This is a genomic window from Rhodococcus sp. 14-2470-1b, from assembly GCF_002259415.1.
In the GTDB taxonomy this organism is placed as follows: domain Bacteria; phylum Actinomycetota; class Actinomycetes; order Mycobacteriales; family Mycobacteriaceae; genus Rhodococcoides.
The window spans coordinates 230,687-286,493 of record NZ_NPFY01000035.1; the positions used below are offsets into that span (position 1 = coordinate 230,687).

Here is a 55,807-nt window from a genome sequence, read left to right on the forward strand (position 1 = left end):
CGCGGGCCTGTTCGATCGAGTCGTAGACGCGACGCGAGAATCGCTGACCGGCCTTCACGATCTGCTTCATCTTCTTCTCGAGAGCGGTCAGGTCCTCAGGAGTGAACGGCTGCTCGACATCGAAGTCGTAGTAGAAGCCGTCCTTGATGAACGGGCCGATGCCCAGCTTCGCACTGGGAAACAGGTCCTGGACCGCCTGCGCCAGCACGTGCGCGGCGGAATGCCTGATGACACTGCGGCCGTCCTCGGTGTTCGCGGCTACCGGCTCGACCTCGGCATCACCGTCGGGAGCCCAGGACAGATCGCGAAGTTTGCCGTCGGCGTCACGCACGACGACGATCGCGTCAGGTCCCTTGTTGGGCAAGCCCGTGTCCCGAAGTGCCGTTCCGGCAGTCGTTCCGGCCGGCACCATGATGCGGGCGGGCGAGACGGCGGTTACGGGCGTGGTCACGGCGATGTACTCCTTGGTCGATCCTCGCAGGGAAGATCCCGGCAAAAGTGGATACTGGCGGTCGGTGAGACCGAGGACAGCCTATCGGCTGTCGGGTGCACGTTCGCCGTCACATCGCGGACGCGTCGTCACAGTCGAATCGTGGACGGATCGTCACAGTGGACTGGACAACCAGCTCCAGTCGAGACCGAACCATCCGCCGACGAGCGAAAACGTGCCGAGCAACCACAGCGTCACCAGCACGAAGGCCGTCGTGAGCAGAACCCCGAGCCCTTTGACGAACACGGACTGGTGCGAGAACCACTCCATGAAACGGTCGTAGTGCTTGCGCGCGAACTTCAGGAGTCGGTGCGCCCAGGTGAATTCCGACGCGAGAATGCCGAGGCCCGCGAAGACGATCAGCCACCCGGGGCCCGGATACGGAATCGCCAGGATTCCCAACCCCAAGACGATCAGGCCGACCACGCCGACAGTGATCCGGTACGCGAGATCGAGAGTGGGATTGGCTCTGATCTTGGCGCGGAACTGGCGTCGCCGTTCCGACACCCGGTCGAATACGCCGTCGTCGTGGGTTGTTTCGGCGCGATCGTCTGCAGTCACCGCATCAGGTTACCGGCGTGAAACGGCGAAAGCCCCACGCTGGACGCGTGGGGCTTTCGCCGTGACCGAATTCTGTGGTCCCGGCTGGGATCGAACCAGCGACCTTCCGCGTGTGAAGCGGACGCTCTTCCACTGAGCCACGGGACCGTCTTCGTTCGATCGCGATGCACGCCTCTCGAACGAGGCAGAACATTAACATGTGTCTCGCAGGTTCCCCGAATCGCCCTGTTCGTCGAGCGTTCCGCGCACACCCTTCCCCTGTTTCGACGCTCGCACCCGACCCGCTCGTGACGCCACTCGGGCAGCCGACAGTGGCACTGACGAGGCGATTTGTGAGTTCGCCAGAAGTTGGTCTAGTGTTTTCACCGCACCACGGAGACGGTAACGGTTCCGCGGGGCATGCGGATGTGGCGCAGTGGTAGCGCATCACCTTGCCAAGGTGAGGGTCGCGGGTTCGAATCCCGTCATCCGCTCGAGGCTGGAACAATCTCAGGGCCGAACCGGCATGATTCGATGTCGATTCGGATCAAGGGCAATCGAGAGAACGCCTGGCCCATGGTGGAGTGGCCGAGTGGTGAGGCAACGGCCTGCAAAGCCGTGCACACGGGTTCGATTCCCGTCTCCACCTCGCATCGTGTTGGAGGCAACTGCCTTCGATGCAAGTACCTGCGCGATTAGCTCAGCGGGAGAGCGCTTCCCTGACACGGAAGAGGTCACTGGTTCAATCCCAGTATCGCGCACCACGCGAAGAACCCCGGTCTTGTGCCGGGGTTCTTTTCGTCCGACGAAATGTCGGGTGTTTCACCGCATCACCCGCAGAATTGTGCGAAATTCGGCGCGTGATGCACATGCGGATGTGGCGCAGTGGTAGCGCATCACCTTGCCAAGGTGAGGGTCGCGGGTTCGAATCCCGTCATCCGCTCGTTTGTTTCGATGTTCGCTTGCGCGATTAGCTCAGCGGGAGAGCGCTTCCCTGACACGGAAGAGGTCACTGGTTCAATCCCAGTATCGCGCACCATCCGAGAATGCCCTTCAGCCTCGAGCTGAGGGGCATTTTTCGTAGTCGGTGGCGCCGGGGGTGGTGATTCACGTCATACACGTGCACTCTGGAGGGACATCCCCGACCGGAAGGAAGCCACCGATGGCCGACCGTACGAACGAGGCAGACACCGGCGCCGAAGGTGTCGCAACGACCGCGGACCCGAGCACGGAGGAGAAGGCGAAGTCCGACGCGGCGGAGATCGACGCCCAGTACGAACCCGGAGCACGGCCGACAGTCACGCTGCCCGGAACGGACGGCATGGTATCCGGGACGGCATTCGCCGACATGGTCGACGACGACGGCGGCCTGAAGGAGGACTCGACACCGGATGCCTGAGGCGCCCACCGACACGTACGAAGTACTCGGTGTCGACGGAGTGCGTGGGTATCTTCATCGCGCCGACGGGCCCGAGGTGGCTGCACTCGCACTGACACACGGGGCCGGTAGTGACTGCACGGCCAAGTTTCTCGTCGACGTCGCCACCGCGTGGTCCGCGCACGGGGTGACCGTTCTACGGTTCGATCTCGCGTTCCGTCAGGCGAAGCCGTCCGGCCCCCCGCATCCGTCGAAGTCCGCGGCCGATCGGGAAAGTGTGGCGCGCGCAGTCGATCACCTCGGCAGCGTCACCGCGGCGCCTCTCGTGGTGGGAGGGCACTCCTATGGAGGCCGCCAGGCATCGATGACGGTGTCTGAGGGACTCTCGGCCGTCGGTGCGCTGCTGTTGTCCTATCCCCTGCATCCGCCGGGAAAACCCGAGAAGGCACGTACTGCGCACCTGCCTGGGATACACATTCCCACCGTGTTCGTCTCAGGCACGAAGGATCCATTCGGCACACCCGACGAGCTGAGGCAGGCTATCGCGACGATTCCCGCCCCGACGGAATTTCTCGAGATCGACGGTGCAGGCCACGATCTGTCCGCGGCCAAGCACCGCGTCGCAGAGCGATCGTTCGAGCACGCGTCACGTTTGCTCGGGATCGTCTGACATTCGCCCACCGGCGAGTCCCCGTGCGGCACGAAACTGCTCGAATGTTCTACTTGTCTCATGCCCACCTGGGGATGGTTCGTCGTTGCCCTCGTCCTGATCGACGCGGCAGTTCTGGCTGCGTGGCTGCTGGCTCGAAAGCGACCGGGCACGCGCACGGAATCGACGGCATCCTCGGCGCCACTCGCGTCGACGGCGGTCCTGTGGGCCGACATCGAACCGACCCTTCGAACGCTCAAACACGAGGGGAACTCGCTCGCAGCGATCAAACTTCTGCGGTCCCGCACCGGGCTGCCGCTGCGTGAAGCCAAAGAGGCGGTGGATCGACTGTGACCGTGACCGTGGGCCGAGCCGGAATCTGGGAGGCCGAACAACTTGCCGACGTCGCGGCTGTGACGTTTCCTCTGGCGTGTCCACCCGGGTCGACCAAGGAGTCGATCGAGGCCTTCGTCGGCGAGGTGCTCTCGCACGAACGGTTCGCCGACTACCTGGACGACCCGGATCGAACGATTCTCGCTGCGCGCGAGAACGACTCGATCGTCGGGTACGCCATGCTGATCCGCGGCGAGCCGGCCGACCCGTCGATCTCCGCGGTCCTGTCGACTTCGCCGACGATGGAACTGTCCAAGATGTACGTCCTACCGGGTCATCACGGGAGTGAGGTCTCGGCGGCACTGATGGCGGCGACAGTGCAACTGGCGATCGAGTTCGGCTGCGCCGGAATCTGGTTGGGCGTGAACCAGCAGAACGCCCGAGCTCAGCGGTACTACGCCAAGCACGGGTTCCACCGTGTCGGTACCAAGACGTTCACCGTCGGCGCCGAGGTGCACGACGATTTCGTGTTCGAACGAGTTCTCTGACGTCAGCCGACGGCTGCGAAACGAGACAGCGCGAGCAAGCGCGAGGTGGCACGCAGGTACTTCTTGCGATACCCGCCTGCCAACATCTCTTCGGTGAATATCTCGTCGAGCTTTCCGCCGGACGCTGTCACCGGGATGCTCGCGTCGTACAGGCGGTCGGCCAACACGACAAGCCGGAGTGCCACCGCCTGATCGGCAGCGGGGTGCACGTTCTTCCAGAACACCGCCTCGACGCCGTCGAGCAACTTGCCGTACCGCGACGGGTGCAACGTGCTCAGATGAGCGAGCAGCTCGTCGAAATCGTCGAGGGTTGCGCCCTCGACCTGGTTCGCGCGCTCGACCAGTTCGGACTCCGAGGTGGGATCGGGAGCAGGCGGAAGATCGCGGTGCCGGTAGTCGGGACCGTCGACACGAATCGACTCGAAGATCGACCCGAGCTTCTTGATCTCGCGCATGAAGTCCTCGGCAGCGAATCGGCCCTCGCCGAGCTGACCGGGCAGAGTGTTCGACGTCGCGACGATGGACACTCCACGCGCGGAGAGCTCCGACAGCAGACGGGACACCAGCATGGTGTCACCCGGGTCGTCGAGTTCGAACTCGTCGATGCACAGGACACTGTGGTTCGACAGCTGATCGAGTGCCTGGTTGAAGCCGAGCGCCCCGACCACATGCGTCAGCTCCACGAACGTTCCGAACGCCTTGGGCTCGGGCACGCTGTGGAAGATCGACGCCAACAGGTGGGTCTTGCCGACGCCGAACCCGCCGTCCAGGTACAGACCCGCACCGGTTGCCGGGGTCTTCTTGCCGAACAGGCCGCGCTTGCCACCCTTCCCGCGGATCTTGGTGACCTTCTGCGCGAACGCCTCGGCCTTCGCGACCGCCTCGGCCTGGCTGGGCTCGTTCGGATCGGGAATGTACGACGAGAAGCTGACGTCGTCGAACATGGCCGGCGGAACCATTTGAGCGATCAACTGATCGGATGGAACGACGGGGTTTCGATCGACAAGACGTGCAGGCATTGAACGAGCGTAGCGACGTGGTGTTATCTACCTTATGCAGCTACTGGATATTGCGACCTACTTCACATCCGAGAGCGATGTGTCACGCGTTGCGAAGGGTCGGCTGGACGAGGCCGACCTGTCGCGCCTGTACGCCTATCCCCCTCGACCCAGGCGCCCGTGGATTCGGGCGAACTTCGTGGCCAGCATCGACGGAGCAGTGACGGCCGACGGAGTGTCCGCCGGTCTCGGGACCCCCGCCGACCAGGCAGTCTTCGCCGTCCTACGGTCCCTGACCGACGCGGTCCTCGTCGGCGCCGGAACCGTTCGCGCCGAGAACTACGGCGGTGTCTCTCTGCCCGACGAGACCCGCCAGGCGCGCGTCGACCGCGGGTTGGACGAACTCCCCCCGGTCGTGGTCGTGACGGCCTCCGCCGAACTCGACCCCGACGCGCGAGTGTTCACCGACACCACCGTCGCGCCGATCGTCGTGACCACGGCAACCGCGTCCGCCGACAACAAGAAGGTGTTGTCCGACGCCGGAGCCAGGATCGTCGAGGCGGGTGAGACTACCGTGACGACCGTCGACCTGATCGGCGCGCTGGACGGCCTCGGTCTTCACCGCGTGCTGTGCGAGGGCGGCCCGGGACTGTTCGGCCAGCTGATCGCCGACGACGCCGTGGACGACGTCTGCCTCACGGTGTCGCCGCTTCTCGTGGCGGGGTCTGCCGGCAGGATCTCGCATTCCGCATCCGGCGCGGTCCGGCGCATGACGAGGGCGCATGTCGTCGCCGACGACGACGGCACGCTGCTGACCAGGTGGGTCAAGCACCGAACCGAACACTGACCGCCCGGTCGGATGGGTCGCCGACCGCCTGGTGCGGGAACTAGATAGCCTCGCAGCGTGACGCAGAATCGATCGTTGCTGGTGTTCGTCGTGTGCCTGTCGCTGTTCGCGGCCGCGTGCGGGGCCGGGCCGTCCGGTCGGCCCGACGTGGCGGTCGAGCAGAACTCACCGGGACAGCCCGCCGACACCGAATCGGCGGACCCCGCGCCGGAGCCTCCTGCACTGCAGGTTCCGGTGACGGATCTGTCCTGGCGTGACTGCACGTCGGACACCCTCGGCCGGTACGGCTACGCACCCCGTACTCCCGGCCTGATCCTCGAGTGCGCGGATTTCGAAGCGCCCGTCGACGCGTCGGGTGAGATGTTCGGGTCCTTCTCCGTCGGTGCACTGCGCGCCCGTCTGGATCGGACGCCTGCCGACGCTCCCCCGATGGTGCTGACGTCAGGGGCGGACCGCGCGTCGATCGAGACGCTTGCCGACATGGCAGCAGGTCAAGGCGCGACCCTTCTGGCGACCAATCCCGTGGTCGCGGTAGACCGACGCGGTATCGGCCGATCCACGGCGGTGGACTGCACCAAGTTCGACGCCCGCGCAGCTCTTGCGGACCTCGGGCAGTTCGCCGGAGGGGGCAGTGACGCGGTCGATCGAGCCGTCGACGCAGGCCGGGACGCGACCATCGAATGCACCGACCTCCTGCAACCACAGGAACTGGCCTTCGCGACGTCGTATGCAGCGGACGACCTGGAGCGACTGCGGCTCACCTGGGGCGTCGACAGCATCGGACTCATCGGCACCGGAAACGGTGCACCGACGGCACTGGCGTTCGCTGCGCAGTACCCCGACCGCCTCTCCCGACTCGTACTCGACTCGCCCACCGGACTCGGCGCGGATCAGATGACCGTGGCCGAGCAGAAGACGCAGGGTCGCGAATCTGCCTTCACCGCCTTCGCCGAGCGATGCATCGCGCTCGACTGTTCACTCGGCCCCGATCCACGAGCGGCCGTTGCCGACCTGGTGCAGCGTGCACGATCGGGAGGGCTGAGGCCGCTGTCCACCCACGCGCTGCTCGACGGAATCGCCTACGCCCTGGCATCGTCGGCAGGCGACCCGACGCAGCGCGCGCTCACACTGTCGAACACGCTGTCCTCGGCACGTGCCGGTGACACCGCAGCCCTGACCGAGTTGGCCGATCGAGCCGCCGACGCCTACGGCACGGACGGACAGTTCGTCGCCCGCTGCACCGACGGACAGCAGTGGCCGTCGCCCCAGGCGGTGCGTGACGCCACCGGATCGTGGTCCGAGCTGTATCCCGTCTTCGGCACCGATGCTGCTCTGGCCTCACTGACGTGTGCATCCTGGCCGACGGCACCCGCAGCGCCGCTGCCCTCGGAACTACCGATTCCGGTGTTGTTTCTCAGCGGCGCCGCGGATCCCGTCGTCGGCAACGGCGGTTTCGCCGCAGTCTCCGGAATGATCGCGACGACGGGTACGCAGGCGGCGTCGATGACATGGCAGGGCGCGGGTCACCCCACGGTAGGTGGTTCGGCGTGTGCTCAGTCCGCGGTTGCCGGCTACGTCGCCGACGCAGCACTGCCGCCGGACGGCAGCGTGTGCCCTGCATGACACGCGTGGGCGGTCGAGGGCGGAAACAAGGTCCGGAGGGGTTGTCACGGCCGGGGTGTCTGACGTCGGTCCGACGGGGCGGTCAATGTACCGTTCCGTAGGTGTCACTTAGCTTCCTCGAGCCACGAACCGGCCGGTCCACCGCAGAAGTAGTCAAGTTCGCGCTGTGGCCGTTGGCCGTCATGACGGTGCTCAACCGGGTCCTGGTTCGAGCGATCAACGGCGACATCACCGACGACTTCACCCCGGTGTACCGCGCGGCTCTGGCGTTTCTCAACCGGCAGCCGGTCTACACGGCGAACTTCGATTCGGTGGATCCGCACTACCTGTACCCGCCCGGGGCCACGATGCTGCTCTCCCCCGTCGCCGTGATCGACCCGGAACGCTCTCGGTGGCTGTTCATCTTCGCCAGCACTCTCGCGATCCTGATTGCTCTGTACATTCTGCTGCGCATCTTCGGCTACGGTCTGAACTCCGTCGTTGCACCTGTGTTGCTCCTTGCCGCGTTCGCGAGCGAAACAGTGACGAACACACTGGTGTTCACCAATTTCAACGGCTTCGTGTTACTCGGCGAGGTCGCGTTCATCGGCTTCCTGTTGAAGCGAAAAGACCTGTGGGCAGGCGTCGCGATCGGCCTCACCATCGTGGTCAAGCCCATTCTCGTTCCGCTGCTGATCATTCCGCTCATGACCAGACAGTGGAAGGTGTTCGTCACCGCCGTCGCCATTCCCCTGATCTTCACCGCGATCGCATGGCCGCTGTCCGTCGACCCCATGGACTTCGTGAACCGCACCGTGCCGTACCTACTCGAATCCAGGGACTACTTCAACAGCGCCGTTGTCGGAAACGGGCGCTACTACGGACTGCCCGAGTTCTTGATTCTCGGAATCCGCGGTGTCCTCGGACTCATGGTTCTCGCCTCGTTGTGGATCCTCTACAAGTATTGCCGCGAGGACCGATTGTTCTTCGTCGCCACCACATCCGGCCTCGTCCTCACTGCACATTGGCTGCTGGGTTCGTTGGGCCAGATGTACTACTCGATGATGCTGTTCCCACTTCTCATGACGGTCGTCCTGAAGAACTCGGTGCTCCGGAACTGGCCGGCCTGGCTCGCCATCTACGGTTTCACCTGCTACGACCGCTGGCTGTCCGGCCGGTTCTACACCACGGGACGAGCCTTCGACTACATGCGCACCACCTTCGGATGGAGTCTGCTGATCATCGTCGTCTTCGGCGTGCTCGTCGGGCGCTACTACGCAGCTCGGCAGGACGGCCGACTCGACCGGGGAATCGAACCCGACTATCTACTGGACGACCCGCGACCAGCGGAGACGACGAAGTCCGGCGGATAGTATTAGCGTGAAGGCATGAGTTCAGCGACGGACAAGAATCCTGCCCCAGCAGTACAGCTCACCGACGCGCAGTGGCGAGAGAAACTCTCACCCGAGGAGTACGCGGTTCTACGGCAAGCCGGAACCGAGCGACCCTTCGTCGGCGAATACACCGACACGACCACCGAAGGCATTTACCAGTGCCGTGCCTGTGGCGCGGAACTGTTCCGCAGTACCGAGAAGTTCGAGTCCCACTGTGGCTGGCCTTCCTTCTTCGACCCGGCCGACAGCGACGCCGTTATCCTCAACGAGGACAATTCGCTCGGAATGCGCCGCATCGAAGTGATCTGCAAGAACTGCCACAGTCACCTCGGACACGTCTTCGAGGGCGAGGGCTACCCGACGCCCACCGATCAGCGTTACTGCATCAACTCCATATCGCTGATCTTCAACCCGGCGGTCGACGCACAGTAGTCGCACCGAAGTCGCGCCCCGGGTTCAGCTCGCGCCGCGTACCCACTGCAGCTTGCTTCATGTACCGCACGGTATTCAAAACTCTGCGGTATCTTTCTGCAATGACTGCGGCGATCAAGACTTTCTGGTGGCGTCAGCTCAAACTCACAGGCCTTCGCCCGAACTTCGGGGACGAGCTGACTCCGGGGCTGGTGAAGTCTCTCTTCGGTCGGAAGTGTGCGTGGAGGCGCCCGAAGTGCAGCGAGTTCACCGGCGCCGGTTCGACGCTCGAGATGGTTCAGCTCATGAACGCGCCGAAGACCCTGAAGGTATGGGGTTCCGGTTTCGGAGTGCGCGAGGGAACCACCGAGAGAAACTTCAGCAACCCTGGGTACGACATCTACGCCGTACGTGGGCAACTCACTCTGGGCCGTATCGACTCCGACCGCGACATCGCAGTCGGGGATCCAGGGCTTCTGACAAACAAGGTCTACCCGCCTTCGCAACGGGTGCACGGTCGAGTCGGCCTCGTCTATCACTGGATGCACAAGAGCGACACAGTGGTACAGACCCTCGCACGTGAGGGAAACATTCTGCTGATCGATCCGTCGAGGAAGCCGTCCAAGGTCGTCGCGGACATCACGTCGTGCGAGTTCGTGATGTCCACGAGTCTTCACGGACTCATCGTCGCGGACTCGTACGGTATCCCGAATGCGTGGATCGAGCTGACGCAGGAGATCGGCGGCAAGGGATACAAGTTCGAGGACTACTACTCCGCTTTCGGCGGACAGGCGGTTCAGCATTCATCGGACCTCGCGTGGGATGCAGATCGGATCGCGGCTCTCCGAGACGAGTATCGCCCGATTCCGAATCTCACGGAGATACAGGACAAACTCATCGCCGCGTTTCCGTACCCCGCGATCGACGCACGATGAAACGAACAACCGCGAAGTGCGGCAACGATTAGCCGTCGGTCGGCGCGTTCGTACAAGAAGTGCAGAGCACGTCCCCTCACATGCATACTGTGATGATGCGCACCTTCACTTCACCCGAGCAGTTGAAAGCGGCGGTCGGCGAGAATCTGGGAGTCAGCGACTGGCTCCAGATCACGCAGGAACGCGTGAACACCTTCGCCGACGCCACCGGTGACCACCAGTGGATCCATGTGGATGTCGAACGCGCGACCAAGGAAAGCCCGTTCGGTGCGCCGGTCGCCCACGGGTATCTGAGTTTGTCTCTCGTTCCGATGCTCAACTGGCAGATCTACACGATCGAGAACACCAAGCTCGGAGTCAATTACGGCTCCAACAAGGTTCGTTTCATCAACCCGGTGAAGGTGGGCTCGCACGTTCGCCTTCAGACGACGCTGACCTCGGTGGACGAAGTATCCGGCGGGGCTCTTCAGGTCGTCGCCACCAGCACGCTGGAGATCGAGGGAGAGACAAAGCCTGCGCTCGTGGCGGAGACGATCGGTCGGATCATGTTCTGACAGCTGCTCTGTCGAGCAACTCGGGCGGATCGAACGCGGTGATCGGAGGCAGTTCTCCGTCGTAGCGTTCGATCTGCACCAGAACGTGCTGGCCCGTCGATCCTCGCGCGAGCGACGATGTGCCGACGTCGGGGGTCAGCACATTCGGGTTACCGTGTTTGCACAGCGTGGCGGGATCGGCAGGGTCGAGCGGGTCGTACCACGCACCGGTGGACAGTTGTACGACGCTGTCCATCATGGCGTCGTCGATGATCACACCGGCCAGGCACGCTCCGCGATCGTTGAACACCCTGACCACATCGCCGGCGGCGATCCCTCGCGCGGCAGCCGCAGTGGAATGGATCCGAATCGGCTCTCGCCCTGCAATTTTCGACGCCTGGCTGGTGGCGCCGTGATCCAGTTGGCTGTGCAACCGAGTGCGGGGCTGATTGGCGATCAAATGCAGTGGATATGTCGCAGCTCGTGCGCCGCCCAACCATTCGTCCGGTTCGAACCAGGCCGGGTGTCCGATGCAGTCGACATAATCGAAGCCCGCGATCGTCTCGGAGAAGATCTCGATCTTCCCACTCGGTGTACGCAGGGCGTTCCGTCGAGGATCCGCCCGATAGTCGGCAAGCAGGGTGAGGTCGTCCTCGGTGGTCATCCGGAACGAACCGGTGTGCCAGAAGTCGTCGAACTCCGGGGTGTCGACGCCGGCTGCGCGCAGGTAACCGCGCCACTGGTCGTAGAGATGCTCGACCCACTGCCGGGACGACCGACCTTCCGTGAATGCCTCTGCCACGCCGAGCTTCTCGGACAGCGCCGCGAAGGTGTCGTAATCGTCACGCGATTCGGCGTATCGAGGCACAGCGCGGTGCATGGCCACGAGGAGCGGATCGTTGCGGGTGCAACTGAGATCCTCGCGTTCCAGCGACGTGGTGGACGGAACCACGATGTCCGCATGTTTGGCCATCGGCGTCCAGTAGGGATCGTGCACGACGACGGTGTCCGGGCGCGCCAGTGCGCGCCGCAGTCGGCCCAGGTCCTGGTGGTGATGGAACGGGTTGCCCCCCGCCCAGTGCACGAGCTTGATATCGGGGTATGTCAGTCGTTTGCCGTCGTAGTCGAACTCGGAGCCGGGTCGGAGCAGCATGTCCGAGACAGCGGCCACCGGAATGAAGGACGTGACCGGGTTCAGCCCCTGCGGAAGGGTCGGCAACGGGTACGGCACCGGCGCGAGACCCGGCTCGTTCATCGAGCCGTAGCCGTGGCCGAATCCCCCACCCGGAATGCCGATCTGGCCGAGCATCGATGCCAGCGTCAATCCCATCCACGGGGCTTGTTCACCGCTCTGGACTCGCTGCAACGACCAGGTGACCGTCAGCAAGGTGCGTTGCGACGCCATCGACCTGGCGAGTTCGGTGATCACCTCGGGGGCCAACCCGGATTTCTCGGACGCCCACTGGGGCGACTTCGGTGTGCCGTCGGTCGCACCGAGGAGGTAACGCTCGAACACGTCGTAGCCGGTGGTGTAATCGTCCAGAAATGCTCGGTCGAGCAGGTTTTCGGTCGCCAGAACGTGAGCGAGCCCGAGCATCACCGCAACATCGGAGCCGGGACGGGGCGCGAGCCACGTCGCGGCACCCGTCATGTCGTCTTGCAGCGGACTGACGGTGACGATCTTCCCACCGCGAGCCCGGAGCGCATCGAGTGCAGATTCGGTGGGGTGATTCGATGTGCCGCCGTGATTGACGGACGTGTTCTTCACCGGCACTCCGCCGAACGCCACCAGAAGATCGGTCTCGCGCGCGATGACATTCCAGGATGTCGAACGTGAGAACAATTTCCAATGCGCGCCGACGACGTGTGGCATGACCACGGACGTGGCGCCGGTCGAGTAACTGTTCACCGACCGGGTGTATCCGCCAAGGCAGTTGAGGAAGCGATGGACCTGGGACTGAGCGTGGTGGAAACGGCCAGCACTGGCCCACCCGTAGGACCCACCATAGATCGCACTGTTTCCGTACCGGTCGATGACCCGCCGGAGTTCGTCGGCGAGGAGGTCGGTGAGCTCCCCCCAGGTGACGGACACGAACTGATCGCTTCCGCGACGCTCGCTCGGACCCGGCCCGTGTTCGAGCCACCCTCGTCGCACTGCTGGTCCGGTCACGCGTGAGCGGTGACGCACCGAACCGGGAAGATTACCCAGGACGGGGGACGGACTGGAATCGCCGGCGTCGGGAGTGATCTCGGTTACCTCGCCGTCCACGCCCGCGGCCTGGAACATGCCCCAGTGGGCCATGTGCTGTGCACTCACAGGTCGATGCCGCGGCTTTTCACTGCATCCAGCAACGCGGTGGGTCGCTCGCCCGTCGGAACGGGATCGACGAGCGCGAACGAACATCCGATCGTGCGTGCGGCACCGTCCGCTTCTTCGCTGTCCCCGACCATCAGGGTTCGCGACGGATCGACCCCGAGACCGTCGACGGCGATGCGGAAGATCTCCGGTTGCGGTTTGACGACGCCGACCTCGAAGGACAGCGTGAACTGGTCGATGTGTTCCTCGATGCCGAGCTGCGCGAACGCCGGCCTGATGTCGAAGGGGATGTTACTCAACACTCCGACCGAGATCGACTTCGCAGCAAGAGCTTTCACCACCGCAACCGTATCGGGATACGGCGTCCAGCTGGCCGCGTCGATGACGCGGCCGTACACGGATTCCGCCTGCTCCGGTCGATCTATTCCTGATTCCTTCAGAACGTGAAGGTATGCCTGCCGGTGCAGCGCCGGGTCCAGGTCTCGGTTCCGCCACGCGTGGCGGGTGATGTCGTCGAACTGCACGACCTCCCCGACCGGCGCGGTCATACGGCGCATCAACTCCGCTGCGTGATGCCCGTCCACCGGGGCCCCGTCGGAGTGGGTGACGCCGTCGAACCAGGAATCGTCCTCGTCCAGCCGGAAGAGCGTGCCGGAGAAATCGAAGATGACCGCCTCGATCATGGCAGGGATGCCACGAGCGCCTCGACGTCGACGCGTGGTCCGGTGAAGAAGGGTGTCTCCTCGCGTACGTGGCGTCGCGCTTCGGTGGCGCGAAGGTCGCGCATGAGGTCGACGATGCGGTCGAGTTCCGGTGCCTCGAAGGCGAGGATCCATTCGTAGTCCCCGAGCGCGAACGACGGCACGGTGTTGGCGCGGACGTCTTTGTATCCGCGGGCGGCCATGCCGTGATCGGCGAGCATCGTACGGCGCTCCTCGTCGGGCAGCAGGTACCAGTCGATGGATCGGACGAACGGGTAGACGCAGATGTAGGCGCCCGGGTCCTCGCCTGCGATGAACGCCGGCACATGACTCTTGTTGAACTCGGCCGGGCGATGCAGCGCGGAGTTGCTCCACACCGGAGTGCTCGCCCTACCCAGAGCCGTGGTTCGGCGGAAGTCGGAGTACGTGGCCTGCAGGTCCTCGATACGCTCGGCGTGTGTCCAGACCATGAAGTCGGCATCGGCGCGCATTCCGGCGATGTCGTAGACGCCGCGCACCGCGACGCCTTTCTCTTCCTGGCTCTCGAAGAACACGCGGGCTTCCTTCGATGCTGCGGCGCGGTCGTCGCCCAGAACTCCTGGGGTGACCTTGTACACCGAGAACATCAGGTAGCGAAGTGTGGAGTTGAGCGCTGAGTAGTCGAGGCGTGCCATGCGCCCTATCGTGCCACCTCGGATACGGCGGCGGCCGCTCTGGTGGCGGATGCGACACAAGCGGGGACTCCGACGCCGTGGCTCCATGCACCGGCGACGGCGAGCCCGGGTACGCCACGAACTGCGGCTTCGATCTCGGAGACTCGCTCGACGTGGCCCGGCGCGTACTGCGGTAGCCCGCCTCGCCAGCGCTGCACCACGGTCTCGACGGGTGCGACGTCCAGGCCGGTGACCGTACACAGATCTTGCGTGGCGACCTCGACGAGTTCCTTGTCGGTCATCTCCAGCGCTGCGGTGTCGCCGAAACGGCCGAGTGACGCACGCAGCAGCGGTGTTTCCCGGTCGCCCAGGTGTGTCCACTTACGACTCGAGAGTGTGAACGCTTTCACCGAGAGTCCCGCGTCCGTGGCGACGAGGACACCCGAGTTGTCCGGAAGTTCGGTGGCCGGCGGTAAGGACATGGCCACCACGACGGACGACGCGAGTTCGATGTCCGCGGCGGCGTCCGCGGCGTCAGGAACTGTGTCCGCGAGGATGCGTGCGAGAGCCGGGGCAGGTACGGCGAGGACCACGACATCCACGTGACCGATGGGGTCGACGCGCCAGCCACGCCGCTCACCTCGGATGGACACGACTTGGGTACCCAGGACAGTTCTGGCGTTCGTCGCCGATACCAGCGCGTCGACCAGTACTCCGTACCCGTCGCGGAGCGCACCGAACACCGGTCCGGAGCTGGGCGGGGGCAGTGCCCGCGTCACTGCGGCCGTCAAGCTGCTCGCTCCTGCGTCGAGTGCTGCGGCCAATGTCGGCAGCGCGGCACGTACGCCGATCGAGTCCGACAGACCGGAATAGACCCCGCCGAGCAACGGGTCGACGGATCGACGAAGCACCTGCTCGCCGAACCGACCGCCCACCAACTCCGCGACGCTGACGTCACCGCCCACGCGCCAGGTCATCGGCGAGTCGGACTCGGCCGAGATCCTCTGCACAGTCTCGTCGTCGACCATCCCGCGTAGCGCGGCGGCGTCCGACGGGATTCCCATCAACGTGCCGGGTGGCATCGGATGCACCGCACCGCCCGCGTAGAAGAGTGGTCGCCGCCCCGCCGGATGCACCAACTGCTCGGACAGGCCCAGCTCGTTCAGCAGGGCGGGAACCTCGGGCCGTCGCCCGATGAAGGCCTCCGCACCCACGTCGAGTGGACCGTCTGCGATGCGCGCCGTTCGCAACGTTCCGCCGAGCCGCTCGGATGCCTCGACGACAGTGATCTCCGCGTCCGGGCCCAGGCTACGGCGCAGCCTGTAGGCAGCGACCAGTCCGGTGATTCCGCCGCCGACCACCGCGGCGCGAGGCGCCGACACCGTCACAGCGAATGCACCAGCTCCACCACACGAGTGAGGACATCGGGGTCGGTATCCGGCAGTACCCCGTGACCGAGGTTGAACACGTGCCCGGTGGCCCCCGCCGCGAGCGCCCGATCCGCCTCGCCGACGATTCGCCGTACTTCGGTCTCGACGGCGTCCCAGCCCGCGAACAGCACGGCCGGGTCGAGGTTGCCCTGCAGGGCTTTTCCTGCCCCGACGCGGGTGACTGCGTCGTCGAGTGGGATCCGCCAGTCGACGCCGACCACGTCGGCACCCGCGTCGCCCATCGCGCCGAGAAGTTCCCCCGTACCGACTCCGAAGTGAATCTTCGGTACACCGGCCGAGCTCACCGCGTCGAACACCTTGGTCGAGTGCGGAAGGACGAATTCGCGGTAGTCGGCAAGCGAAAGTGCCCCTGCCCAGGAGTCGAACAGCTGGAGCGCATCGATTCCGGCCGCGAGCTGCGCCTTCAGGAACGTGATGGTGGTGTCCGCAAGTGTGTCCAGCAACGTGTGCCAGGTCTGCGGGTCGGACCGCATCAACGCCTTCGTCTTCTCGTGGTTTCGGCTGGGCCCACCCTCGACCAGATACGAGGCGAGTGTGAACGGAGCACCGGCGAAGCCGATCAGCGCTGTCTCACCTAGTTCCCTCGTCAGCAGAGCAACCGCGTCCGCAACGGGCTGTACCTGCTCGGTGCTCAAATGCGGTAGCGCATCGACGTCGGCACGCGATCGAATCGGGTTCGCCACGACCGGGCCCGTGCCGGCGACGATGTCGAGGTCGATGCCCGCGGCCTTGAGCGGCACGACGATGTCCGAGAACAGAATTGCGGCGTCGACACCGTGCCGCCTGACCGGTTGCATCGTGATCTCGGTGACCAGCTCCGCATCGAAGCAGGATTCCAGCATGCCGATCCCGGCGCGGATCTTGCGGTACTCGGGCAGCGACCGCCCGGCCTGCCGCATGAACCAGACAGGTCGACGAGTCGGAACGCGGCCCGCGGCAGCGGCCAGCAAGGGCGCATCGGGAAGGTGGCGGCGCGAGGACGGCGTGTCGGTGCTGGGCGTGACGGTGTTCATTGCCGTCCATGCTGCCACGCCTCACGGTCGACGCCTCTACGCAGGTCCGTGCTGGTACTTCGGCGCGCCTCCGACGAACGGGAACGTGAGAAGTCTAACGTCCGATGACGTGACCACACCCGGATCCGCTGCCGAGCCTGCGCCGTTTCGATCGGCTGTCGAGGCGATGCACCGGGCAGTCGTGCACCCCTCGATCGAAGTCGGCCCGATCAGACCGCCGCAGCGTCTCGCGCCGTACAGCTATGCGGTGGGCGCCGAGGTCAAGCATACCGTCGGGGAGGACGTCGGCGAGCAGTCCGACGGTGACGCATTCGGCCGACTCATCTTGTTGTACGACCCCGACGGTGACGAGGCGTGGAACGGCACCATGCGCCTCGTCGCCTACATTCAGGCCGACGTCGACGAGACCCTAGCGTCGGACCCACTGCTTCCCGAGGTCGGGTGGAGCTGGTTGGTCGATGCTCTCGGTAATCGTGCCGAGCCGGTGACCGCGCTGGGTGGGACTGTCACATCGACCAGTTCGGTCAGGTACGGGGACATCGCCGGGCCCCCGAAGGCGCATCAACTCGAGCTCCGCGCGTCGTGGACGGCGGGCTCGGTGGAGCTCGCGTCACATGTGGAGGCGTTCTGTGAGGTCCTGGCCTACGCCGCCGGACTGCCTCCGGCCGGGATCACCGAGTTACGGAGTACAGCCGAGAAACGGTGACGCGACCCGAACTGGATCGTGAGTTCGCACGCGGTCCGCTCGTTTGGGCTTAGAGTCACCTCTCATGTCAGCGACAAGTTCCAGTGAACCGTCGGATGTAACGGACGGTCCTCCGCCTGCCGTTCCTCTGCTCGCGCCCGCCGACGGTGTCCCCCCTGTCGTCGACACCGTCGCCGGCGTCGCCGAGGCCGCGGCTGCACTCGCGGGCGGTCACGGTCCGCTCGCCGTGGACGCCGAACGTGCGTCGGGCTTTCGCTACTCACAGCGTGCGTACCTGCTGCAGTTCCGACGCCGCGGTGCGGGAACAGTACTGCTGGATCCCATACCGGTCACCGGGCAGCTCACCGCCTTGGCCGAAGTGATCAACCCGTTGGAGTGGGTGTTGCACTCGGCCGACCAGGATCTTCCCGGCCTCGAAGAACTGGGCCTCGTCCCGACGACGCTGTACGACACCGAACTTGCCGGCCGTCTGGCGGGCTTCGAGCGCGTCGGACTCGGCGCGATCGTCGAGAGAACGCTCGGCCTGTCGTTGCAGAAAGGGCACGGCGCTGCCGATTGGTCGACGCGGCCACTCCCGGACACGTGGTTGAACTACGCCGCACTCGACGTGGAAGTACTGCTGGAGCTGCGTGACGCTATGGCCGCCGAACTCGAGAGCCAAGGCAAGACGGAGTGGGCGGCGCAGGAGTTCGCACACATTCTGACCCTGGGTCCGCCGAAGCCGAAGACCGACCGTTGGCGCCGGACATCGGGTATTCATGCGGTGAAATCTCAGCGTGTCCTCGCTGCGGTGCGTGAATTGTGGCAGGCACGCGACGAGCTCGCTCGCCGCCGCGACATCGCCGCCGGACGGATTCTGCCGGACTCGGCCATCGTCGCCGCCGCCACGGCGGACCCGAAGAACGAGAACGAGTTGAAGGCGTTGCCAGTCTTCGGCGGCCCCCGCCAGCGCCGGTCCGCGAAAGTGTGGCTGGGCGCGCTCGGCCGGGCACGCGCACTGCCTGCCTCGGACCTGCCGCCCAAGGCAGCACCGTTCGACGGTCCGCCCCCGGTGAACCGGTGGGCTCGCCGCGACCAGGATGCCGCCGATCGTCTCGCCGCGACACGGGCCGCGATGACCGAGCTCAGCGAACGCGTCTCGGTCCCCGTCGAGAACCTGCTGTTACCCGATCTGCTGCGCCGACTCGTGTGGGACTGGAAACCGGCCACCCCGGAGGACGCTGTCACGGTGATCGAGAACGAGCTGGCCGATGGCGGCGCCCGTCCCTGGCAGCGTGAGCTCGTCGTCCCCGTGCTCACGGCCGCTTTGACCCCTCCTCAAGTTACCGACGGGTAATACCGGCTACAGTGGGCGTCAGCCCGGCGTCGGCCGGGCCCATGTCCGCATCTGTCGGGAGGATCGAAGCGTGTCTGTACCCGCGTCCACCAGCTCACAGCGGAATGTCGTGTTCGTCGACGGCATCCGCACACCGTTCGGCAAGGCAGGCCCCAAGGGCATCTACGCCGACACTCGCGCCGACGACCTCGTCGTCAAAGCCATCCGCGAACTGCTCCGCAAGAACCCCAACCTCCCTCCCGAACGAATCGACGAGGTCGCGATCGCTGCGACCACGCAGACCGGCGATCAAGGCCTGACCATCGGCCGCACCTCCGCCCTGCTCGCTGGACTCCCTCGCAGCGTCCCCGGTTTTGCCATCGATCGCATGTGCGCAGGTGCGATGACGTCGGTGACCACCACCGGCTCGGGCATCGGCTTCGGCCAGTACGACGTCGTCATCGCAGGCGGGGTCGAGCACATGGGTCGTCACCCGATGGGCGAGGGTGTCGATCCGAACCCGCGTTTCCTCGCGGACAAGCTCGTCGACCCGAGCGCCCTCGTCATGGGCAACACCGCCGAGAACTTGCACGACCGATTCCCGTCGATCACCAAGGACCGCACCGACGCGTACGCCGTCGCGTCCCAGGAGAAGTACGACGCAGCCAAGAAGGCCGGCTACATCGCCGACACGCTCGTCCCGGTCGCCACGAAGTCCGCCGCCGGATGGGGCCTGGCCACCGAGGACGAACCACCTCGTCCGGGCACCACCGTCGAAGATCTGGCGAAGCTCAAGACTCCGTTCCGCCCTGCCGGCCGCGTGACCGCCGGAAACGCAGCAGGACTGAACGACGGTGCCACCGCCGCGATTCTGGCGGGCGAAGACACTGCGCACGAGCTCGGGCTGAACATCGGCATGCGGATGGTCGGCTTCTCGTTCGCAGGCGTCGACCCCGCCGTCATGGGCATCGGACCGGTCCCGGCGACCGAAAAGCTGCTCGGACGAACCGGATTGAGCATCTCCGACATCGGCCTGTTCGAGATCAACGAAGCCTTCGCCGTTCAGGTCCTCGCGTTCCTCGAGCACTACGGCATCGCCGACGACGACCCCCGCGTCAACCAATGGGGCGGCGCCATCGCGTGTGGCCACCCGCTCGCATCCTCCGGTGTGCGCCTCATGACGCAGCTGTCGCGTCAGTTCGCGCAGCGTCCCGACGTGCGCTACGGCCTGACGACCATGTGCATCGGCCTCGGCATGGGCGGAACTGTCATCTGGGAGAACCCGAACCACTCCGACTACGCGGGAGTGAAGCCTGCAGGAACGACCGAGACGGCAGGAGCAGCCAAATGAGCGACATCACCACTGCGTTCACCGACGAGGTAGTCACGAACGCATTCACCAAGATCATCTCCGTCCCCGGCCTCGAAGGCTCGATCGCCCTCGTGACGCTGGACAACGGCTACGACCACACCAAGCCGTCGACGTTCGGCCCCGGCGGCCTCACGCAGTTCGACGCCGCACTCGACGAGGCGTTCGCCGCGAACCCGGTCGCGATCGCAGTGACCGGCAAGCCGTTCATCTTCGCGGTCGGTGCCGACCTCAATGGTGTACCGAACATCAAGACCAAGGACGAGGCACTTCAGATCGGCCAGCTCGGCCACAAGGTGTTCCGGCGCCTGCGCGAGTCCGAGATCCCGACGTTCGCGTTCATCAACGGCGCTGCACTCGGCGGCGGCCTCGAAGTCGGGCTGCACTCGCACTACCGCACCGTTGCCGACAACGCGGCGGCACTCGGCCTTCCCGAGGCGTTCCTCGGACTCGTTCCAGGGTGGGGCGGAACTCAGTTGCTGCCCAACATCATCGGCGCATCGAACGCCGTGACGGTGATCATCGAGAACTCGCTCAACCAGAACCGAACGCTCAAGCCGCAGCAGGCTCTCGATCTCGGTATCGCCGACGCCGTGTTCGGCGGCGCCGACTTCATCGAGCAGTCGCTGGCGTGGGCAGCTCAGGTGATCAAGGGCGACATCACCCCCGCTCGTCCCGAGATCGACCGTGGCCAGGCCTGGGACGACGCCGTCGCCCGCGCGAAGGGCATCGTCGCAGGCAAGACCGGCAACTTCGCCCCCGGTCCGGTCGCCGCTGTCGAGCTGATCGAGCTCGCCAAGAACACAGACATCACCGACTCGGCTTCTCTGGACACCGCGTTCGCTGCCGAGGACGAGGCACTGTCCACCCTGCTCGTGAAAGACGAACTGCGTGCAGGCCTCTACGCGTTCGATCTCGTACAGAAGCGGGCCAAGCGACCCGCCGGCGCACCGGACAAGTCGTTGGCGCGCAAGATTTCCGGCGTCGGCATCGTCGGGGCAGGTCTCATGGCCAGCCAGCTCGCTCTGCTCTTCGTCCGGCAGCTGAAGGTGCCGGTGATCCTCACCGACATCGACCAGGAGCGCATCGACAAGGGCGTCGGCTACGTTCACGGTGAGATCGACAAGCTGCTCGGCAAGAAGCGTCTGTCCCCGGATGCCGCCAACCGTCTCAAGGCACTGGTGTCGGGCTCCATCGACAAGGCGGCGTTCGCACAGGCAGACTTCGTCATCGAGGCCGTGTTCGAGAACCTCGACGTGAAGAAGAAGGTGTTCGCCGAGGTCGAGGAATTCGTTTCTCCGGAAACGATTCTCGCCACCAACACCTCGTCGCTGTCGATCACGAAGATGGCAGCCGATCTGAAGCACCCCGAACGCGTGGTGGGCTTCCACTTCTTCAACCCCGTCGCCGTCCTCCCGCTACTGGAGGTCGTCAAGGGCGAGAAGACCGACGATGCCACGCTGGCAACGGCATTCGCCACGGCCAAGACGCTCAAGAAGTCGGCCGTACTCTCTGCCGACCTGCCCGGATTCGTCTTCAACCGGCTCGTCACCCGCGCATCCGGAGAGATCATCGCCGCGATCGACGAGGGCACACCCTTCGACGTCGCGGACGGGGCCGTCGCCGAGCTCGGCATGCCGATGAGCCCGCTCACCCTGCTGGCATTGGTCGGACCGGCCGTCGCCCTGCACACCGCGGAGACCCTCGCCGAGGCGTACCCCGATCGGTTCAAGGACTCCGCCGGATTCCGAGCGCTCGTCGACGCCAAGAAGCCCGGCGTCTGGACCTACGGACCCGAAGGCCAGATCGTCGACCCCGAGGTGGCAGCACTGTGGCCACAGGGTGATTCACCGTCGACGGCAGAGCAGGTTCTGGATCGAACCCGGCGAGCGTTCGCCGACGAGATCAACATCATGTTGGAGGAGGGCGTCGTAGCCGCGGCGGAGGACATCGACCTCTGCCTGCTTCTCGGCGGCGGCTTCGGATTCTGGAACGGCGGAATCACTCCGTACCTCGACCGAACCGGCACCTCGGAAGCAGTGACAGGCAAGCGGTTCCTCACGCAGGGCGTCGCGAACGTCTGATGTACGTCCGAGATCGAAGTTGTGTACGTCTTCACCGTGAATCCGGTACACAACTTCGATCTCGCCTCCCTTACAGCCTGTCCAGAAAAAAATGAGCTCCGATTCGCGTGCCGGGTCGTAGGACTCCGCGGAAGACGACACAACGCGATTGCGGTCGGCGTAGTCGCCGCTGCGAGCGAACGTTCGGCCGGACACCAGGTCAGCGAGTTCCGCACCTGCCTGCGTGGACGTGGTGGCCAGTGGCGTCAGAGTAAGCACAGGACCCAGCACTCGCATCATCAGCTGCGCTCCCCTGCCTGCATGTCTGGCCAGGCCGGTCCCCGGGACCAGACCGGGGTTGAACGAGATGATGTCGACGCCCGGTTCGAGGGCGTCGACCCACGCATGAACGAGGTGGACCGCCGCAAGTTTGCTGGTCGAGTACGCGGTTCTCCCGGCTGCGGCCGACTCCGGTTCGGTGAAGGCACCGGGACGCGCGAGCACGTCCGGAGCCGACCACGCGGGCGCCGGAACCAGCGCGAGATTGTGCCGGAGATCCCCGAAGTGCGTGTCGCTGACGGTGATCACGATGCGCGAGGAATCCGTCAGGTGGGACCGGAGCTGGGTCAGAAGTACGTGGTTGGCAACTACGTTGACCGCGAAAGTCGCTTCGAGACCGTCGACCGTCGTCGTGATTGCATCGGTGTACTGGATGCCCGCGTTTCCGACGAACCTGTCGAGTCTCGGGATCGAACCGTTCTGCGCCAGCGTGCCGATGTGACGGCCCGCCGTCCTCGTCGCCTCGATGTCAGCGAGGTCGGCGTCCACGAACGTCACCCGAGGAGAGGTCGGGCCAGGTCTTCGACCGACCACGACGAGGTGTGCGTGAGGGTCATCGGCAAGCAACCTCGAGGCTGCTACGGCGCCGATCCCCTGGCTGACTCCGGTCATGACGATGGTGTGTGCGGAACTGTGGGTCATGGCACCCACGCTGGCACCGGCACAGGAGTACAACCAGCACCCGGTGAGACAGTGGGATCAGCAGTACCAGTATGCATCCGCCGAAGCGGGAGATGATGGACCGATGAGCGACACGGCATCCGACCTCGGTGAAGTCCTGCGCGGGTGGAGGGACAGACTTTCACCTGTCGATGCAGGCCTCCCGACGGGCCCGAGGCGGCGGACCGAGGGTCTGCGCCGTGAAGAGTTGGCACAGCTGGCCGGAGTGTCCGTCGACTACCTCATCCGACTCGAACAAGGCCGCGCCACGACGCCGTCCGCGCAGGTCACCGCGTCCTTGGCACGAGCCTTGCAGTTGAACGGCGCCGAGCGAGATCACCTGTACCGCTGCGCGGGCCTGTTGCCACCGGGCCCGGGAAGCATCGATCGACACGTCGGTCCCGGCATTGCGCGCCTCGTCGGCCGCTTGGCGGACACGCCTGTGGCCGTGTTCGCGGCGGATTGGGACCTTCTGACGTGGAACCCTATGTGGAGCGCACTGCAAGGCAATCCGACGGCGATCGACGTAACGCACCGAAACCTGGTCCGGGTGATGTTCGGCAGCGACGATCGCGGCCGAGCCGCCTATCCACCCGCCTCGTCGACGGCAGACCTGGAGCATCTCGCGACGGCACTCGTCGCCGACCTCAGAATCGCAGCCGTCCGGTTCCCACGCGACGCACCGCTGTCTGCGTTGATCACCGAATTACGGACGCAGAACTCGTATTTCGATGCACTGTGGCGCTCGGGGACCGCCGCCGAGCATGCCACCGATCGCAAGACGATCCACCATGCAACCGTCGGGGACATCACCCTCGACTGCGACGTTCTCACCGCCCCCGGCACCGACCTCCGGCTCGTCGTCTACACCGCTGCGACGGGCACGGCAGATGCAGACAAGCTCGACTTTCTTCGGGTCACGGCAGGCGCCGTCGTACCCGAACACTGAGATTGCCGTCACGTCGCGATACATTTCGGCGGGCTGTGCCGTCGGGAGGAACATGAACCCAAAGAAGATCGCAGTGGCAGGTGGAACCGGTGTCGTCGGCAGGCATGTGGTCGACCTCGCCCGAAAACGCGGTCACGACGTCCTCGTGCTCACCCGCTCCAACGGTGTGGACCTCGTCGGCGGAACCGGCCTCGACGACACCCTCGTCGGAGTCGACGTCGTCGTCGACGTTGCCTCGACGCAAACCATGTCCGCCAAGGAATCCGTCCGGTTCTTCACGAGTGTCACCGCACATCTCCTGCGTGCGGAGAAAGCTGCAGGCGTGCGGCACCACGTGGCGCTCTCCATCGTCGGCGTCGACGAGGCTCCGTACTCGTACTACGCGGGAAAAGTCGCCCAGGAAAATGCGATCGCGGACGGCGACATCCCTTGGACCATCCTGCGCGCGACACAGTTTCACGAATTCGCCGAGCAACTCGTCGAGCGAACCACGCTCGGCCCTCTCGTCGTCGTACCACGTATGCGATGCATGCCCGTCGCCGCGCGCGACGTTGCGCAGCGTCTCCTCGAACTGGCCGAAGGTACACCCGCAGGGCAGGTCCCGGACCTCGGCGGACCACGAGAAGAACGCATGGTGGACATGGTCCGCGCCCATGTGGCCACACTCCACGGCAGACACTGGGTCGTCGAGATCCCCCTGCCCGGCGCCTACGGCAAAGCCATGCGCGACGGCACCCTCGTGCCGGGAGCCGGTGCGGACCACTCGTCGACCACCTTCGCGGATCGGCTCGGGTGAGCGGACCCGAGCTCGCGCGCCGGGGGTAACCCTTCGGATGAAATCCCCTGATTTCAGCCACCGGTTGCCCCGAACAGGTCCATGATGTCGTTGACCACCACCGACGCTGGCCCTTCAGAAAGCTGGGTTCGTCATGACGCAACCTGCAGAACGCCATACCGCGAAAGTCATCGGAGTCACAGTCGCGGCAGCGGTCGGTGGCTTCCTCTTCGGTTTCGATTCGTCGGTCGTCAACGGCGCGGTCGACTCGATCCAGGAGAACTTCGGGCTCAGTTCGTTCGTCACTGGATTTGCAGTCGCGATCGCGCTGCTCGGATGCGCAGTCGGTGCATGGTTCGCCGGGCGGCTCGCCGACAGCTGGGGACGCAAACGCGTCATGCTGTTGGGCTCGGCGTTGTTCACCATCTCGTCGGTGGGTTCCGGTTTCGCTTTCTCGATCCCCGACCTGATGTTGTGGCGAGTGCTCGGCGGACTCGGAATCGGAATCGCATCGGTCATCGCGCCTGCCTACATATCCGAGATCGCGCCCGCACGCTATCGCGGTGGTCTCGCATCGCTGCAGCAGTTGGCAATCACCGTCGGTATCTTCGCCGCGTTGCTGTCCGATGCGGTATTGCAGAACGCCGCAGGCGGGCCGTCGAACGATCTGTGGTTCGGGATGGAGGCCTGGCGTTGGATGTTCCTCGTCGGCGTCGTACCCGCACTCGTCTACGGTTTTCTGGCCACGCTGATCCCCGAGTCTCCGCGATATCTGGTCGGCAAGCACCTCGACGACGAGGCAGCCCGAATTCTCGGGGAGATCTCCGGCGAAGTGAACCCGAATGAGCGAGTCAAGGAAATCCGGCTCACGCTGCGGCGCGAAGCGAAGTCGTCCTTTGGCGACATCCGCGGCCCGAAGTTCGGTCTGCAGCCGATCGTCTGGGTCGGCATCACGATGGCGGTCCTGCAGCAGTTCGTGGGCATCAACGCGATCTTCTACTATTCGACGACGCTGTGGAAGTCCGTGGGCTTCAGCGAGAATCAGTCGTTCGTCACCTCGGTGATCACGTCCGTCATCAACGTCACCATGACGTTCGTGGCGATCCTGTTCGTCGACCGATTCGGCCGCAAGAACTTGCTTCAGATCGGTTCCGTCGGAATGTTCGTGGGATTGGTACTCGCTGCGGTGTCGTTCACTCAGGCCGTCGGCACCGGAGACGACCTGACACTTCCGACGCCGTGGGGAACGATCGCGCTGATCGGAGCCAACCTGTTCGTCATCTTCTTCGCCGCCACCTGGGGTCCGATCATGTGGGTGATGTTGGGAGAGATGTTCCCCAACAACATGCGCGCAGTTGCTCTCGGTATCAGTACCGCAGCCAACTGGGTGGCGAACTTCGCGATCACGTTGGCGTTCCCGCCGCTCACTCAGTCGATCGGCCTCGGTTTCATCTACTCGTTCTTCGCGTTCTTCGCGCTGGTGTCCTTCTTCTTCGTCAAGTTCAAGATCCGCGAAACGAAGGGCATGGAGCTCGAGGACATGGTTCTGTAACTCCGGTCAGGAGGCACGTCATGCCGATGTTCGTCGTCGAATACTCGTACACGCCGGAAACGTCGGGCGGTAGAGACGACCACCGAACCGACCACCGGGCGTGGATCCACGAGATGGTTCGCAGGAAGACCATCAGGTCATCCGGGCCGCTCGCCGACCACAGCGGCGCAATGTTCATCGTCGAATGCCCCGACCGCGACGCAGTCGCCCGGTTGTTCGCGCACGACCCGTTCAACCGTGCCGGCTTGGTGGCCGACGTCCGGATCAGTCAGTGGGCGCCCACCGTCGGTGAACTCTCCGACTGACGCCGTCAGTTGGACCCGAGCCACCCGGCGATCCGGCGAGTCAGGTCCTCCGATGTGAGCCCGAGTTCGCGGTGGATCTGCTCCCGAGACGCGTGATCCAGGAAGCGCTGTGGAACTCCGATGTCGCGGCACGCGGTGTCCACGCCGACCGCACGGATAGCCGCGGACACAGTGGATCCGACGCCTCCGTGCACCCCCGAATCCTCGAGCGTCACGACGAGCTTGTACTCCTCGGCCAGTTTCAGCAGGGCCTCCGGGACCGGAAGCACCCACCGTGGATCGACGACCGTCACCGACACACCGTGCTCGGCCAGGGCGGTCGCGGTCTCGAGTGCCAGTCCTGCGAAGGCGCCGACGGCAACGATCAGGACGTCTCGGCCCGCAGAATCCGGCTCGGACAACACGTCGATGACGCCGTCGAGACGCCGGAGCGCCGGGATGTCCTCCGTCACGGCGCCTTTCGGGAACCTCAGCGCAGTAGGCCCGTCGTTCACCGCGAGCGCCTCCCCGAGTTCCTCACGGAGAGAGGCGCAGTCGCGCGGCGCGGCGACCCTCATACCGGGGACGATCCCGAGCAACGACATGTCCCACATGCCGTTGTGACTCGCGCCGTCGGCCCCGGTGACACCGGCACGGTCCAGAACGAGCGTGACCGGAAGATTCAGCAGCGCAACGTCCATCAGTAGTTGGTCGAAGGCGCGATTGAGGAATGTCGAGTACACGGCGACGACGGGGTGCAGGCCACCGAGCGCAAGGCCTGCAGCCGACGTCATTGCATGCTGTTCGGCGATCCCGACGTCGAACATACGGGTGGGGTACTTCTCCCCGAACGCCGCGAGGCCGGTGGGGCCTGCCATGGCCGCGGTGATCGCGACGATGTCCTCACGCTCGGCCGCACGGTCGATCAATTCGGCCGAGAACACGGACGTCCAGTCGGGAGCCGATTGCTTGCGGGCGAGCCCGGTCAACGGATCGATGACGCCGGTCGCGTGCATCTGGTCGGCGACGTTGTTCTCGGCGTGGGCGTATCCCATGCCCTTGCGAGTGACGGCGTGCACGATCACCGGACCGCCGTACGCCTTGGCTCTGCGCAGCGCGGACTCCATGGCCTGCTCGTCGTGACCGTCGACCGGTCCGAGGTACTTGATGCCGAGGTCGGTGAACAAGACCTGAGGGCTGATCGCGTCCTTGACGCCCGCTTTCATGCCGTGCAGCATCGCGTACGCCGTCTTCCCGAACAACGGAATCCTGCGGACGATACGGCGGCCGTTGTCGAGAATGCGCTCGTAACCCGGTTGCAGGCGTAGGGCTGCCAGATGTTCGGCCAGTCCACCGATGGTGGGCGCGTAGGAGCGACCGTTGTCGTTGACGACGATCACGAGAGAACGATCCTTGCCGGCCGCGATGTTGTTGAGTGCTTCCCAACACATCCCGCCCGTCAACGCACCGTCACCGACGACGGCGACGACGTGGCGGTCGCTCTGACCGGTCAGCTCGAAAGCCTTGGCGAGCCCGTCCGCATAGGACAACGATGCGGACGCATGCGAGGACTCGACCCAGTCGTGTTCGCTCTCGGCGCGCGAGGGATACCCGGACAGTCCACCCTGCTTGCGAAGCGACGCGAACTCGGCGGTGCGGCCGGTGACCATCTTGTGCACGTACGCCTGATGGCCGGTGTCCCAGATGATCGGGTCACGCGGAGAATCGAACGTACGGTGGACGGCCAACGTCAGCTCGACGACACCCAGGTTGGGACCCAGATGACCTCCTGTGGCCGACACCGTCTCGACGAGGAACTCACGGATCTCCTCGGCCAGATCCACCACCTCCGCCGGTGAAAGACGGCGCAGGTCCTCAGGCGACTGAACGCGCGCTAGAACACCCAACGAGATCGCTCCCTCCGGCCGGAAACTTCGGCAACACGTGCGGTACTTCGATGTCGATGGCTCGACACTTCTTCGATCAGAACAGTCTACGTAGCGAAACGTAGACGCCGTACCGACACCGTCGATGCCGTACCGCGACCACCGCCGAATCGTGTACCGACTCCGACAATACTGTGACCTTCGGGCAACACGACCATCACGTCCACGCGTCGATGATCACACCGAACACCGAGGTCGGAGCATAGGGTTGCCTCATGTCGAGCGTCGTGGATCAGATACTCCAGCACGTCTTCGACGCTTGCCGAGACGACACCTCGGGCAGCGTCGCCGATTACATCCCGGAACTCGCCGCGGTCGCGCCCGACGGATTCGGAATCGCCCTGGCGACGAGCGACGGATACGTGTACGAGGTGGGCGACACGTCGACGCCCTTCACGATCCAATCGATCTCCAAGCCCTTCACCTACGGACTGGCCCTTGCCGACCGGGGCGAGGACGCCGTCGCGCAGAAGATCGACATCGAGCCGTCGGGTGAACCGTTCAACGAGATCAGTCTCGATCCGATCACCGAACGCCCACGCAACCCGATGATCAACGCCGGAGCCATCACCTCGGCGTCGCTGATCGCCGGGAAGTCGGCGGCGGATCGTTTCGAACGAATCCGTCAGGCTTACTCCCGGTACGCCGGTCGCTCGCTGACGTTCAACGAATCGGTGTATCTCTCCGAGGCCCGCACCGGCAACAGGAATCGTGCGATCGGGTACATGTTGCGCTCGTTCGACATCATCACCGACGATCCCGATGCCGCAGTGGATCTGTACTTCCGTCAGTGCTCGATAGACGTCACCGCGGTCGACCTCGCCATGATGGCGGCGACGATGGCGAACAACGGACTCAACCCACGCACGAAGGAACGTGCCCTCGCTCCGGCGCTCGTCGAACGTGTGTTGAGTGTGATGACGACGTGCGGAATGTACGACGGTGCGGGCGACTGGGTTGCGCGAGTGGGGATGCCCGCGAAGAGCGGGGTGGGTGGCGGCATTCTTGCCGTCCTGCCCGGTCAGATGGGAATTGCGGTCTACTCCCCCAGACTCGATCCGCACGGAAACAGCGTGCGCGGCGTCGCGGCGTGCCGCGAACTCTCGCGCAAGCTCGAACTGCATTTTCTCCATGTCACTCGTGCGGCCCGGTCCGCGATCCGCGGCAAGTACACCGTCGGTGAGGCCCCCTCACGGCGCCGACGAAGCGAGATCGAGCAAGCTGCACTCGCTCGGTTCGGCAGCCGCGCTCGGGTGTACGAGCTGCACGGAGATCTGTTGTTCTCCGGCGCGGAAACGGCAGTGCGCGAGATCGGCAATCTCAACGAACAGCTCGATGCGTTGGTCATCGACGTCCGCGGCGTCGACGAGGTCAGCGACGTGGCACGCGGAATGTTCGACAGCGTGCTTGCCCACTTGTCCAGCCGTGGTTGCCGAGCATCGCTCGTCGACCCTTCGGGAGTTCTCGGTCGCACGAGTTCGAGCATCGACCCCGGTGGCGCATCGGGACGCGTCTTCGCCGACCTGGGTTCCGCGATTCAGTGGGCCGAGGAAATTCTGCTCGACAAGTACTGCGTCGGACCTCGACAACCCGACCGCATAGCCCTGCGAGACCACCCGGTGCTCGAAGGCTTGTCCCCGGCTGAATACGCCGCTGTCGAACCCGCCTTCACCGTGCACACCTACGCCAGGGGAGACACCGTCGTAACGAGCGGACAACCGGCCGCCGGGTTGTTTCTCGTACTGGCCGGGCAAGTGTCGTCGTCGTTCACCTCACCGGGAGGTCGACATCACCGAATCTCGACGCTGTCTCCTGGGATGAGTTTCGGCGAGATGCCCCTTCTGGCCCGAACGAAGTTCCTACTCGATTTCCGGGCGGACACCCCGTTGTCGGTCGCCGTGATGTCGGTTCGAGATTTCGACGCGTTGTCCGTGTCTGCACCGTCGGTGAAACTGGAGCTCCTGACCACCCTCGCGACCGGTGCCTACATGCAGATGAACACCGCGATAAAATCTCTCGGGCAGTTCGATGTGGGGCGCTGAGGCCCCACATCGAGCTCGATCGGCGTCGAGTGTCACGCGTCGAGTGTCACGCGTCCAGTGTCACCATCGTCAGAACCTCCGTCGGCTGCGGAGATCCGCCTGCGGGCTCGAGCGAGAACGCGAAGTTCGTTGCCGCGCCCATGCCGTCGATGACGGTGCCGTCGCTGTCGGCCAACTGTTCGGCCGTCACCAGACCGACCGACCGAGGCGTGCCGTCGACGAACCACATCTGGTAGTCCTGGCCTGCCGCCGGTGCGGAAACGCCGTCGAGCGTGACGACGAGCGAACCCGACTCACGGGAGTAGGAGATGTTCGCCGTGCCGCCACCGGGGAACTCGGCAGTGGTCTCACGTGCATCCGGCGCTGCCACGATCTGTTCCGCCTGGGTCGGTGCCGGATCGTTGCCCAAAACCTGGGTGGCGACCACTCCGCCGCCGACTGCCACGACGACTGCTGCCGCGGCGGCGAGCATCGTGGTACGCCACCGACCCACCCCTGGGCCGTTCCGCCGGCTCCACTCCTGCTTGGCGCGGCGATCTCGGTGTCCGCGCAGAGTGGTCACCGTTGCGGGTGCGGGATCGGCGACATCCTGCGTGATGCGCGGAATTTCCTGCAGCACGCGGTCTCTCAGCTGCGCCGGGGGGTCCGCGGCATCCAGCACGGACACCAGCGCAAGAGTTTCCTGTATTTCGCCGACAAGGATGTTGAACTGCACACGGGCGGTGTCGTCCACCGCCGCACGGTCACGTTCGATGTCGGCTTCCTCGGCGGCGCTCACCGCGTGGAGGGCGTACACCTCGGCGGAGTCGAGCAGCCGCTGTCGCGTTGCTTCGCTCATGAGGGTGTCACCCCCAGACATGTCTTCAACTTGATCAGTCCGTCCCGTATTCGCGATTTGATCGTCGGAACCGCGACCCCGAGCCGCTCCGCCACTTCGCGGTATGTCCAACCGCTGTAATAAGCCATTCGTACCGACTCGCGTTGCGTATCGGTCAGTGTGTCGAGGCACGCAACCACGGCGTCGGATTCCAGTCGCTGGGTGACGGCCTCGAGGACCTCGTCGTGTTCCGGGGTGTGGCTGATCGCCCCGTACGCAGCTTCACGGTCGGTCCCGGACTGCTCGGACCGCACGCGGTCCACCGCCCGCCGGTGCGCCAACGTCATGATCCACGCCAGGGGGCTTCCCTGGTTCGGGTCGTAGTTGGGTGCCGACTTCCAGATCTGGAGGAACACCTCCTGCGTCGTCTCCTCGCTGTACCCCGGGTCGCGAAGGACACGCAGCACCATGCCGTAGACGCGTGCGCTGGTGGCGTCGTACAACTCGCCGAAGGCGCGCTGATCACCGCCGGCGACCGCGGCCATCAGCCGGCGGAGCCGCTCCATCTCGTCTGCTCGCAAGTTGCGCAACTGCGCACTGGGCACGGCACAGGCCGCACCTTGTTCTGCCGACGGGTCCTCTTCTGAATTCGGTGGCCCCTGGTACTGCGAGCCCGGCGTGGGGTCCGTGCTCACCGTGACGATGTCCCAACGAATTCGACTCTGATCGCGTTCATTGATCAAGAGAGTAGTGCTCATGTTGCTCTCACACCGAAACCTCCGCGTTTTCCCGCCGCACAACATATTCGGTACACCCTGCGCCGCGGATGGCTGCGCGGGATAATCGATTGCACTTCGAGGTCGATTCGGACAATCTTGGAGGAATGGGACACATGCCGGCGATCGAGACATCGGGCCTGATCAAACGCTTCGGCGACAACACTGCGGTGGACGGAATAGACCTGTCGGTTCCGAGTGGAGGTGTATACGGTGTCCTCGGCCCCAACGGAGCAGGCAAGACGACCACGATCCGAATGCTCGCGACACTTCTTCCGATCGACGGCGGGTCGGCTCGCGTACTGGGCCACGACGTCGCCTCCGAGGCGGACGCCATTCGCGGCAAGGTGTCACTGACCGGCCAGTTCGCATCGCTGGACGAGGATCTGACCGGTACCGAGAATCTGATCCTACTGGCTCGGCTCTACGGATACTCGCGTCCGGCGGCGCGGTCCCGAGCGGACGAACTGCTCACCGCGTTCGGCATCGCCGACGCCGGGTCTCGCCAGGTGAAGACGTACTCGGGCGGTATGCGGCGTCGGATCGACATCGCTGCGAGCATCATCGTCACTCCCGAACTGATCTTCCTCGACGAGCCGACGACCGGCCTGGACCCTCGTAGCCGCAATCAGGTGTGGGACATCGTCCGCGCTCTCGTCGGTGGCGGTACGACGGTTCTGCTCACCACTCAGTACCTCGACGAAGCCGATCAACTGGCCGGACGGATCGCGGTCATCGACCGCGGCAAGGTCATCGCGGAAGGCACCACCGGCGAACTGAAGGCGTCGGTCGGCGCGGGCTCGCTGCACGTGCGAGTACTGGATCCCGCTCGACGGTCCGAAGCCGCAGCAATCCTTCGCACGATCCTGTCCGAGTCGGTGACCGAGGAAGCAGATCCGGTTGCACTGTCGGCTCGCCTGGACCGGACGTCCTCGGTGGCTGCTGCTCTGCCCGCGTTCGAGGACGCGGGAATCGCGGTGGCCTCGTTCGCCATCGGCCAACCCAGCCTCGACGAAGTGTTTCTCGCGCTGACCGGCCACCCCGCAGACGACGAGTCCGCCCGCACGAACGCCACCGAGAGAACAGAGACATCATCATGACAACGCTGTCGAAGGACGCGTCCGAGCAGGCCGCGGTCGCGGACGTACTACGAAGCGGCGCAACACGACCCCCGCGGCCGAACGCCGTCGCCAGCTCGCTGTCGTTCGGGTGGCGAGCGCTCCTCAAGATCAAGCACGTCCCCGAGCAACTGTTCGACGTGACGATGTTTCCGATCATGTTCACGTTGCTGTTCACGTACTTGTTCGGAGGCGCTCTCGCCGGATCCACCACCGCTTACATCCAGTTCCTGTTGCCGGGAATTCTGGTGCAGACCGTCGTGATGATCACGATGTACACGGGTGTGACGTTGAACAAGGACATCGAGAAGGGCGTGTTCGACCGGTTCCGATCACTACCCATCTGGCGCCCGTCACCGTTGGTGGGCGCGCTCCTCGGCGACGTCGTCCGCTACTCACTGGCGTCGGTCATCGTGCTGATCCTCGGTCTCGTCATCGGGTTCAGGCCCGACGGCGGTCTCCTCGGCGTCGTCGCCTCGATCGCACTGCTGTTGATCTTCTCGTTCTGTCTCTCGTGGGTGTGGACGATGATCGCGATGATCGTGCGCACCGAGGCCGCGGTCATGGGCGTGTCGATGTTCATCCTGTTTCCGTTGACATTCGCCAGCAACATCTTCGTCGACCCCCAGACCATGCCGGGGTGGCTCCGCGCGTTCGTCGAGGTCAATCCGGTCAGCTTCCTGGTCACGTCCATCCGGTCGTTAATGTCAGGGGAACCGGACGCCACCAAGCTCGCCGTCACTGCCGCGATGTGTGGCGGCTTCCTACTCGTGTTCGGGCCGATCACGATGCGTCTGTACAACCGCAAGACCTGATCTTCTCGTCACTCGGTGGCAGCCCTGGCTCGGTGCCGCCGTACGGCGTCGCGGTTGGAACACACAGTGCCGCAGTAGCGTTGCCTTCCGGTCCTCGACACGTCGGCGAACACACGTACGCAGTCCTCCGCCGCGCACCTGCCCAACCTGTTCATTCCACGCCCGGTCAGATGCAACGCCGTTCCGACGCTGACCAACGCCCGCACCACGGACCCGAGAGCGATGTTCGGGTCGCGGTAGTGCATGTGCCAGCCGTCGCCCGCATGGTTGGTCAGCCGCGGGTAGGCCGACGCCTGCGCGAGCAGGCCGTTGAGGACGTCCGCCCGAGCCTGTTCGGTATCGGCGTCGACGACCGTCTCCCACTCGCGGAGAAATGCAACGGTGGCGGTGACGTCCGCGTCGGTCGCCGGTGCGTCGAGAACGAGTCCTGCCTCGACGCACCGGCGACCGAGCTCGTCCGCCGACATCGGCGGCGAATTGAGCAATTCGACTCCGAGTTGAACCGCATACGTTCCGTAAGGGTTGATATGCACAAGACCATTACAGCACAGTCGTGGGTATGAGCGCACACATCCACACCTGGACCACCGAAAGCAGCCACAACACCAGCGAAGGCACCGTCACCTACCAGCGGTGCACCTGCGGCTCCCAGCGCATCCGCGCCCCGAAACACGCCGCAACCACATCCGTCGCCGTCGTGGAAACTCGGTGACCGAGCATTTACCCGTCAGCGTTCGGCCCTCTCCGCGATCATCGGAACGACAGTGTCGAGGGCGTACGTCGCCGACAGAATCGAATTGGTCGAGTAGGACTTGGCCACGTCGGGATCGTCGAACACCAGTGACCGTCCGTCCCGGACTGCAGGGATCTGTTGGAACAGAGGATTACTCGTCACGTCGTCGGCCGATCGCTGTACCGGGAAGATCACCACGACGTCCGCATCGAGCGTGTTCAGTTCCTCTTCCGATACGGGCACCGAGAATCCGGTCGAGCCGGTTCTTGTCGCCGTCAACGCGTCGATGGCTGGGCTCGATACGAAACCGAGCTTCTTCATGAACACGACTCGCGTGCTGTCGGAGATGTACGCCCCGTATCCGGTTCCGCTGAAGGCTCCGACAGTGATGGTCTTGCCCTCGAACTCCGGATGCTCCGCCGCTGCTGTCTGGAACCGACCGTACAGGTCGGCCAACAGCTGGGCGCCCTTCTCCGATTCACCCAACGCCGCCGACACCATGGTCACCTGTTGCTCGACGGTGGTCAGGTAGTTGTCCGCGCCGTCGGGCAGAGCCACCGTCGGCGCGATCTGTGTCAACTTGTCGTACCGTTCCTGATCCCCCGAACTCTTGGTGTCCAGGATCAGGTCGGGTTCCAGAGCCGCAACCGCCTCGTAGGACGGTTCCTGGGTGCCGATGATCTCAGGAGGACTGTCGTACAGGCCGTCGGCCCAAGGGCCCACGCCGTCGCCTCCGAACGCCAGCCAATCGCTCGCGCCCACCGGCTGTACGCCGAGTGCGAGCGCGGTTTCCGCGTCGGCCCATCCCAGGGCGACGACACGCTGCGGGCGCTCGGGCACGGTGACGTCACCGAACTTGGTGTCGATCGACACTGGAAACGCATTGTCGGCGCCCGCAGCTGCGGGGGTAACCGTCGATTCGTCTGCGGTCGACGAACAGGACACGACCAGGCCGGCGACAGCGGCGACGGCGAGGATCGACACGGTACGGACGCGACGGAAACGAGGGAAGGGCGATTTCACTCGGCTCAATCTACCGAGCCCACGACCTCTACGGTGTGCCACCTTCTCGCACGAGCAGTCCGATGCACTCCACGTGATGACTCAGGGGAAAAGCGTCGAATGCACGCACCTGCGCGAGTCGATATCCGGCGTCGACGAACAGCCGGGCATCGCGGGCGAAGGACGCGGGGTCGCAGCCGATGTGCACCACGCGGCCGGGTGCCGACGCCGCGACTGCTGCCACGACCTCTTTGCCTGCTCCCGATCGAGGTGGGTCGAGCACGACGACGTTCGGCGCGGGAAGCGCACGGACGGTGCGTTCGACTCGTCCGGGCACGAATCGCACCTGCTCGAGATCGGCGAGCGCACGGGCGCCGTCGGCCGACGCCTTACGCGAGAACTCGACACTGACGACCTGGCCGGTGGCGCCGACTCCTGTCGCCAGGCTCGACGCGAACACGCCGACTCCCCCGTACAGGTCCCACGCGACCTCACCGGGCCTGGCGTCGGCCCACTCGGTCACCACGTCGGAGTAGATCTGCGCGGCGCCTCGGTGTGCCTGCCAGAATCCGGTTGCGTCCAGTTCCCAGTCACGCCCCGACACCGATTCGCGTACTCGTCCGCTACCGACGACGGCCCGTTCCGGACGCGGGGCCGACGATGCGGCCCGTCGAGCAGATGCACCGCGTCGACCGGGTGATCGGCGACCCGTGCGCGACACCGATGCTGGTGAGATCTCGACGACGTGCCGCTCTCCCGAGCTGCCGACGGCAACCACCAGCTCCGAGCCCGGACGCCATGTCGAATCGGCGAGACCGTCGAAGGCGCCTGCGACGACCTGCGGACAGCTCAGTGCCGGCACGACGGTGGCGCTGCGGTATCGATGGAAGCCTGCGCGGCCACCCGCGTCGACGGCCAATCGGACACGACTCCGCCAGCCGGTGCCGTCGCCGGTGTTCGGCAGTTCCTCGACGGCGACCTCTCGGTCGAGACCGCCGATCCGACGAAGTTGTTCCTCCACCACTACCGATTTCATGGCCCGCGACGCGGACTGGTTCACGTGGGAGCAATCGCAGCATCCCGAGCCGCCGGGACCGGAGATGGGACACAGTGGAGTGATGCGATCGGCCGACGGGGCAATTATTTCGACGGCGTCGGCGCGGCAGTACGACCCACCCCGATCCTCGGTGACCTTCGCTCGCACGATCTCCCCGGGCAGGCCGTGTCGAACGAACATGACGCGTCCGTCGTGCCTGGCCACACAGAACCCTCCGTGCCCGGGCGCACCGAGAGTGACCTCGATCGTCGACCCGAACCAACTGTCGGTCATCGCCCGGTTCCGCTCGGGGGTTCGTAGCCTCGGCGGGACGCACCGGGCGCGTTCTCGATGCTCTCGCGCTTCGCTTTCGCCGACGACTGCAGCTGCCAGGGAACGCTCGTCACCATCACTCCCGGCTGGAACAGCAACCGACTCTTGAGGCGCAGTGCGCTCTGGTTGTGCAGAATCTGCTCCCACCAGTGCCCGACGACGTATTCCGGTATGAAGACCGTGACCACGTCGCGCGGCGAGTCGCGTCGTACGCGTTTGACGTAGTCGAGGACCGGCTTGGTGATTTCCCGGTACGGGGATTCGACCACCTTGAGTGGCACGGTGACATCGCTGGCCTCCCACTCCTTGACCAGTTGACGGGTGTCCGGCTCGTCGACGTTGACGGTGATGGCTTCCAGGGTGTCCGGGCGGGTCGCGCGGGCGTACGCCAACGCACGAAGGGTCGGCATGTGCAGCTTGGACACCAGCACGATCGAATGCGTGCGGCTGGGCAGCACGCCATCCCATTCCTCGTCCTCGAGTTCACGGGCGACCGTGTCGTAGTGCTTGCGGATCAGGCTCATCAGACCGAACGCCGCGAACATGGCGACGATGGCGATCCATGCACCGGCCGCGAACTTGGTGATGAGCACGATGACGAGGACCGTGGCGGTGAGCCCGAGTCCGACACTGTTGACGATGCGTGAGCGAAACATTCGGCGACGCTGTTCGGGATCCTGTTCCACACGCAGCAACCGCGTCCAGTGCCGGATCATGCCGGTTTGGCTCAGGGTGAAGGACACGAACACACCGACGATGTAGAGCTGGATGAGCTTGGTCACTTCGGCGTCGAACACGACGACGAACGCGATCGCGGCGGCGGACAGGAAGAGAATTCCGTTGCTGAACGCAAGGCGGTCACCACGGGTGTGGAACTGGCGCGGGAGATACCGGTCCTGGGCGAGAACCGAACCGAGTACCGGAAATCCGTTGAACGCGGTGTTGGCGGCGAGGACGAGAATGAGTGCGGTCACGACGGTGATGAAGAAGAACCCGATCGGGAACCCGTGGAAGACCGCCTCGGCGAGTTGCGCGATGAGTGTCTTCTGCTGGTAGCCGTCCGGCGCTCCTACCAGCTGTTCGCTCGGCTCGAGCGCGTACTTGATGCCGATCTTCTCGGCCAGAAGGATGATTCCCATCAACAGCGTGATGCCGATTCCACCGAGCATGAGCAACGTCGTCGCCGCGTTGCGTGACTTCGGCTTACGGAAGGCCGGCACACCGTTGCTGATCGCTTCGACTCCGGTGAGCGCCGCGCAGCCCGACGAGAAGGCTCGGGCTATCAGGAACGCGAACGCGATGCCGTAGAGGTGGGAATCCTCGGCTTTCAGCTCGAAGCCCGACGACTCGGCGTGCAGTTCGTCTCCGAGCACGTAGACGCGGAACAGGCCCCACCCGAGCATCACGAACATTCCGATCATGAATGCATAGACCGGCACAGCGAACGCAGCTCCGGACTCGCGGATGCCGCGCAGATTGATCGACGTGATCAGCACGATCGCCAGGACCGCGAACAGAACCTTGTGCTGAGCTACGAACGGGATGGCGGATCCGATGTTCGACGCTGCCGCCGACACCGACACTGCAACCGTCAGCACGTAGTCGACGAGCAGCGCGCTTCCCACCGTGAGTCCGGCGGTCGGTCCGAGATTGACCGTCGCGACCTCGTAGTCGCCGCCGCCCGACGGATAGGCATGCACGTTCTGTCGATAGCTCGCGACGACGACGGCCATGACGACGCACACCGCGAGCCCGATCCACGGAGTGAAGGCGTACGCGGAGATGCCGGCGACCGACAGTACGAGGAAGATCTCCTCCGGTGCGTACGCCACCGACGACATGGCGTCGGAGGCGAACACCGGCAGCGCGATCCTCTTGGGGAGCAAGGTGTGACCGAGCTTGTCGCTTCGGAACGGTCTACCGAGCACGAGCCGCTTCGCGGCGGTCGAGAGCTTGGACACCGTGAAAGCGTAAGCCGTCCGAATCGAATCACGACATCGGTGCACCCGAACTCGCCGATTCGCTCGACACGCAACCCGATTTGTCCAACTCGGCGACGGCCGATGCATCCCGACGCTCGATCCGTGCGTCCCCGACCGTTACGTTGGTGCAGAGCGAGCGCCGAGAAGAAGAATCCGAATGGAGTTGGATCTGTGTACGTAGTGGTGATGGGATGCGGGCGGGTGGGCGCGTCGCTGGCCGGTGCTCTGCAGAGAATCGGCCACGAGGTGGCCGTCATCGACCGTGACGAGACGGCGTTTCTCAGACTCGATCCCGCGTTCGACGGCCACCGAGTCATCGGAATGGGCTTCGACCGCGACGTTCTGACGAAGGCAGGCATCGAGAAGGCCGAGGCGTTCGCCGCAGTGTCGTCCGGCGACAACTCGAACATCATCTCCGCGCGCGTGGCTCGTGAGACGTTCGGTGTCGAGCGGGTCGTCGCACGGATCTACGACGCCAAGCGCGCCGCGGTGTACGAGCGGCTCGGGATCCCGACGGTGGCCACCGTCCCGTGGGCGACCGACCGTTTCCTGCACAACCTCCTGCGGGACGACCCGACGACGAAATGGCGTGACCCGTCGGGCAACGTCGCCGTCGTGCTTCTCGATTTCCACGAGGGGTGGATCGGGAGGAAAGTATCCGTACTCGAGGAGTCGACGAGGTCGCGGGCTGCGTTCATCATCCGGTTCGGCACCGGGCTGCTGCCGGACAAGAAAACCGTCATCCAGTCCGACGACGAGATCTACGTGGCCGCGGTGTCCGGCACGGTCGCCGAAGCCATCGCGCTCGCGTCCAATCCCCCACCGTCCGACGACTGACGCCTCGCCCGACATTCGCCCTCGACACGAAACTGAGGACACCATGAGAGTTGCCATCGCCGGTGCCGGAGCTGTCGGCAGATCCATTGCTCGCGAACTCATTCGCGGCGAGCACAGCGTCATGCTCCTCGAACGCAAACTCGATCACCTCGACCGCGACGCGATTCCCGAGGCGGAATGGGTTCTCGCCGACGCCTGTGAACTGGCACTGCTCGAGGCCTCCCACCTCGAGCAGTACGACGTGGTCATCGCGGCAACGGGCGACGACAAGGCCAACCTCGTCCTGAGCCTGCTGGCGAAGACGGAGTTCGGCGTCAATCGTGTTGTCGCGCGGGTCAACGATCCTCGTAACGAATGGCTGTTCGACGCATCGTGGGGCGTGGACGTCGCGGTGTCGACGCCCCGAATGCTGGCGTCGCTGGTCGAGGAAGCGGTGTCGGTGGGCGATCTCGTTCACCTGATGACATTCCGAAAAGGTCAGGCGAACCTGGTGGAGGTCACGCTTCCGGAAAACACGGCGCTCGCCGGCAAGCCGGTCCGCAAGCTGTCGCTGCCCCGTGACGCCGCTTTGGTGACCATTCTGCGCGGCGGTCGAGTCATCGTTCCGCAGCAGGACGATCCGCTAGAAGGAGGGGACGAGTTGCTGTTCGTCGCCTCGAAAGAAGTCGAGGACGAACTACGCGCAGCCGTCGGCCTGTCCAAGTTGGGGTGACGCGCCACTCCCGCTGAGTTACTTGATCTCTCGGTGCTCGGCGGACTCGTTGTCGAGCGCATTGTCGGCGCGCCGCACGGCCCAGAAGGTCACCAGTAGCGCGACGCCTGTCAGCGGCCATCCCATGCCGATACGGGCGGCGGCGAGCCACCCCGTCTGGTCGGCGTCGTAGAGTTGCGACTGCACGAGATACCGTGCGCCGAACACCACCGCCCAGGCGAACGTCGCGATGTCGTACGAGACGACGGCACGACTGCTGCGACGCCACGCGGTGCCCTTGCCGTTCAGATACCCCCAGACGACACCGACGAGCGGCCACCGGACGATCATCGACAGCACGAATGCACCCGCGTAGGCAAGGGAAGTGTAGATGCCGAACAGGAAGTAGCCCTTGGCATCTCCGGTGCGGTACGCGATGAACGCACAGATACCGACTCCGAAGAACCCGGAAATCGCCGGCTGAACCGGCGCCTTCGTGACCAGTCGCCACACCATGACGGCGAGTGCAACACCGAGCGCCGTCCAGATGGCGACCGTCAGGTCGAAGAAACTGTTGGCCGGGACGAAGGCGATGACGGGCAGCGTGGACGCCACCACGCCGCTCAGCCCACCCATCTGTTCAAGGATGGTCTGCTTGCGTTCCTCGGCCTCTGGCCTGTCGCTCTCGGTCACGATGTCGAGGGTGCCACACCGTCACCTGCGGACGGCGGCAAGGGCGTCAGGAGTCGTCGCGCAGTTCGTAGTATGGGTTGTAGACGATCTTCCGGCCGTCGCGAACCCCTACTCTGCCCCGAATCAGCACGGTCTTGCCCGGCTCGATTCCCGGGATCTTGCGACGGCCGATCCACACGAGCGTCACCGGGTCGGTTCCGTCGAAGAACTCCGCTTCGATGTTGGCGTTCGCGGCCTTGGAGCAGGCCTCCACACTGCGCAGACGTCCGAGCATGGTGACTTCGTCACCGCGGGAACAATCACACGCGCGTTGAGCGCCGGATGCCTCCGCCGACTCCGCCATCTCCTGTGCGTCGAGGCTGTCGACGTCCTCGGTCAATTTCCGGGTGAGTTTGCGGAAATACCCTGCGGCAGCGGGTGCCATGGTGCGCTCCTGAAAGCATCTGCGAAGTTGTGCCACGTCATGCGGCGTGGCTCCTGGCCACTGTAACCCCGGCGCGACGGTTAAGTCCAAGCGCGCGGTGCCGTGTTCGGACTCCCGACTCGTGCAGCACCCTCGGTCGTCGACAACGCCGGACGGACGTGGACAATTCCGAGTCATGGATACCTGGCCCGCGCACGCCGTCGTCCTGCCCGGCACCGGCTCCGACGCTGCGTTCGCCGCCGAGGCGTTCGCGGACGCACTCGCCTTGGCAGGGACGCACACCACCGCCGTCGAACCGGACCCGACGCGGGTAGTCGAGTCGTACGAAAACGCCCTCGAACTGGCCGCCCTCCAGCACGGCCCCATCATCGTCGGAGGCGTGTCGATCGGGGCGGCAGTGGCCGCGGCGTGGGCTCTCCGCAATCCCGAGCACGTCTTCGGGATCCTGGCGGCGCTACCTCCGTGGCTCGGTTCGGCGCACGGCGCGCCCGCTGCTCTCAGCGCGGTGTACACCGCGACAGCGCTGCGGAGGGACGGGCTCGGCGCTGTCGTCGACGCCATGGCGGCCACCTCTCCTGCCTGGCTCGCATCGACGCTGCGCCGGTCGTGGACTTCGCAGTGGCCGGATCTTCCGTCGGCACTCGACGAGGCTGCTGGCTACACGGCCCCGGAGCTCTCCGAACTCGCCCGATCGACAACGAGAACATCCATCGTGGCGGCCGTCGACGATCCAGTTCATCCACACGACGTGGCGATCGCCTGGCACGGCACCATCGCCCGATCCTCGCTGGCGACGGTCACGCTGGCCGAGATCGGTGCGGATCCGTCCATTCTCGGTCGACGTGCGGTGGAGGGGCTGTCGACCATCGGCGTGTGAGCCGCTCCACCGACCGTTCCGTCAACCCAACTGCTGCATCGCGGATCCGGAGGTACCGCGCCGGGGACCTTCCGTCGGACCGACGGGGTTCGGCGGCCCAGCCTGCGGCGCTGCCTGACCCCCGGCTTGCTGCGCTCCGGCTTGCTGCGCTCCAGCTTGCTGCGCGCCGGCTTGCTGTGCTCCGGCTTGCTGTGCAGCGGCCTGTTGCTGTTGTTGAGCGGCAGCCAACTGCGCCAGCAGAGCCTGCGGGAGAACGACCGGGAGGGGTGTACGGACCGGATGGGGATCGCTGCCTCGGTCGACGACCGTCTGCGACAGCACGTCGCGAGCGATCGCCACGAGTGGCGAATCGGCACCGACAGCGCCCGACGGGCCTGCGAGCACGCAACGAACCATCCACCGGTACCCGTCGACGCCGATGAAACGCAGGTCCGCGTTCGCCGTGACGCCGTGTAGTTCCCGCCCCCACGGCCCGGTTTCGACGGAGACCTCCGACTGATCACCTCGCAACGAACCCGCGAGGTCCGCGGCAACCTCGCGCCACTGGCCTGGCGACTTCGGGGCGGCGTACGCCGCGATGGTGATGCGGCCGTACTGGGTGACCACGTGGACGGCCTGCGGCGCACCGGCCTGCGTCATCTCCACCTGAAGTTGCCCGCCGGCAGGAAGCGGCAGCAGAACCGAACCGAGGTCCAACCGAGTCGCTGCCAGGGTCTCGCGGTCCTCGTCGAGCTCCTCGAGGTCGAACGGACCCTGATCGGCGGCACGATCCTGTGGATCGAGTGCGTCGTCGGTATCCCGACCGGTGGAGCCGATCTGCGCTTCGTCTGCCCCTTGGGCGTCCTCGTTGGGGGCACCCGCTGCGTCTGCGTCCTTCTTGCGACGTCCGAACATGATCAGCTCACTCCCTCTCGACTCGATGTGTCTGCCGCCGGCACAGAGGGCGTCAGACTGGAATGACCACCACTCGACCCGTAGCCTCCGTCACCTCTGCTGGTCTCGTCGAGAGACTCGACCTCGGTGAACGTGACCAGTTCTACGCGCTGAACCAGCAACTGGGCGATGCGATCCCCGCGAACCAGGTCGATCGCATCGCGCGGATCCATGTTCACCAGGCAGACCTTGATTTCGCCTCGATAACCGGCATCGATGGTGCCCGGCGCATTGACGATGGACAGCCCCGACCGTGCAGCCAGACCCGAACGGGGATGGACGAGACCGACAGTGCCGAACGGGAGTGCAACCGCGATTCCGGTACCGACGACCACACGCTCCCCCGGCGCGATCGAGGTGTCTGCGGTGATGTGCAGATCGACCCCCGCATCGCCTGCGTGCGCGCGGACCGGAAGAGGTAACTCTTTGTCCAGACGGATTACTCGGACCGCGCCGAGGGGCGCATCCGCCGACATCGCGGCACCGAACGTGCCGTCACTGCTGAAATCGTCACTCACGTGCACTGAGACTACGCGCCGACCCACGACCGAACGCGGCCTCGTACGTGTTCCGGCGACAACTTTCCCGAGTGGAGCACCGACCGCTTGCCGTGCAGGCGCCAGCTACTCTGGAGTACGTGTCACAGAACTCTCGCCGCGACCTGCATCCCGACGCTTCGCCCGACCGCGGAGACGGTCGGCGCGTGGTGCACTCCGAGAAACTATGGGTACCGCTGTGGTGGTGGCCGGTTGCCATGGCCGTCGGGGTCCTACTGGCTGCCGAGGTACACATGGGCGCCCCAGGACTGAGGGCCTGGCTCCCCTACGTATTGGTCCTACCGTTCCCGATCTGGGCTCTGATCTGGCTCAGCCGCATGCGAGTCGAGGTCGAGAAGGACGCAGCAGGCGACGGTGAGCTCCGCGTCGGCAAGGCGCATCTACCTCTCGACGTGATCGCACGCGCTGCCGTCGTGCCCGCGACAGCAAAAAGTGCGGCACTGGGAAGGCAGTTGGATCCTCTTGCCTTCGTTCAACACCGCACTTGGGTCAGACAGATGGTTCTCGTCGTTCTCGATGATCCGGACGATCCCACACCCTATTGGTTGGTCAGTACCTCACGCCCCGACGCGTTGGTATCGGCTCTGACGCGGCCCACCCCCGGAGATCACGCCTGAGCGCTCTCGGCCGCATCGTCTGCACCACCTGATCTGTGTGTCCTCGTCGGTCGGCGTGGTTCAGCTAGGTCGTTCGATTCCCGTCGACCGAAATCACGCCGCGCAATCGCGGCAGACGAGAACGCCGTTGGCGTCGCTCGCCAGCCTGCTCCGGTGGTGTACCAGGAAGCAGCTCGAACAAGTGAATTCGTCTGCCTGCTTCGGAACCACCCGTACCGACAGCTCTTCGCCGGACAGATCGGCACCCGGGAGTTCGAACGACTCCGCTGTGTCCGACTCGTCCACGTCGACCACCGCGGACTGCGCCTCGTTGCGACGTGCCTTCAGCTCCTCGAGCGAATCCTCCGACACATCGTCGGATTCTGTTCTTCTCGGTGCGTCGTAGTCGGTTGCCATTGTCTTCTGTTACCCCTCGTCCTCGTGCGTGTTGTGCGGGTGGACACGTGCCGATCGTTGCCTTCGGCCTGCTCCCGAGCCGCCTCCACCGTGTCTGATTCTCTGCGGCTGTTCTCTTCATTTGTGGGTGCTGCTCGCCAAGACATGCAGGCCGAACACCGCTGGTACTGCTCTACAACGGACGACCTCGATGCAAGGTGCCCGAGAAACTACCCGGGTAATGCCCGAACGTCCCAGGTTGAAACACGATCGAGACATCGACACAGCGCTGCCGTCCACCACGGTGACTGCTCGGAATTCTCAGCACCGGGGCCGCCAGACAATAGCCGAAGCGAATGACATAGACGAAACCGCCTCACCGTCTGCCTCCACAATCACCTGACAAACCCCTTGAACACCTCGGACACGCCGGGCATTCCATGCCTGCGAAGGGCCATTCCCTCGGGTGAGCACTACAGTGGGCTGGCGCGCGCAAGCATCGGTCCGAACCATCGTTGCCCGCGCGTTCGATCCTCGCGAACGAAAGGCGCATCGACACCGTGGTTTCTCTGATCACCGAGGGCTCATCGTTCGACGATCGTGGGCGACCCTTCCGGCGACGCCGAGCACTGCCGATCGTCGCGGTGCTCGCAGTATTGGCACTTCTCGGCGTGTTCACGTGGATCCGTGTGTTCACCTCCGGTGAGACGGTCGCGGCCACCGTCGAGTGCAACGAACCGTCGACGGCCCCTGCCGACGACGGAACGGTGCCTGTTGCACTGGGTGAGCGGGTCGATCGCGAGACGCTCCTGGACACCGAACCTGCAGCCCTGTCCGCCACCAAGGTCCGAGTGTTCAACGCGAACGGCGAGCGCGGGCAGGCCGCGACCGTCGCCGCCGACCTGAGCGAATACGGATTCGCGAGTGCACCGGACGTACAGGTCGGCAACGACCCCGTGTACGTCGATCAGAACATGCAGTGCCAGGGCCAGATTCGGTTCGGCGAGAACGGGAAAGCGGCGGCCAGTGCCGTATGGCTGGCGGCCCCCTGCGCGGAACTCATCCAGGACACACGCGCCGACGACACCGTCGATCTCGCGCTCGGAACGTACTTCAAGAATTTGCAGCCCAACGACGACGCCGAGTCGGTACTTCAGTCGCTGGCCGGGGTGACGCAGGGCTCCACCCCTGCGCCTCTGGACATCAGCCTGCTCGAAGCGGCGCGCACCGCACGCTGCTGAGCCGGATCCGCTCGGTCGTCGGCGACCGAGCGGATCTCGACTGCAGCAGTGACTTTCACCGCTCGGTCCGCCGAAGATCAGGCGTCGGCGGCGCCGGAGATCGCCTCCAGCGCGCCCACGTCGTCGAGCGTCGCCACGAATTCTCGTGCGATTCCCGGTGCGACGGCAACGGTCACGGCACCGTCGAGTGATGTCGACGTCGGGTCGGGCGCGATGACCGTCGCGCCCGCTTCTTCGGCGATGAGCGATCCTGCGGCCCAGTCCCACGGGCTCAGACCATGTTCGAAATGAGCATCCACGGCACCCGAGGCGACCATGCACAGATCCAGTGCAGCCGATCCGACGCGGCGAATGTCGCGGACACGCGGGAGTAACTCAGCGATGATCGCGCCCTGCACCCGTCGCCTGGCCGCACCGTAGCCGAAACCTGTTGCGACGAGCGCCAATGCGACGTCCGAGGTGGGGTTGCACTCGAGCTGCTCCACCGTGCCGTCCGAATACTCCGCCGTGGCGCCGTGGCCCCGTGATGCGCTGTAGAGAACGTCACGGGCGACGTCGACGACGACCCCTACGACGCTCACACCGTCGATCTGGACGGCGACGGACACCGAGTAGGCGGGTAGGCCGTAGAGGAAGTTGACGGTCCCGTCGATGGGATCGAGCACCCACCGGACACCTGCCACCGACTCGGATTGGCCACCGCCTTCCTCGCCGAGAATGGTGTCGGCAGGCCGCGACTCGGCGAGCAGAGACCGCAGGAGCTGTTCCGTCTCGGTGTCGACGACGGTGACGGGATCGGTGGGAGTGCTTTTCGTGTGGACGGAGTGTCCGGAGTCGGACGTCTCCGCGGGCGCGCCGGGCCCGAACACCTGCGGACGCCGAGTCCGAACATGCGCCGCCGCTGCGCGGGCCACATCACGCGCCACCGTCGACAGTGCATTCAGATCCTCCTCCGACACGCGGGGGTCGGGTACCCGAGGGGTGGGCGCAGCGGACGTCGAGGTCGGGTGGAAGGCGTCATCGGATGCAGTCGGCACGGAACCCATCGGATCACAGTGTGCGGGAATCGCACCACTCGGTCGTCGGTGCGGACTGCGTCACACCCGCCGAATCACCGTCGCGGCACTATTGTCGAAGCACGCAGCTTGGCTACGCTTTTCACCGCACGTGCACGAGTAGATGCCCCGATGATCAGGAGTGAACTCCACATGACTCAGTCAGGCCCGCACCTTCAGTCCGACCCTGCGATCCAGCCCGGATCCGTCACTACGCCGACGGACGCGCGGCAGCGGCAGGGTTTCGGCGTCGACGTAGGCGGCAGTGGCATCAAGGGCGGAATCGTCGATCTCGTCACCGGCGAACTGGTCGGCGATCGGTACAAGATCGAGACGCCGCAACCGTCGACGCCGGAGGCAGTGGCCGAGGTCGTGGCCCGCATCGCCGCTCACTTCGAGTGGACCGGCCCCGTGGGCGTCACACTGCCTGCCGTCGTGACCGGAGGGATAGCACGATCCGCAGCCAACATCGACAAGTCGTGGATCGACACCGACGCGAAGTCGCTGTTCGCGTCGGCTTTGGGGCACAGCAACGTGGTCGTGTTGAACGACGCAGACGCCGCGGGTGTCGCCGAGGATCGATACGGCGCAGGCAAGGACAAGAACGGCGTCGTGATTCTGCTGACCTTCGGCACGGGCATCGGCTCCGCAGTTCTGCACAACGGGGTACTCCTGCCGAACACCGAGTTCGGTCACCTCGAGGTCGACGGCAAGGAGGCCGAGCACCGAGCGGCGTCGTCCGTGAAGGAGAACAAGGACCTGTCCTACAAGGAGTGGGCGAAGGAAGTGTCGAAGGTTCTCGAGACCTTCGAAGCTCTGCTGTGGCCGGATCTGTTCATCGCCGGAGGCGGAATCAGCCGCAAGAGCGAGAAGTGGATTCCGCACTTGACCAACAGAACGCCCGTGGTGGCGGCCACTTTGTTGAACACCGCTGGAATCGTCGGCGCAGCTCTCGCGGCCGACACAGCAGCCGATACGGCACTGGCTCGGTAACAAACTCCCGACGGGTCGTTACAATGGTTGATGCCGGTCTGCACGCCGGCACAATCGACAAGACCTCTCCGCCGGAAACCACTCTGGCGTGACGCCGCACGACACCGTCACGAAAGGGCGTACGTGGCAGCCACCGATATCCGTCAGACCGTAGATTCAGCAACAGAGTCTGCGAACCCTGCACCTGCTGCGGAGGCACCGAACGGCACCGTCAGAGAGGGCGCCGTCGCTTCCGCGACTGCAGCCCCTGCAGAAGCGGCACCGGCAACCAAGGCTCCGGCCAAGAAAGCCGCGGCGAAGAAGGCACCCGCGAAGCGCGCGGCCGCCAAGAAGGCTCCGGCGAAGAAGGCCGCAGCCAAGAAGGCAGGCGACGCAGCACCGGCCGCCGACGGGGAAGACGATGCTCCCGGCATCGATGACATCGATATCTCCGACGGCGACATCGCTGCGGCCGCCAACGACGTTGTCGAGGTCGTGGCAGCGGGAGACGACGCCGACGACGACGCCACCTCCGAGCCGACCGCCGAGGACAAGGCGTCCGGCGACTTCGTCTGGGACGAGGAAGAGTCCGAGGCGCTTCGCCAGGCCCGTAAGGACGCGGAGCTCACCGCGTCGGCAGATTCCGTTCGCGCCTACCTCAAGCAGATCGGCAAGGTCGCTCTCCTCAACGCGGAGGAGGAGGTCGAGCTCGCCAAGCGCATCGAGGCAGGCTTGTTCGCTACCGAGAAGATGCGCGAGTTCGCCGAGAAGGGCGAGAAGCTCCCGGTCGCTGCGCGTCGCGATTTCACATGGATCTGCCGAGACGGTAACCGCGCCAAGAATCACTTGCTCGAAGCCAACCTTCGCCTGGTGGTGTCGCTTGCCAAGCGCTACACCGGTCGCGGAATGGCGTTCCTGGATCTGATCCAGGAAGGAAACTTGGGCTTGATCCGTGCCGTCGAGAAGTTCGATTACACGAAGGGCTACAAGTTCTCCACCTACGCGACGTGGTGGATCCGTCAGGCCATCACTCGCGCAATGGCCGACCAGGCACGCACCATCCGTATTCCGGTGCACATGGTGGAAGTCATCAACAAGCTCGGCCGTATCCAGCGTGAGCTGCTCCAGGACCTGGGTCGCGAGCCCACTCCGGAAGAGCTCGCCAAGGAAATGGACATCACGCCGGAGAAAGTGCTGGAGATCCAGCAGTACGCGCGTGAACCCATCTCGCTCGATCAGACGATCGGTGACGAGGGCGACAGCCAGCTCGGTGACTTCATCGAGGACTCCGAGGCTGTCGTGGCCGTCGACGCGGTGTCGTTCACCCTGCTTCAGGACCAGCTGCAGTCCGTGCTCGAGACCCTGTCCGAGCGCGAAGCCGGTGTCGTTCGGCTCCGTTTCGGTCTGACCGACGGTCAGCCCCGCACGCTCGACGAAATCGGTCAGGTCTACGGCGTCACTCGTGAACGGATCCGCCAGATCGAGTCGAAGACGATGTCGAAGCTCCGTCACCCGTCGCGGTCGCAGGTTCTCCGCGACTACCTCGACTGACAGTCCGCCTTCGACGAAGCCGCCGTTCCCCGGTTCGGGGGCGGCGGCTTCGTCATGTCCCCGGTCGACCGAAGGTCACTCCTTCGTCGGACGTGGGTGCGCGGTGAATGTGCTGTGATGGTGTGATGCTTCGCTGGTCGGAACTGTCTGCGACGGGTAGAGACGTGGTCGTCGTGGCGGCGTACCTGTCGGTGGGCATCGTCCTGTATTCGGCGAACATCTTCAGCTTCCTTCCGGCCGAGGACCCCCCTGCACTGTGGGTCAGGTTCGGCATACTCGCACTGCTGTGCGTGTGCACGCTCTGTAGGCGGCGTGCACCCGTTCTCGCGCTCGGCGCCGCCGCGGTTCCATTCACGCTGGATCTGCTCGCGGGAGCGTCCCTGCCGATCTGGCTGATCATGACCGACCTCGTGTACTGCGTCGCGCTCTACGGCAGCAGGCGCCAGGCGGTGTGGATCATCCGCATGTCCGTGCTTCTGACCGTGGTGGTGTGCACCGTCGTCTTCGTCGTCACGAAGGACTGGCGTGAGGTCGTCATCGCGTTGGGCGGTGCTGCAGTGTTCCTCGGCACTCCGCTCGGGTGGGCGTTGAACATCCGTCAGCACAAGGAGATCGCGCACAGTGAACGCGAGCGAGCCGAGGCCGTGTCCGTCATCGCGGAGCTGGACCGACGTGCTGCAATCGACGCGGAACGCTCGCGCATGGCCCGTGATCTCCACGACGTCGTCGCCGGTCACCTGTCGGCGATCGCGATCCAGTCCGAGGCAGCGCTGCGCATCGCCGCCGCTGGACGCAGCGCCGACTCTCCGCCCTCGGCGGCCGACCGTGTCACGGACGTCGTGTCGTCCATCCGGTCCAACAGCACCGATGCGTTGACCGAGATGCGAGCGATGATCGGACTGCTGCGACACGGAGGTGGAGGTGTGGACGAGACCCGCTCCCCCGGGCGGATTGCCGAGTTGGGGAGGCTCGTTGCCTCCGCAGGCGCAAGTGGTACCGAGGTCACTGTCAGTGGCGACTTCGCACCCGGAGCACCGTCGGCACGGTTCGTTCCGGCGGCGGTCGATCACGCCGCGTTTCGGATCGTGCAGGAAGCGTTGACGAACGCGGTGGTTCATTCGCCGGGTCAACCGGTCGAGCTCGACCTCAGGTGCGACGACGATCGCCTCGGAATCGAAGTCGTCAATACGCTGCCCTCCACGGCCGAATCATCGGCGCACACGACCGGACACACAGGAGCGGGACTGACCAACATGACACAACGTGCCGAACTTCTCGGCGGCGCTTTCCATGCCGGATCGGACGGCGGGAGATGGGTCGTCGAAGCCGTTCTGCCCCTGTCGACCACGCCCGAGACGTCGACACCGTGATCCGAGTACTGATCGCCGACGACCATGCCGCGATTCGCTCGGGCCTGGCGATGATCGTGGGTTCAGCGCCCGGGTACACGGTGGTCGGCGAGGCCGTCGACGGCCAGGACGCGGTCGACCAGGCACGAGCGCACTCACCGGATGTCGTGCTGATGGACGTTCGGATGCCGGGTCTCGACGGCATCGAGGCAACCGCTGCCGTCGTCGGGAACGAACTCGCCCGTGTTCTCATCCTGACGACGTTCGACATCGACGACTACGTGTTCCGTGCTCTGGAGGCGGGCGCGTCGGGCTTCGTTCTGAAATCGGTGTCCGCCGACGCGTTGCTCGACGCCATCGCGGCCGTTCACGCCGGCGACGGCGTGCTGGCGCCCGAAGTCACTCGTAGGGTGATCGACGCGTTCGCGGCGGGCGGCCGCGACATTTCGAAGGTCGGACCTCCTGGGCTGGCCGACCTGACCGATCGCGAACACGATGTCCTTCGGTGCCTCGGCGACGGGATGTCCAACGCGGCGATCGCCCGTGAGCTCTTCATCGGGGAGACCACCGTCAAGACGCACGTGTCGAGAGTGCTCACCAAGTTGGGAGTCACCTCGCGCGTACAGGCTGCGATCCTCGCCCGGTCACAACCGCGCTGACCGGCGCCACGAATACCCCGATTCAGCAGATCTACAGATGCGGCGGGGAAAAAATGCCGTCGTCGCCTGGTAGGTATTCGACGACGGAGGTCACAGCCGAGGTGGGCAGCGGCCCGTAGAGGTGAGGAAAGACCATTGCGTCGGGGTCACCCGGCACTCCAGGCTCCCAGCGCACGGGCGACCCCAGTCGTGCCGGATCGAGAACGAGCAGAATCAAATCGTCTCGGCCGGCGAACAGTCGGTTCGCCGGCAAGTGCACCTGCGCGGGCGTCGAGAGGTGCACGAAGCCGACGGCCGACAGCGATTCCGGCTCGATCCCCGGTGACTCTCGAACGGACAGCCAGTCCGCCAGAGTGCAGATGTGCAGCAAGGTTTCCGAGGTGTCACTCACGAGCGATGATTGTTCCAGGCTCGGCCGTTCCGCGGGGTTCTCGAATCAGCTGTCAGCGAACAGTCGGAGGCTGAGCACGCGCGGCCAGCAGGTTTCCTTGTGTTTCGTGTTAGTGACAACACAAAGAAACGCGCGCGGGAACAACACGTGACTGCCAATCGTCTGAAAGAGTGTACGGACCGCGCCATACCGACGCGGCGGACCGGCCCCAGGCAATCGGGTGACACCGAACGCCAGTACGGAGGAGTCATGCCCGGAACATTGACCAGCCCACAGTTGACAGCTGCCGACCGGTGCGACCGGTGCGGTGCAGGGGCTCGCGCACGTGTTGTGCTCGCGACCGGAGGAGAACTTCTCTTCTGCGGTCACCACGCCAAGGAGCACGAAGACCGTCTGCGTGAAGTGAACGCAACGGTGATGACCGAATCGGGCTCCGCGGTGTAGGGCCGGTAAACCTGCCGACAACGACATCGATACCGAGAACGGGTGGCCGCATCAGCGGCCACCCGTTCTTCTGTGTTCAGGTCGTGGGACCCGTCACATCTTGCGCAGCTGGGCTATTCGCTCGCTCAACTGATCCGCCGTCGCCATGGCAGTCGGGGGGCCACCACACACACGTCGTAGATCGCCGTGAATGACCCCGTGCGGCTTCCCGGTGCGGTGGTGATACACCGCAACCAGGGAGTTGAGTTCACGCCGCAACGCGGCCAACTGACCTGCCGTCGACACGCGTTCCGACGCGGCAGGCGGTGGGACCGCAGGGGCGGGAGTCGCCGGCTTCTCCATTTGTTCCTGCTGGCGCTGACGAAGCAGATCTCTCATCTGCTTGGCGTCGAGCAGTCCGGGAAGCCCGAGGTAGTCGGCTTCCTCGTCGCTGCCGGAGAAGGTCGCCGTGCCGAACGAGGATCCGTCGTAGATGACCTGGTCCAGCTCGGCGTCGGCTCCGAGTGACGTGTAGGCCTTCTCCTCCTCGCCCAGCTCGTCCTTCTGTTTGTTCGCGTCGGCCAGAAGGTCGTCGTCCAGGCCGTCCTTCTCGCGGTGCGGTTTACCGAGAATGTGGTCGCGTTGCGCCTCCAGCTGGCTCGCCAGGTCGAGGAGAACCGGTACCGAGGGGAGAAAGACGCTGGCCGTCTCCCCCGGCCGCCTGGATCGCACGAATCGACCGATGGCCTGTGCGAAGTACAGCGGCGTGGACGCGCTGGTGGCGTACACCCCGACAGCGAGACGCGGAACGTCCACGCCTTCGGACACCATCCGAACCGCGACCATCCATTTCTGGTTGCTCTTGCCGAATTCCGCGATCCGAGCGGAGGAAGTCGGGTCGTCGGACAGCACGATGCACGGTGTTTCGCCGGTGATGACCTCGATCAACTTGGCGTACGCGCGAGCGACGGTCTGGTCCGTCGCGATCACCAGGCCGCCCGCGTCGGGCATTCCGCCGGCCCGCAACTGACCGAGGCGAGTGTTGGCCGCGAGCAGAACCGCAGGCATCCAGTCTCCCTGCGGATCCAACGCGGTCCGCCACGCACGAGCGGTCTGCTCCGCGTTCAGAGGCTCACCCAGACGCGCCGTGTACTCCTCGCCTGCACTGTCTCGCCACCGGGCCTCGCCCGAGTACGCCAGGAACACCACGGGGCGCACGACGCCGTCGGCAAGGGCGTCCGAGTAGCCGTAGGCATGGTCCGCGCGCGAGCGCATCAGACCGTCCTGGTCCGGCTCGTAATTCACGAACGGAATGGGGCTGTCGTCGCTGCGAAACGGCGTTCCAGTCAGAGCGAGGCGACGAGTGGCGTCGCTGAAGGCCTCTCGAATGCCCTCGCCCCAACTCTTGGCATCGCCGCCGTGGTGGATTTCGTCGAGAATGACGAGAGTCCTGCGACTCTCCGTGCGGACCCGGTGTCTGAACGGGTGCGACGCAATCTGCGCATACGTCACGACGACGCCGTGATAGTCACTCGACGTCTGCCCCGTCGAGTTGGAGAACCGAGAATCCAGTGCAATGCCCACTCGCGCTGCAGATTCAGCCCACTGGTGCTTCAGGTGCTCCGTCGGTGCGACAACGGTCACCTGATCGACCGTCCGGTGAGCGAGCAGCTCCGACGCCACTCGCAACGCGAACGTCGTCTTGCCTGCACCGGGCGTCGCGACTGCCAGGAAGTCCTTCGGCGAGGACACCAGATATTTCGTCAGAGCGCGCCTCTGCCACGCACGCAGCGGCGCACCACCTGCCGAGGGTGCAGTCGAGGTGTCGATCGGGTCTGTCGTGTCGGTCATGTCAGCGCTCACTGGCCGCCGATTCCTGGCATCGATGAATGTCCTCGCGCTCTCGCCTCGCCTTGCAGTGTCCGCCGTGGAGCCTAACTCTCGGCACCGACCGATTCCTCATCGCCGAGCTAGAGCGAGTCGTACGACACGCCGAAGGGCTGCAGGCGGGGTGGAACGAGCACTCGTGCTCGACGTCAGGAATGCTGGAGTGACCATGAGCGAATCGACGGCTTCCCCCTCGCCGACCGAGCAGTTGTCGGCACGCCACCCCGTGCGGCTCGTGTGGGTGGTGACCTTGCGCACACTGGCCAAGGCTTGGGACGACTCGATTTTCAGCAAATCCGCGACCGCGGCGTTCTGGCAGACCCTGTCGCTGCCGCCCCTGCTGCTCGGTGTCCTCGGAAGCCTCGGATTCGTCGCGGGATGGTTCGGGCCGAACACCATCGACATCATCGAGTCCAAGATCATCACGTTCAGTAGCACTCTGTTCAGCGACAGCGTCGTCGACGGCATCATCGAACCGACGGTGCAGGACATTCTTCAGCAGGGTCGGGGCGAGATCGTCTCGGGCGGCTTCGTTCTGTCGCTGTGGGCAGGGTCGTCGGCCATCTCGACGTTCGTCGATTCCATCGTCGAAGCGCACGGTCAGCAGGACGCTCGCAATCCGGTGTGGCAGCGTATTTTCGCGCTCCTGCTGTACGTCGCCTTCCTGGTCGTCGCGGTCTTCGTGCTTCCGCTCGTCGCACTCGGGCCGACGTACGTTCAGGCTCTGCTTCCCGATTCGTGGTTCGAGATCGGTAGCGAACTGATCGACATCCTGTATTACCCGGCCGTCGGCCTGCTGCTGATCGTCGGACTGACCACTCTGTACAAGGTCGCGTTGCACACGTCCCTGCCCTGGCATCGACTTCTGGG

Annotated in this window: 56 protein-coding genes, 6 tRNA genes and 1 pseudogene (2 of these 63 cut by a window edge); 38 read left to right on the top strand and 25 right to left on the bottom strand. The window is 65.0% G+C overall.

Translation table 11 applies throughout. From position 1 onward, the window contains the following. From thrS to CH293_RS24255, 3 genes are all read right to left on the bottom strand, one after another. Positions 1-451, bottom strand: the beginning of a protein-coding gene (gene thrS / locus CH293_RS24245; RefSeq protein WP_037113085.1) for a threonine--tRNA ligase. Its footprint begins 1,610 nt before the window's first position; the window shows 451 of its 2,061 coding nt (coding positions 1-451); it begins with the start codon at positions 449-451; the stop codon falls past the left edge of the window. A gap of 153 nt (positions 452-604) precedes the next feature. Next, complete coding sequence (locus CH293_RS24250; RefSeq protein WP_176460110.1) at positions 605-997, bottom strand: TIGR02611 family protein; 393 nt, start codon at positions 995-997, stop codon at positions 605-607. Between the two features lie 129 nt (positions 998-1,126). Beyond that, positions 1,127-1,198 (bottom strand) — tRNA-Val (locus CH293_RS24255). 254 nt (positions 1,199-1,452) lie between these two features. On the opposite strand from CH293_RS24255, the gene CH293_RS24260 reads away from it, so the two are divergent. The 9 genes from CH293_RS24260 (at position 1,453) to CH293_RS24300 (ending at position 3,938) form a co-directional block, all read left to right on the top strand. After that, positions 1,453-1,524, top strand: a tRNA-Gly gene (locus CH293_RS24260). Positions 1,525-1,608: 84 nt separating this feature from the next. Beyond that, positions 1,609-1,679, top strand: a tRNA-Cys gene (locus CH293_RS24265). A 40-nt stretch (positions 1,680-1,719) separates the two neighbouring features. Further along, positions 1,720-1,794: transfer RNA gene (locus tag CH293_RS24270), tRNA-Val, on the top strand. Positions 1,795-1,901: 107 nt separating this feature from the next. Further along, positions 1,902-1,973 (top strand) — tRNA-Gly (locus tag CH293_RS24275). Between the two features lie 21 nt (positions 1,974-1,994). Then, positions 1,995-2,069 (top strand) — tRNA-Val (locus tag CH293_RS24280). Between the two features lie 123 nt (positions 2,070-2,192). Next, positions 2,193-2,429, top strand: a complete 237-nt coding sequence (locus CH293_RS24285) for a hypothetical protein (RefSeq protein WP_037113082.1) — start codon at positions 2,193-2,195, stop codon at positions 2,427-2,429. After that, on the top strand, positions 2,422-3,078 hold the full coding sequence (locus CH293_RS24290) for an alpha/beta family hydrolase (protein ID WP_094721711.1): 657 nt from the start codon (positions 2,422-2,424) through the stop codon (positions 3,076-3,078). The genes CH293_RS24285 and CH293_RS24290 overlap by 8 nt, the downstream gene beginning before the upstream one ends. 60 nt (positions 3,079-3,138) lie before the next feature. Next, entirely contained in the window at positions 3,139-3,411 is a 273-nt protein-coding gene (locus CH293_RS24295; protein ID WP_037113079.1) for a hypothetical protein, read from the top strand. Continuing rightward, on the top strand, positions 3,408-3,938 hold the full coding sequence (locus CH293_RS24300; protein WP_037113077.1) for a GNAT family N-acetyltransferase: 531 nt from the start codon (positions 3,408-3,410) through the stop codon (positions 3,936-3,938). Before CH293_RS24295 ends, CH293_RS24300 begins: the two co-directional genes overlap by 4 nt. A 2-nt stretch (positions 3,939-3,940) precedes the next feature. On the opposite strand, the gene zapE is transcribed toward CH293_RS24300, so the two are convergent. Then, positions 3,941-4,957 carry a cell division protein ZapE gene (gene zapE, locus CH293_RS24305; protein WP_037113075.1) on the bottom strand — a complete coding sequence of 339 codons (1,017 nt, stop codon included), beginning with the start codon at positions 4,955-4,957 and terminating at the stop codon, positions 3,941-3,943. A 34-nt stretch (positions 4,958-4,991) separates the two neighbouring features. Between zapE and CH293_RS24310 the strand changes: the two genes are divergently transcribed. The 6 genes from CH293_RS24310 to CH293_RS24335 all read left to right on the top strand — a co-directional run bounded on the left by CH293_RS24310 (position 4,992) and on the right by CH293_RS24335 (position 10,679). After that, on the top strand, positions 4,992-5,783 hold the full coding sequence (locus tag CH293_RS24310) for a pyrimidine reductase family protein (protein WP_094721712.1): 792 nt from the start codon (positions 4,992-4,994) through the stop codon (positions 5,781-5,783). A gap of 57 nt (positions 5,784-5,840) precedes the next feature. Then, a complete protein-coding gene (locus tag CH293_RS24315) occupies positions 5,841-7,406 on the top strand; it encodes an alpha/beta hydrolase (RefSeq protein ID WP_094721713.1) in 1,566 nt (521 codons plus the stop codon). 101 nt (positions 7,407-7,507) lie between these two features. Continuing rightward, a complete protein-coding gene (locus tag CH293_RS24320) occupies positions 7,508-8,758 on the top strand; it encodes a glycosyltransferase family 87 protein (protein ID WP_037113071.1) in 1,251 nt (416 codons plus the stop codon). Positions 8,759-8,773: 15 nt separating this feature from the next. Beyond that, entirely contained in the window at positions 8,774-9,211 is a 438-nt protein-coding gene (msrB, locus tag CH293_RS24325; RefSeq protein ID WP_037113069.1) for a peptide-methionine (R)-S-oxide reductase MsrB, read from the top strand. 101 nt (positions 9,212-9,312) lie between these two features. Continuing rightward, complete coding sequence (locus tag CH293_RS24330; RefSeq protein ID WP_176460102.1) at positions 9,313-10,125, top strand: polysaccharide pyruvyl transferase family protein; 813 nt, start codon at positions 9,313-9,315, stop codon at positions 10,123-10,125. A gap of 92 nt (positions 10,126-10,217) precedes the next feature. Beyond that, positions 10,218-10,679 carry a MaoC family dehydratase gene (locus CH293_RS24335; protein ID WP_275041293.1) on the top strand — a complete coding sequence of 154 codons (462 nt, stop codon included), beginning with the start codon at positions 10,218-10,220 and terminating at the stop codon, positions 10,677-10,679. Here CH293_RS24335 and CH293_RS24340 read toward each other — a convergent pair. The 5 genes from CH293_RS24340 to hemE are packed head-to-tail and all read right to left on the bottom strand — an operon-like array spanning position 10,669 to position 16,793. Beyond that, the gene (locus tag CH293_RS24340) at positions 10,669-12,960 is read right to left on the bottom strand and encodes a molybdopterin-dependent oxidoreductase (protein ID WP_170945368.1); all 2,292 of its coding nucleotides are present in this window, start codon (positions 12,958-12,960) and stop codon (positions 10,669-10,671) included. The genes CH293_RS24335 and CH293_RS24340 overlap by 11 nt on opposite strands. An 11-nt stretch (positions 12,961-12,971) precedes the next feature. Next, positions 12,972-13,658: an HAD family hydrolase gene (locus tag CH293_RS24345; RefSeq protein ID WP_037113067.1), complete on the bottom strand. Its 687-nt coding sequence runs from the start codon at positions 13,656-13,658 to the stop codon at positions 12,972-12,974. Next, positions 13,655-14,350 carry a hydrogen peroxide-dependent heme synthase gene (gene hemQ / locus CH293_RS24350; RefSeq protein WP_037113065.1) on the bottom strand — a complete coding sequence of 232 codons (696 nt, stop codon included), beginning with the start codon at positions 14,348-14,350 and terminating at the stop codon, positions 13,655-13,657. The genes CH293_RS24345 and hemQ overlap by 4 nt, the downstream gene beginning before the upstream one ends. A gap of 5 nt (positions 14,351-14,355) precedes the next feature. Continuing rightward, positions 14,356-15,717: a protoporphyrinogen oxidase gene (locus CH293_RS24355; protein WP_094721715.1), complete on the bottom strand. Its 1,362-nt coding sequence runs from the start codon at positions 15,715-15,717 to the stop codon at positions 14,356-14,358. Then, positions 15,714-16,793: a uroporphyrinogen decarboxylase gene (hemE, locus tag CH293_RS24360; RefSeq protein WP_094721716.1), complete on the bottom strand. Its 1,080-nt coding sequence runs from the start codon at positions 16,791-16,793 to the stop codon at positions 15,714-15,716. Before hemE ends, CH293_RS24355 begins: the two co-directional genes overlap by 4 nt. A gap of 109 nt (positions 16,794-16,902) precedes the next feature. On the opposite strand from hemE, the gene CH293_RS24365 reads away from it, so the two are divergent. The 4 genes from CH293_RS24365 (at position 16,903) to CH293_RS24380 (ending at position 22,267) form a co-directional block, all read left to right on the top strand. Then, positions 16,903-17,499, top strand: a complete 597-nt coding sequence (locus tag CH293_RS24365; protein ID WP_094721717.1) for a DUF3000 domain-containing protein — start codon at positions 16,903-16,905, stop codon at positions 17,497-17,499. A 64-nt stretch (positions 17,500-17,563) separates the two neighbouring features. Beyond that, positions 17,564-18,835 (top strand): ribonuclease D, encoded by a 1,272-nt coding sequence (locus tag CH293_RS24370; protein WP_094721718.1) that lies wholly within the window; start codon positions 17,564-17,566, stop codon positions 18,833-18,835. A 70-nt stretch (positions 18,836-18,905) separates the two neighbouring features. After that, complete coding sequence (locus CH293_RS24375) at positions 18,906-20,165, top strand: acetyl-CoA C-acyltransferase (RefSeq protein WP_094721719.1); 1,260 nt, start codon at positions 18,906-18,908, stop codon at positions 20,163-20,165. Further along, the gene (locus CH293_RS24380; RefSeq protein WP_037113057.1) at positions 20,162-22,267 is read left to right on the top strand and encodes a 3-hydroxyacyl-CoA dehydrogenase NAD-binding domain-containing protein; all 2,106 of its coding nucleotides are present in this window, start codon (positions 20,162-20,164) and stop codon (positions 22,265-22,267) included. The genes CH293_RS24375 and CH293_RS24380 overlap by 4 nt, the downstream gene beginning before the upstream one ends. A 609-nt stretch (positions 22,268-22,876) precedes the next feature. On the opposite strand, the pseudogene CH293_RS28680 reads toward CH293_RS24380, so the two are convergent. Then, a pseudogene (locus tag CH293_RS28680) lies at positions 22,877-23,227 on the bottom strand (SDR family NAD(P)-dependent oxidoreductase); the annotation flags it as partial. Between CH293_RS28680 and CH293_RS24390 the strand changes: the two are divergent. The 4 genes from CH293_RS24390 (at position 23,226) to CH293_RS24405 (ending at position 26,826) form a co-directional block, all read left to right on the top strand. Next, positions 23,226-24,194 carry a helix-turn-helix transcriptional regulator gene (locus CH293_RS24390; RefSeq protein ID WP_255122971.1) on the top strand — a complete coding sequence of 323 codons (969 nt, stop codon included), beginning with the start codon at positions 23,226-23,228 and terminating at the stop codon, positions 24,192-24,194. The pseudogene CH293_RS28680 and the gene CH293_RS24390 overlap by 2 nt on opposite strands. Positions 24,195-24,246: 52 nt before the next feature. Further along, a complete protein-coding gene (locus CH293_RS24395) occupies positions 24,247-24,990 on the top strand; it encodes an SDR family oxidoreductase (RefSeq protein ID WP_094721720.1) in 744 nt (247 codons plus the stop codon). Positions 24,991-25,123: 133 nt separating this feature from the next. Then, positions 25,124-26,521, top strand: coding sequence for a sugar porter family MFS transporter (locus tag CH293_RS24400; RefSeq protein WP_037113051.1), 1,398 nt, complete (start codon positions 25,124-25,126; stop codon positions 26,519-26,521). A 20-nt stretch (positions 26,522-26,541) separates the two neighbouring features. Continuing rightward, positions 26,542-26,826, top strand: a complete 285-nt coding sequence (locus CH293_RS24405) for a YciI family protein (RefSeq protein WP_037113049.1) — start codon at positions 26,542-26,544, stop codon at positions 26,824-26,826. Between the two features lie 5 nt (positions 26,827-26,831). Here the strand turns inward: CH293_RS24405 and dxs are convergent, their stop codons facing one another. After that, a complete protein-coding gene (gene dxs / locus CH293_RS24410; protein ID WP_037113048.1) occupies positions 26,832-28,712 on the bottom strand; it encodes a 1-deoxy-D-xylulose-5-phosphate synthase in 1,881 nt (626 codons plus the stop codon). 254 nt (positions 28,713-28,966) lie between these two features. On the opposite strand from dxs, the gene glsA reads away from it, so the two are divergent. Then, positions 28,967-30,793 carry a glutaminase A gene (gene glsA, locus CH293_RS24415; RefSeq protein ID WP_094721721.1) on the top strand — a complete coding sequence of 609 codons (1,827 nt, stop codon included), beginning with the start codon at positions 28,967-28,969 and terminating at the stop codon, positions 30,791-30,793. A 46-nt stretch (positions 30,794-30,839) separates the two neighbouring features. On the opposite strand, the gene CH293_RS24420 is transcribed toward glsA, so the two are convergent. Both CH293_RS24420 and CH293_RS24425 read right to left on the bottom strand, forming a co-directional pair. Further along, positions 30,840-31,631, bottom strand: a complete 792-nt coding sequence (locus CH293_RS24420; protein WP_094721722.1) for an anti-sigma factor — start codon at positions 31,629-31,631, stop codon at positions 30,840-30,842. Further along, on the bottom strand, positions 31,628-32,368 hold the full coding sequence (locus CH293_RS24425; RefSeq protein ID WP_037113042.1) for a sigma-70 family RNA polymerase sigma factor: 741 nt from the start codon (positions 32,366-32,368) through the stop codon (positions 31,628-31,630). Before CH293_RS24425 ends, CH293_RS24420 begins: the two co-directional genes overlap by 4 nt. A gap of 125 nt (positions 32,369-32,493) precedes the next feature. On the opposite strand from CH293_RS24425, the gene CH293_RS24430 reads away from it, so the two are divergent. Beyond that, a complete protein-coding gene (locus CH293_RS24430) occupies positions 32,494-33,486 on the top strand; it encodes an ATP-binding cassette domain-containing protein (RefSeq protein WP_170945344.1) in 993 nt (330 codons plus the stop codon). Next, positions 33,483-34,319, top strand: coding sequence for an ABC transporter permease (locus CH293_RS24435; protein WP_019664037.1), 837 nt, complete (start codon positions 33,483-33,485; stop codon positions 34,317-34,319). Before CH293_RS24430 ends, CH293_RS24435 begins: the two co-directional genes overlap by 4 nt. 8 nt (positions 34,320-34,327) lie before the next feature. Here the strand turns inward: CH293_RS24435 and CH293_RS24440 are convergent, their stop codons facing one another. Then, a complete protein-coding gene (locus CH293_RS24440) occupies positions 34,328-34,852 on the bottom strand; it encodes a CGNR zinc finger domain-containing protein (RefSeq protein ID WP_037113040.1) in 525 nt (174 codons plus the stop codon). Between the two features lie 26 nt (positions 34,853-34,878). On the opposite strand from CH293_RS24440, the gene CH293_RS28290 reads away from it, so the two are divergent. Next, the gene (locus CH293_RS28290) at positions 34,879-35,031 is read left to right on the top strand and encodes a hypothetical protein (RefSeq protein ID WP_170945345.1); all 153 of its coding nucleotides are present in this window, start codon (positions 34,879-34,881) and stop codon (positions 35,029-35,031) included. A 15-nt stretch (positions 35,032-35,046) separates the two neighbouring features. On the opposite strand, the gene CH293_RS24445 is transcribed toward CH293_RS28290, so the two are convergent. From CH293_RS24445 to CH293_RS24455, 3 genes are all read right to left on the bottom strand, one after another. Beyond that, positions 35,047-36,036: an iron-siderophore ABC transporter substrate-binding protein gene (locus CH293_RS24445; protein ID WP_094721723.1), complete on the bottom strand. Its 990-nt coding sequence runs from the start codon at positions 36,034-36,036 to the stop codon at positions 35,047-35,049. 67 nt (positions 36,037-36,103) lie between these two features. Further along, positions 36,104-37,384 (bottom strand): class I SAM-dependent RNA methyltransferase, encoded by a 1,281-nt coding sequence (locus CH293_RS24450; RefSeq protein ID WP_094721724.1) that lies wholly within the window; start codon positions 37,382-37,384, stop codon positions 36,104-36,106. Then, complete coding sequence (locus tag CH293_RS24455) at positions 37,381-39,384, bottom strand: APC family permease (protein ID WP_037113037.1); 2,004 nt, start codon at positions 39,382-39,384, stop codon at positions 37,381-37,383. Before CH293_RS24455 ends, CH293_RS24450 begins: the two co-directional genes overlap by 4 nt. Positions 39,385-39,576: 192 nt before the next feature. Here CH293_RS24455 and CH293_RS24460 point away from each other — a divergent pair, with 192 nt between their 5' ends. Beyond that, a complete protein-coding gene (locus tag CH293_RS24460) occupies positions 39,577-40,242 on the top strand; it encodes a TrkA family potassium uptake protein (protein ID WP_026347596.1) in 666 nt (221 codons plus the stop codon). A gap of 43 nt (positions 40,243-40,285) precedes the next feature. After that, positions 40,286-40,954 (top strand): TrkA family potassium uptake protein, encoded by a 669-nt coding sequence (locus CH293_RS24465; RefSeq protein WP_037113036.1) that lies wholly within the window; start codon positions 40,286-40,288, stop codon positions 40,952-40,954. An 18-nt stretch (positions 40,955-40,972) separates the two neighbouring features. Here the strand turns inward: CH293_RS24465 and CH293_RS24470 are convergent, their stop codons facing one another. Both CH293_RS24470 and CH293_RS24475 read right to left on the bottom strand, forming a co-directional pair. Beyond that, entirely contained in the window at positions 40,973-41,569 is a 597-nt protein-coding gene (locus CH293_RS24470; protein ID WP_052059555.1) for a DUF3159 domain-containing protein, read from the bottom strand. Between the two features lie 103 nt (positions 41,570-41,672). Further along, positions 41,673-42,050, bottom strand: coding sequence for an OB-fold nucleic acid binding domain-containing protein (locus CH293_RS24475; protein WP_037113035.1), 378 nt, complete (start codon positions 42,048-42,050; stop codon positions 41,673-41,675). A 175-nt stretch (positions 42,051-42,225) separates the two neighbouring features. On the opposite strand from CH293_RS24475, the gene CH293_RS24480 reads away from it, so the two are divergent. Further along, a complete protein-coding gene (locus CH293_RS24480) occupies positions 42,226-42,927 on the top strand; it encodes a hypothetical protein (protein WP_094721725.1) in 702 nt (233 codons plus the stop codon). Positions 42,928-42,948: 21 nt separating this feature from the next. On the opposite strand, the gene CH293_RS24485 is transcribed toward CH293_RS24480, so the two are convergent. Together CH293_RS24485 and dut are read right to left on the bottom strand one after the other, a co-directional pair. Further along, positions 42,949-43,821, bottom strand: a complete 873-nt coding sequence (locus CH293_RS24485) for a DUF3710 domain-containing protein (RefSeq protein WP_094721726.1) — start codon at positions 43,819-43,821, stop codon at positions 42,949-42,951. A 2-nt stretch (positions 43,822-43,823) separates the two neighbouring features. After that, a complete protein-coding gene (gene dut / locus CH293_RS24490; RefSeq protein WP_176460112.1) occupies positions 43,824-44,336 on the bottom strand; it encodes a dUTP diphosphatase in 513 nt (170 codons plus the stop codon). A gap of 227 nt (positions 44,337-44,563) precedes the next feature. Between dut and CH293_RS24495 the strand changes: the two genes are divergently transcribed. Beyond that, complete coding sequence (locus CH293_RS24495) at positions 44,564-45,034, top strand: DUF3093 domain-containing protein (RefSeq protein WP_094721746.1); 471 nt, start codon at positions 44,564-44,566, stop codon at positions 45,032-45,034. 93 nt (positions 45,035-45,127) lie between these two features. Here the strand turns inward: CH293_RS24495 and CH293_RS24500 are convergent, their stop codons facing one another. Next, positions 45,128-45,430, bottom strand: a complete 303-nt coding sequence (locus tag CH293_RS24500; RefSeq protein ID WP_019664051.1) for a DUF4193 domain-containing protein — start codon at positions 45,428-45,430, stop codon at positions 45,128-45,130. Positions 45,431-45,969: 539 nt separating this feature from the next. Here CH293_RS24500 and cei point away from each other — a divergent pair. Next, entirely contained in the window at positions 45,970-46,650 is a 681-nt protein-coding gene (cei, locus tag CH293_RS24505; RefSeq protein ID WP_037113397.1) for an envelope integrity protein Cei, read from the top strand. Positions 46,651-46,727: 77 nt separating this feature from the next. Here the strand turns inward: cei and CH293_RS24510 are convergent, their stop codons facing one another. Then, the gene (locus CH293_RS24510) at positions 46,728-47,696 is read right to left on the bottom strand and encodes an inositol monophosphatase family protein (protein WP_241483917.1); all 969 of its coding nucleotides are present in this window, start codon (positions 47,694-47,696) and stop codon (positions 46,728-46,730) included. A 162-nt stretch (positions 47,697-47,858) separates the two neighbouring features. On the opposite strand from CH293_RS24510, the gene ppgK reads away from it, so the two are divergent. The 4 genes from ppgK to CH293_RS24535 all read left to right on the top strand — a co-directional run bounded on the left by ppgK (position 47,859) and on the right by CH293_RS24535 (position 52,236). Beyond that, on the top strand, positions 47,859-48,698 hold the full coding sequence (ppgK, locus tag CH293_RS24520) for a polyphosphate--glucose phosphotransferase (RefSeq protein ID WP_037113030.1): 840 nt from the start codon (positions 47,859-47,861) through the stop codon (positions 48,696-48,698). A 123-nt stretch (positions 48,699-48,821) separates the two neighbouring features. Next, on the top strand, positions 48,822-50,228 hold the full coding sequence (locus tag CH293_RS24525; protein WP_094721728.1) for an RNA polymerase sigma factor: 1,407 nt from the start codon (positions 48,822-48,824) through the stop codon (positions 50,226-50,228). A 125-nt stretch (positions 50,229-50,353) separates the two neighbouring features. Further along, positions 50,354-51,598: a sensor histidine kinase gene (locus CH293_RS24530; protein WP_094721729.1), complete on the top strand. Its 1,245-nt coding sequence runs from the start codon at positions 50,354-50,356 to the stop codon at positions 51,596-51,598. Next, on the top strand, positions 51,595-52,236 hold the full coding sequence (locus CH293_RS24535; protein ID WP_094721730.1) for a response regulator transcription factor: 642 nt from the start codon (positions 51,595-51,597) through the stop codon (positions 52,234-52,236). The genes CH293_RS24530 and CH293_RS24535 overlap by 4 nt, the downstream gene beginning before the upstream one ends. 31 nt (positions 52,237-52,267) lie before the next feature. Here CH293_RS24535 and CH293_RS24540 read toward each other — a convergent pair whose 3' ends face one another. Continuing rightward, positions 52,268-52,627, bottom strand: a complete 360-nt coding sequence (locus CH293_RS24540; protein ID WP_094721731.1) for a DUF952 domain-containing protein — start codon at positions 52,625-52,627, stop codon at positions 52,268-52,270. Between the two features lie 249 nt (positions 52,628-52,876). On the opposite strand from CH293_RS24540, the gene CH293_RS24545 reads away from it, so the two are divergent. Then, on the top strand, positions 52,877-53,071 hold the full coding sequence (locus CH293_RS24545; RefSeq protein WP_037113023.1) for a hypothetical protein: 195 nt from the start codon (positions 52,877-52,879) through the stop codon (positions 53,069-53,071). A 93-nt stretch (positions 53,072-53,164) separates the two neighbouring features. On the opposite strand, the gene CH293_RS24550 is transcribed toward CH293_RS24545, so the two are convergent. Continuing rightward, on the bottom strand, positions 53,165-54,901 hold the full coding sequence (locus CH293_RS24550) for a DEAD/DEAH box helicase (protein WP_094721732.1): 1,737 nt from the start codon (positions 54,899-54,901) through the stop codon (positions 53,165-53,167). Positions 54,902-55,061: 160 nt separating this feature from the next. On the opposite strand from CH293_RS24550, the gene CH293_RS24555 reads away from it, so the two are divergent. Next, positions 55,062-55,807, top strand: the 5' portion of a protein-coding gene (locus tag CH293_RS24555) for a YihY/virulence factor BrkB family protein (RefSeq protein WP_094721733.1). 523 nt of this gene lie beyond the right edge of the window; only the first 746 of its 1,269 coding nucleotides appear in the window; it begins with the start codon at positions 55,062-55,064; its stop codon lies beyond the right edge, outside the window.

Excerpts from the sequence above, each read along its gene's own strand:
- CH293_RS24285 (WP_037113082.1), top strand. The coding sequence starts at position 2,193 with ATGGCCGACCGTACGAACGAGGCAGACACCGGCGCCGAAGGTGTCGCA.
- CH293_RS24290 (WP_094721711.1), top strand. The coding sequence starts at position 2,422 with ATGCCTGAGGCGCCCACCGACACGTACGAAGTACTCGGTGTCGACGGA.
- CH293_RS24295 (WP_037113079.1), top strand. The coding sequence starts at position 3,139 with ATGCCCACCTGGGGATGGTTCGTCGTTGCCCTCGTCCTGATCGACGCG.
- zapE (WP_037113075.1), bottom strand. The coding sequence starts at position 4,957 with ATGCCTGCACGTCTTGTCGATCGAAACCCCGTCGTTCCATCCGATCAG.
- CH293_RS24310 (WP_094721712.1), top strand. The coding sequence starts at position 4,992 with ATGCAGCTACTGGATATTGCGACCTACTTCACATCCGAGAGCGATGTG.
- msrB (WP_037113069.1), top strand. The coding sequence starts at position 8,774 with ATGAGTTCAGCGACGGACAAGAATCCTGCCCCAGCAGTACAGCTCACC.
- CH293_RS24330 (WP_176460102.1), top strand. The coding sequence starts at position 9,313 with ATGACTGCGGCGATCAAGACTTTCTGGTGGCGTCAGCTCAAACTCACA.
- CH293_RS24335 (WP_275041293.1), top strand. The coding sequence starts at position 10,218 with ATGATGCGCACCTTCACTTCACCCGAGCAGTTGAAAGCGGCGGTCGGC.
- CH293_RS24340 (WP_170945368.1), bottom strand. The coding sequence starts at position 12,960 with ATGGCCCACTGGGGCATGTTCCAGGCCGCGGGCGTGGACGGCGAGGTA.
- CH293_RS24345 (WP_037113067.1), bottom strand. The coding sequence starts at position 13,658 with ATGATCGAGGCGGTCATCTTCGATTTCTCCGGCACGCTCTTCCGGCTG.
- hemQ (WP_037113065.1), bottom strand. The coding sequence starts at position 14,350 with ATGGCACGCCTCGACTACTCAGCGCTCAACTCCACACTTCGCTACCTG.
- hemE (WP_094721716.1), bottom strand. The coding sequence starts at position 16,793 with ATGAACACCGTCACGCCCAGCACCGACACGCCGTCCTCGCGCCGCCAC.
- CH293_RS24370 (WP_094721718.1), top strand. The coding sequence starts at position 17,564 with ATGTCAGCGACAAGTTCCAGTGAACCGTCGGATGTAACGGACGGTCCT.
- CH293_RS24380 (WP_037113057.1), top strand. The coding sequence starts at position 20,162 with ATGAGCGACATCACCACTGCGTTCACCGACGAGGTAGTCACGAACGCA.
- CH293_RS24390 (WP_255122971.1), top strand. The coding sequence starts at position 23,226 with ATGGCACCCACGCTGGCACCGGCACAGGAGTACAACCAGCACCCGGTG.
- CH293_RS24395 (WP_094721720.1), top strand. The coding sequence starts at position 24,247 with ATGAACCCAAAGAAGATCGCAGTGGCAGGTGGAACCGGTGTCGTCGGC.
- CH293_RS24400 (WP_037113051.1), top strand. The coding sequence starts at position 25,124 with ATGACGCAACCTGCAGAACGCCATACCGCGAAAGTCATCGGAGTCACA.
- CH293_RS24405 (WP_037113049.1), top strand. The coding sequence starts at position 26,542 with ATGCCGATGTTCGTCGTCGAATACTCGTACACGCCGGAAACGTCGGGC.
- glsA (WP_094721721.1), top strand. The coding sequence starts at position 28,967 with ATGTCGAGCGTCGTGGATCAGATACTCCAGCACGTCTTCGACGCTTGC.
- CH293_RS24420 (WP_094721722.1), bottom strand. The coding sequence starts at position 31,631 with ATGAGCGAAGCAACGCGACAGCGGCTGCTCGACTCCGCCGAGGTGTAC.
- CH293_RS24425 (WP_037113042.1), bottom strand. The coding sequence starts at position 32,368 with ATGAGCACTACTCTCTTGATCAATGAACGCGATCAGAGTCGAATTCGT.
- CH293_RS24430 (WP_170945344.1), top strand. The coding sequence starts at position 32,494 with ATGGGACACATGCCGGCGATCGAGACATCGGGCCTGATCAAACGCTTC.
- CH293_RS24435 (WP_019664037.1), top strand. The coding sequence starts at position 33,483 with ATGACAACGCTGTCGAAGGACGCGTCCGAGCAGGCCGCGGTCGCGGAC.
- CH293_RS28290 (WP_170945345.1), top strand. The coding sequence starts at position 34,879 with ATGAGCGCACACATCCACACCTGGACCACCGAAAGCAGCCACAACACC.
- CH293_RS24450 (WP_094721724.1), bottom strand. The coding sequence starts at position 37,384 with ATGACCGACAGTTGGTTCGGGTCGACGATCGAGGTCACTCTCGGTGCG.
- CH293_RS24465 (WP_037113036.1), top strand. The coding sequence starts at position 40,286 with ATGAGAGTTGCCATCGCCGGTGCCGGAGCTGTCGGCAGATCCATTGCT.
- CH293_RS24470 (WP_052059555.1), bottom strand. The coding sequence starts at position 41,569 with ATGGGTGGGCTGAGCGGCGTGGTGGCGTCCACGCTGCCCGTCATCGCC.
- CH293_RS24475 (WP_037113035.1), bottom strand. The coding sequence starts at position 42,050 with ATGGCACCCGCTGCCGCAGGGTATTTCCGCAAACTCACCCGGAAATTG.
- CH293_RS24480 (WP_094721725.1), top strand. The coding sequence starts at position 42,226 with ATGGATACCTGGCCCGCGCACGCCGTCGTCCTGCCCGGCACCGGCTCC.
- CH293_RS24485 (WP_094721726.1), bottom strand. The coding sequence starts at position 43,821 with ATGTTCGGACGTCGCAAGAAGGACGCAGACGCAGCGGGTGCCCCCAAC.
- dut (WP_176460112.1), bottom strand. The coding sequence starts at position 44,336 with ATGTCGGCGGATGCGCCCCTCGGCGCGGTCCGAGTAATCCGTCTGGAC.
- CH293_RS24500 (WP_019664051.1), bottom strand. The coding sequence starts at position 45,430 with ATGGCAACCGACTACGACGCACCGAGAAGAACAGAATCCGACGATGTG.
- CH293_RS24510 (WP_241483917.1), bottom strand. The coding sequence starts at position 47,696 with ATGGGTTCCGTGCCGACTGCATCCGATGACGCCTTCCACCCGACCTCG.
- ppgK (WP_037113030.1), top strand. The coding sequence starts at position 47,859 with ATGACTCAGTCAGGCCCGCACCTTCAGTCCGACCCTGCGATCCAGCCC.
- CH293_RS24530 (WP_094721729.1), top strand. The coding sequence starts at position 50,354 with ATGCTTCGCTGGTCGGAACTGTCTGCGACGGGTAGAGACGTGGTCGTC.
- CH293_RS24545 (WP_037113023.1), top strand. The coding sequence starts at position 52,877 with ATGCCCGGAACATTGACCAGCCCACAGTTGACAGCTGCCGACCGGTGC.
- CH293_RS24550 (WP_094721732.1), bottom strand. The coding sequence starts at position 54,901 with ATGACCGACACGACAGACCCGATCGACACCTCGACTGCACCCTCGGCA.